The organism is Kitasatospora cheerisanensis KCTC 2395 (genome assembly GCF_000696185.1).
GTDB classification, from domain to species: domain Bacteria; phylum Actinomycetota; class Actinomycetes; order Streptomycetales; family Streptomycetaceae; genus Kitasatospora; species Kitasatospora cheerisanensis.
Window position 1 is genome coordinate 5,744,149 of record NZ_KK853997.1, and the last position, 57,671, is coordinate 5,801,819.

At 73.4% G+C, this 57,671-nt stretch carries 43 protein-coding genes and 5 pseudogenes (1 of these 48 running past the window's edge); 24 read left to right on the top strand and 24 right to left on the bottom strand.

Going from position 1 to position 57,671, the window contains the following annotated elements; translation table 11 throughout:
• Positions 1–229: pseudogene (locus tag KCH_RS42680) on the top strand (LAETG motif-containing sortase-dependent surface protein); the annotation flags it as partial.
• Positions 230–304: 75 nt separating this feature from the next.
• Here the strand turns inward: KCH_RS42680 and KCH_RS25960 are convergent.
• A complete protein-coding gene (locus KCH_RS25960) occupies positions 305–1,387 on the bottom strand; it encodes a mechanosensitive ion channel family protein (RefSeq protein WP_035866935.1) in 1,083 nt (360 codons plus the stop codon).
• Between the two features lie 308 nt (positions 1,388–1,695).
• Here KCH_RS25960 and KCH_RS40055 point away from each other — a divergent pair.
• A pseudogene (locus tag KCH_RS40055) lies at positions 1,696–2,312 on the top strand (HNH endonuclease).
• 99 nt (positions 2,313–2,411) lie between these two features.
• Here the strand turns inward: KCH_RS40055 and KCH_RS25970 are convergent.
• A complete protein-coding gene (locus tag KCH_RS25970; protein WP_244305437.1) occupies positions 2,412–6,224 on the bottom strand; it encodes a glycoside hydrolase family 84 protein in 3,813 nt (1,270 codons plus the stop codon).
• A gap of 216 nt (positions 6,225–6,440) precedes the next feature.
• On the opposite strand from KCH_RS25970, the gene KCH_RS25975 reads away from it, so the two are divergent.
• From KCH_RS25975 to KCH_RS25990, 4 genes are all read left to right on the top strand, one after another.
• Positions 6,441–6,647 carry a hypothetical protein gene (locus tag KCH_RS25975; RefSeq protein ID WP_035866938.1) on the top strand — a complete coding sequence of 69 codons (207 nt, stop codon included), beginning with the start codon at positions 6,441–6,443 and terminating at the stop codon, positions 6,645–6,647.
• Positions 6,648–6,827: 180 nt separating this feature from the next.
• Positions 6,828–9,014 (top strand): 4-alpha-glucanotransferase, encoded by a 2,187-nt coding sequence (malQ, locus tag KCH_RS25980; RefSeq protein WP_425268914.1) that lies wholly within the window; start codon positions 6,828–6,830, stop codon positions 9,012–9,014.
• Positions 8,978–9,178, top strand: a complete 201-nt coding sequence (psbW, locus tag KCH_RS25985) for a photosystem II reaction center protein PsbW (protein WP_035866941.1) — start codon at positions 8,978–8,980, stop codon at positions 9,176–9,178. The genes malQ and psbW overlap by 37 nt, the downstream gene beginning before the upstream one ends.
• Positions 9,179–9,385: 207 nt before the next feature.
• Positions 9,386–10,120 (top strand): polysaccharide lyase family protein, encoded by a 735-nt coding sequence (locus KCH_RS25990; protein ID WP_051653459.1) that lies wholly within the window; start codon positions 9,386–9,388, stop codon positions 10,118–10,120.
• Positions 10,121–10,171: 51 nt separating this feature from the next.
• On the opposite strand, the gene KCH_RS25995 is transcribed toward KCH_RS25990, so the two are convergent.
• Genes KCH_RS25995 through KCH_RS26005 form a run of 3 tightly spaced genes read right to left on the bottom strand, consistent with a single transcriptional unit; the run spans position 10,172 to position 12,706 of the window.
• Positions 10,172–10,858 (bottom strand): FAD:protein FMN transferase, encoded by a 687-nt coding sequence (locus tag KCH_RS25995; RefSeq protein ID WP_051654042.1) that lies wholly within the window; start codon positions 10,856–10,858, stop codon positions 10,172–10,174.
• A gap of 29 nt (positions 10,859–10,887) precedes the next feature.
• The gene (locus tag KCH_RS26000) at positions 10,888–11,334 is read right to left on the bottom strand and encodes an FMN-binding protein (RefSeq protein ID WP_035866945.1); all 447 of its coding nucleotides are present in this window, start codon (positions 11,332–11,334) and stop codon (positions 10,888–10,890) included.
• Between the two features lie 16 nt (positions 11,335–11,350).
• Positions 11,351–12,706, bottom strand: a complete 1,356-nt coding sequence (locus KCH_RS26005) for a ferredoxin reductase family protein (RefSeq protein ID WP_035866948.1) — start codon at positions 12,704–12,706, stop codon at positions 11,351–11,353.
• Positions 12,707–12,862: 156 nt separating this feature from the next.
• Between KCH_RS26005 and KCH_RS26010 the strand changes: the two are divergent.
• Together KCH_RS26010 and KCH_RS26015 are read left to right on the top strand one after the other, a co-directional pair.
• Positions 12,863–13,590, top strand: a pseudogene (locus KCH_RS26010) (response regulator transcription factor).
• The gene (locus tag KCH_RS26015) at positions 13,587–15,098 is read left to right on the top strand and encodes a sensor histidine kinase (protein ID WP_035866950.1); all 1,512 of its coding nucleotides are present in this window, start codon (positions 13,587–13,589) and stop codon (positions 15,096–15,098) included. Before KCH_RS26010 ends, KCH_RS26015 begins: the two are co-directional and overlap by 4 nt.
• 296 nt (positions 15,099–15,394) lie before the next feature.
• On the opposite strand, the gene pepN is transcribed toward KCH_RS26015, so the two are convergent.
• The gene (pepN, locus tag KCH_RS26020; protein ID WP_035866952.1) at positions 15,395–17,959 is read right to left on the bottom strand and encodes an aminopeptidase N; all 2,565 of its coding nucleotides are present in this window, start codon (positions 17,957–17,959) and stop codon (positions 15,395–15,397) included.
• Between the two features lie 162 nt (positions 17,960–18,121).
• Here pepN and KCH_RS26025 point away from each other — a divergent pair, with 162 nt between their 5' ends.
• The 7 genes from KCH_RS26025 (at position 18,122) to KCH_RS43455 (ending at position 26,974) form a co-directional block, all read left to right on the top strand.
• Entirely contained in the window at positions 18,122–19,291 is a 1,170-nt protein-coding gene (locus tag KCH_RS26025; protein WP_035866954.1) for an ROK family transcriptional regulator, read from the top strand.
• A 189-nt stretch (positions 19,292–19,480) separates the two neighbouring features.
• Complete coding sequence (locus tag KCH_RS26030) at positions 19,481–20,575, top strand: sugar ABC transporter substrate-binding protein (protein WP_035866956.1); 1,095 nt, start codon at positions 19,481–19,483, stop codon at positions 20,573–20,575.
• Between the two features lie 139 nt (positions 20,576–20,714).
• Positions 20,715–21,503: an ATP-binding cassette domain-containing protein gene (locus KCH_RS26035; RefSeq protein WP_084223925.1), complete on the top strand. Its 789-nt coding sequence runs from the start codon at positions 20,715–20,717 to the stop codon at positions 21,501–21,503.
• Positions 21,500–22,756 (top strand): sugar ABC transporter permease, encoded by a 1,257-nt coding sequence (locus KCH_RS26040; RefSeq protein ID WP_035866961.1) that lies wholly within the window; start codon positions 21,500–21,502, stop codon positions 22,754–22,756. The genes KCH_RS26035 and KCH_RS26040 overlap by 4 nt, the downstream gene beginning before the upstream one ends.
• Before the next feature lie 204 nt (positions 22,757–22,960).
• Positions 22,961–24,862: a 1-deoxy-D-xylulose-5-phosphate synthase gene (gene dxs / locus KCH_RS26045; RefSeq protein ID WP_035866963.1), complete on the top strand. Its 1,902-nt coding sequence runs from the start codon at positions 22,961–22,963 to the stop codon at positions 24,860–24,862.
• A 134-nt stretch (positions 24,863–24,996) separates the two neighbouring features.
• Positions 24,997–26,511, top strand: a complete 1,515-nt coding sequence (locus tag KCH_RS26050; RefSeq protein WP_035866964.1) for an ArnT family glycosyltransferase — start codon at positions 24,997–24,999, stop codon at positions 26,509–26,511.
• A 184-nt stretch (positions 26,512–26,695) separates the two neighbouring features.
• Positions 26,696–26,974 carry a hypothetical protein gene (locus KCH_RS43455; RefSeq protein WP_051653461.1) on the top strand — a complete coding sequence of 93 codons (279 nt, stop codon included), beginning with the start codon at positions 26,696–26,698 and terminating at the stop codon, positions 26,972–26,974.
• Here the strand turns inward: KCH_RS43455 and KCH_RS26060 are convergent.
• The 6 genes and pseudogenes from KCH_RS26060 to KCH_RS26085 all read right to left on the bottom strand — a co-directional run bounded on the left by KCH_RS26060 (position 26,961) and on the right by KCH_RS26085 (position 34,369).
• On the bottom strand, positions 26,961–27,443 hold the full coding sequence (locus tag KCH_RS26060; protein ID WP_208865983.1) for an alpha/beta hydrolase family protein: 483 nt from the start codon (positions 27,441–27,443) through the stop codon (positions 26,961–26,963). The two genes, KCH_RS43455 and KCH_RS26060, sit on opposite strands and share 14 nt — an antisense overlap.
• A 203-nt stretch (positions 27,444–27,646) precedes the next feature.
• A complete protein-coding gene (locus KCH_RS26065) occupies positions 27,647–29,773 on the bottom strand; it encodes a 3-hydroxyacyl-CoA dehydrogenase NAD-binding domain-containing protein (protein WP_035866965.1) in 2,127 nt (708 codons plus the stop codon).
• Between the two features lie 2 nt (positions 29,774–29,775).
• Positions 29,776–30,993: a thiolase family protein gene (locus tag KCH_RS26070; RefSeq protein ID WP_035866967.1), complete on the bottom strand. Its 1,218-nt coding sequence runs from the start codon at positions 30,991–30,993 to the stop codon at positions 29,776–29,778.
• A 144-nt stretch (positions 30,994–31,137) separates the two neighbouring features.
• Positions 31,138–32,373, bottom strand: coding sequence for an HRDC domain-containing protein (locus tag KCH_RS26075; protein ID WP_051653462.1), 1,236 nt, complete (start codon positions 32,371–32,373; stop codon positions 31,138–31,140).
• Positions 32,374–32,562: 189 nt separating this feature from the next.
• Positions 32,563–33,293 (bottom strand): annotated as a pseudogene (locus tag KCH_RS37830) (LuxR C-terminal-related transcriptional regulator).
• 431 nt (positions 33,294–33,724) lie between these two features.
• Positions 33,725–34,369 carry a DUF3000 domain-containing protein gene (locus tag KCH_RS26085; protein ID WP_035866971.1) on the bottom strand — a complete coding sequence of 215 codons (645 nt, stop codon included), beginning with the start codon at positions 34,367–34,369 and terminating at the stop codon, positions 33,725–33,727.
• A gap of 175 nt (positions 34,370–34,544) precedes the next feature.
• Between KCH_RS26085 and hemE the strand changes: the two genes are divergently transcribed.
• On the top strand, positions 34,545–35,624 hold the full coding sequence (hemE, locus tag KCH_RS26090) for a uroporphyrinogen decarboxylase (protein WP_035866972.1): 1,080 nt from the start codon (positions 34,545–34,547) through the stop codon (positions 35,622–35,624).
• Here hemE and KCH_RS26095 read toward each other — a convergent pair.
• Positions 35,554–36,579, bottom strand: a complete 1,026-nt coding sequence (locus KCH_RS26095; RefSeq protein ID WP_084223927.1) for a DUF4349 domain-containing protein — start codon at positions 36,577–36,579, stop codon at positions 35,554–35,556. The genes hemE and KCH_RS26095 overlap by 71 nt on opposite strands.
• Before the next feature lie 302 nt (positions 36,580–36,881).
• Between KCH_RS26095 and hemG the strand changes: the two genes are divergently transcribed.
• Entirely contained in the window at positions 36,882–38,252 is a 1,371-nt protein-coding gene (gene hemG / locus KCH_RS26100; RefSeq protein ID WP_035866974.1) for a protoporphyrinogen oxidase, read from the top strand.
• A 30-nt stretch (positions 38,253–38,282) separates the two neighbouring features.
• Positions 38,283–38,993, top strand: a complete 711-nt coding sequence (gene hemQ / locus KCH_RS26105) for a hydrogen peroxide-dependent heme synthase (protein ID WP_035866977.1) — start codon at positions 38,283–38,285, stop codon at positions 38,991–38,993.
• A 58-nt stretch (positions 38,994–39,051) separates the two neighbouring features.
• Here hemQ and KCH_RS26110 read toward each other — a convergent pair whose 3' ends face one another.
• The 4 genes and pseudogenes from KCH_RS26110 to KCH_RS26130 all read right to left on the bottom strand — a co-directional run bounded on the left by KCH_RS26110 (position 39,052) and on the right by KCH_RS26130 (position 42,860).
• Positions 39,052–39,516: a hypothetical protein gene (locus tag KCH_RS26110; protein WP_051653465.1), complete on the bottom strand. Its 465-nt coding sequence runs from the start codon at positions 39,514–39,516 to the stop codon at positions 39,052–39,054.
• Positions 39,517–39,609: 93 nt separating this feature from the next.
• Positions 39,610–40,374: a TIGR04222 domain-containing membrane protein gene (locus KCH_RS26115; protein ID WP_035866979.1), complete on the bottom strand. Its 765-nt coding sequence runs from the start codon at positions 40,372–40,374 to the stop codon at positions 39,610–39,612.
• A gap of 80 nt (positions 40,375–40,454) precedes the next feature.
• A complete protein-coding gene (locus tag KCH_RS26120) occupies positions 40,455–41,546 on the bottom strand; it encodes a TIGR04222 domain-containing membrane protein (protein ID WP_035866981.1) in 1,092 nt (363 codons plus the stop codon).
• 35 nt (positions 41,547–41,581) lie between these two features.
• Positions 41,582–42,860, bottom strand: a pseudogene (locus tag KCH_RS26130) (MbnB/TglH/ChrH family RiPP precursor modification enzyme).
• A 199-nt stretch (positions 42,861–43,059) separates the two neighbouring features.
• On the opposite strand from KCH_RS26130, the gene KCH_RS26135 reads away from it, so the two are divergent.
• Positions 43,060–43,968, top strand: coding sequence for a GNAT family N-acetyltransferase (locus tag KCH_RS26135; RefSeq protein WP_035866984.1), 909 nt, complete (start codon positions 43,060–43,062; stop codon positions 43,966–43,968).
• Positions 43,969–43,975: 7 nt separating this feature from the next.
• Here KCH_RS26135 and KCH_RS26140 read toward each other — a convergent pair whose 3' ends face one another.
• The 5 genes from KCH_RS26140 to KCH_RS26160 form a co-directional block, all read right to left on the bottom strand.
• The gene (locus KCH_RS26140; RefSeq protein ID WP_051653466.1) at positions 43,976–46,051 is read right to left on the bottom strand and encodes a restriction endonuclease; all 2,076 of its coding nucleotides are present in this window, start codon (positions 46,049–46,051) and stop codon (positions 43,976–43,978) included.
• Positions 46,052–46,144: 93 nt separating this feature from the next.
• Positions 46,145–46,549 (bottom strand): peptide-methionine (R)-S-oxide reductase MsrB, encoded by a 405-nt coding sequence (msrB, locus tag KCH_RS26145; protein WP_035866990.1) that lies wholly within the window; start codon positions 46,547–46,549, stop codon positions 46,145–46,147.
• A 27-nt stretch (positions 46,550–46,576) separates the two neighbouring features.
• On the bottom strand, positions 46,577–47,962 hold the full coding sequence (gene murC, locus KCH_RS26150) for a UDP-N-acetylmuramate--L-alanine ligase (RefSeq protein WP_157032439.1): 1,386 nt from the start codon (positions 47,960–47,962) through the stop codon (positions 46,577–46,579).
• Positions 47,963–48,084: 122 nt separating this feature from the next.
• Positions 48,085–48,549 carry an indole-3-glycerol phosphate synthase gene (locus KCH_RS26155; protein ID WP_157032197.1) on the bottom strand — a complete coding sequence of 155 codons (465 nt, stop codon included), beginning with the start codon at positions 48,547–48,549 and terminating at the stop codon, positions 48,085–48,087.
• A gap of 133 nt (positions 48,550–48,682) precedes the next feature.
• Complete coding sequence (locus KCH_RS26160; protein WP_035866995.1) at positions 48,683–49,459, bottom strand: pyrimidine reductase family protein; 777 nt, start codon at positions 49,457–49,459, stop codon at positions 48,683–48,685.
• Positions 49,460–49,717: 258 nt separating this feature from the next.
• Between KCH_RS26160 and zapE the strand changes: the two genes are divergently transcribed.
• From zapE to KCH_RS26180, 4 genes are all read left to right on the top strand, one after another.
• Entirely contained in the window at positions 49,718–50,740 is a 1,023-nt protein-coding gene (gene zapE, locus KCH_RS26165) for a cell division protein ZapE (protein ID WP_425268915.1), read from the top strand.
• Between the two features lie 104 nt (positions 50,741–50,844).
• On the top strand, positions 50,845–52,935 hold the full coding sequence (uvrB, locus tag KCH_RS26170; protein ID WP_084223928.1) for an excinuclease ABC subunit UvrB: 2,091 nt from the start codon (positions 50,845–50,847) through the stop codon (positions 52,933–52,935).
• 175 nt (positions 52,936–53,110) lie between these two features.
• Positions 53,111–53,689: a TerD family protein gene (locus tag KCH_RS26175; RefSeq protein WP_035867004.1), complete on the top strand. Its 579-nt coding sequence runs from the start codon at positions 53,111–53,113 to the stop codon at positions 53,687–53,689.
• A 234-nt stretch (positions 53,690–53,923) separates the two neighbouring features.
• A complete protein-coding gene (locus tag KCH_RS26180) occupies positions 53,924–54,907 on the top strand; it encodes a TerC family protein (protein WP_035867007.1) in 984 nt (327 codons plus the stop codon).
• A gap of 51 nt (positions 54,908–54,958) precedes the next feature.
• On the opposite strand, the gene KCH_RS26185 is transcribed toward KCH_RS26180, so the two are convergent.
• Entirely contained in the window at positions 54,959–55,612 is a 654-nt protein-coding gene (locus KCH_RS26185) for an MBL fold metallo-hydrolase (protein WP_035867012.1), read from the bottom strand.
• Between the two features lie 47 nt (positions 55,613–55,659).
• Positions 55,660–56,412, bottom strand: coding sequence for a maleylpyruvate isomerase family mycothiol-dependent enzyme (locus KCH_RS26190; protein ID WP_051653467.1), 753 nt, complete (start codon positions 56,410–56,412; stop codon positions 55,660–55,662).
• Between the two features lie 249 nt (positions 56,413–56,661).
• Here KCH_RS26190 and uvrA point away from each other — a divergent pair, with 249 nt between their 5' ends.
• On the top strand, positions 56,662–57,671 hold the start of the coding sequence (gene uvrA, locus KCH_RS26195) for an excinuclease ABC subunit UvrA (protein ID WP_035867015.1). 1,867 nt of this gene lie beyond the right edge of the window; only the first 1,010 of its 2,877 coding nucleotides appear in the window; it begins with the start codon at positions 56,662–56,664; its stop codon lies off the right edge, out of view.

The following is a 57,671-nucleotide window of genomic DNA, read 5'->3' on the forward strand; positions in this document are numbered from 1 at the left end:
CACCCCGCCGCCCACCACCCCGCCGCCCACGACGCCGGCACCCGCGCACCCGCCGACCCCGGCGCCGACGCAGCCCGCGCAGCCCGCGCAGCCGGCGCAGCCGTCGAGCGGCGGCCTGGCGTTCACCGGCACGGACAGCACCACGCTCAGGTACGCGCTGCTCGGCGGCAGCACCCTGCTGGTGCTCGGCGCCGGCCTGCTGATCGCCGTCCGCAGGCGCCGCGCCTGACGGAGCGGCAGCAACGGCAGGGGCCCCGGGAGTTCGCGCTCCCGGGGCCCCTGCCGTTCGGTCACTGCCGTTCGGTCACTGCTGGGTCGGTATCGGCTTGGTGGCCAGCGAGCGTGCCGAGCTCGGGTCTGACAGCGCGGACGGCGGCAGGATCTCGGGGGCGGCGGCCTGCGCGGGGACAGCGGCGGGCGCCTCCTCCTTGAGCTTCACGCCGGCCAGGTCGAAGGCCGCCTTCAGGCGCAGCCGCAGCGCGCGGGAGACCTGCGCGGACTTGCCGGGCGTGCAGCGGGCCTCGACCCGCAGCTGCACCGAGTCGACGGCCACCGACTCGACGCCGAGGACCTTCACCCGGCCCCAGATCAGCTCGTCGTACGGGGCTTCCTTGGAGAGCTGCTCGGCGGCCTCGGTGACCAGCAGCTCGATCCGCTCCAGGTCCTCCTTGTAGCCGACCTGGACGTCGACGGTGGCGGTGCCCCAGCCCTGGCTCATGTTGGCGATCCGCTTGACCTCGCCGTTGCGGATGTACCAGATCTCGCCGCCGGAGCCGCGCAGCTTGGTGACCCGCAGGCCGACCTCCAGCACGGTGCCGGAGGCGACGCCGGTGTCGATCTCGTCGCCGACGCCGTACTGGTCCTCCATGATCATGAAGACGCCGGAGAGGAAGTCGGTGACCAGGTTGCGGGCGCCGAAACCGATCGCCACACCGGCCACACCGGCCGAGGCCAGCAGCGGCGCGAGGTTCACGCCGAGCACCGACAGCGCCATCAGCGAGGCGGTGCCGAGGATGCTGAACGACGCCACCGAGCGCAGCACCGAGCCGATCGCCTCGGAACGCTGCTGGCGGCGCTCGGTGTTGACGACGCCGCTGTTCGCCAGCAGCCCGCCGAGCACGCCGTGGTCGCTCTCCGCCTCCGAGGGCCGGCCCATCCGGGCGACCAGCTTGTCGATGACCTTCCGGACCACCGCCCGCAGCACCAGGGCGAGCAGCAGGATGAACACGATCCGCAGGCCGTCGATCAGCCAGCCCTGCCAGTTCTCGTCGATCCAGCTGGCCGCCTGCCGGGTGGAGTCGGTCACATCGGCGGCGCTGGTGGGCAGGACGAAGGTCGGCGTCGTCGCGTCGGGGGCGGAATCGGCGAGCGTGAATTCGGCGAGCATCGCCCCACTCTAGGGCCTGCCCCGCGGGCCCCGACGAGCCCGTTCACCCGCCCGGACGGCCCGTCAGGCGGGTTCCGGCCACCGTCCGCACCGCCCCGGGCACGGTGGGTGCAGGACGGCCCCGAGCTGGGCATACCGCCTATGGCGGGCCGCGCAAGATCCACCCGGCGCGTGCGGGCCGTTCACAGAGAAATGGTGGCGTCGTACGAGGGCGTAAGGCGACACTGAGGGAGATCGCGTCCCGCAGGGGCACGATCGCCCGCTCGACTCGGCGCGAGCCACGCGCCGCAGGCGTCCAAGGAGGCCCCGTGCCGCATGTCCTTGTCCTCAACGCGTCGTACGAGCCACTCGGTGTCGTCTCGATGCGACGCGCACTCATCCTCGTCCTCAACCACAAGGCGATCGCCCTGGAGGACGCGGGAACCACTCTGCACAGCGCCACCAGCGCCGTTCCGGCGCCGTCCGTCGTCAAACTGACCCGTTTCGTGCGGGTTCCCTACCGAGGCCCCGTGCCGCTGACCCGGCGGGCGCTGTTCGCCCGCGACCACGGGCGGTGCGTGTACTGCGGGGCCGCCGCCACCAGTGTCGACCACGTGATCCCGCGCAGCCGGGGCGGCCAGCACCGGTGGGACAACGTGGTGGCGGCCTGCCGCCGCTGCAACCACACCAAGGCCGACCGGCACCTCGCCGATCTCGGCTGGCGGATGAAGCGCCCCCGGCCGCGCCCAGCGGCCTGGCCTGGCGGGTCATCGGCACCGGGATCAAGGATCCGCGCTGGCGGCCCTACCTGGAGCCGTTCGGCGGCCTCGACCAGTTCCGGGACTTCGAACACCACGACCGCACGGAGCTGCCGCCCGCCGTTCCGTCCCCGGTCCGCACCCGACCCGTCCGCCGCGGCGAGCAGCACGCACCGCTCTCCGCCTGACCAGACAAGGGCCTGCCCGACACGACTCTCGGTACGCCTCATGGGCCGCCGGCGCACCCCCGCAGCGGGAGCGTCGGCGGCCCGCCGCGTTCCGGCCGCTCAGCCGGCGGTGACGCCGTAGAGCTCGACGGCGGCCAGCGCGTACCCGTAGCGGCCGGCCCGGCTGACGCCCTGCACCCGCAGGTACTGCGCGTCCGGGGCGTCGAAGCGGACCGTCTCGGTGCCGCCCTGGCCGTTGTCCACCACCGCCACGGTGGTCCACACCACCCCGTCGGGGGAGGTCTGCACCCGGTACCGGGAGGCGTACGCGTCGCCCCAGCGCAGCACCGCCGAACCCAGCCGGGCCGGGGCGGGCAGCCGCAGCTGCACCCAGGCGTCGTCCTTCGCCGGGGCCGTCCAGAGGGTCTTCGGGTCGCCGTCGGCGATCGCCGAGGCCGGGGTCTTCCCGCTGTCGTCGCCCGAGGAGGACGCGGTGGCGGTCCGCGCCAGGTCGGGGCCGCCGGACTGCGGGACGACGTGCACCTGGAGCTCCTGGCGGACCGTCAGGCCGCCCGCGGTGAACACCACCGGCACCCGGTAGGTGCCCGTCGGGGTGTCCGCGGCCGCCGACACCTGCACCGGGGCGGCGACCTTGCCGCCGCGCGGCACCGTCACGGTCGGCGCCGGAGTCACCGTCAGGCCCTTGGCCACCGCCGGGACCTCGGCCCTCAGCTCGCCGGTCAGCGCGTCCGGGCGGCCCGACTCCACGGTGGCCCGGGTCTGCGCCGGGGCGGCGGCGCCCGCCACCACGTCCAGCGTCGGATCGGCCAGCGTCACCCGGGCCGCCGGGACGTCCGCGTACCAGGGGATCACCTGGTTGACCACCGGGGCCTCGCCGCCGGGCCGCCACACCAGGCGGAACGCGTCCACCTGGCCGCCGTCCGCGCGCAGCTCGTTGTAGCCCGGGTGGATCTGGCCGAGGTCCGCCCAGCTGCCGTCCGGGCGGCGCACCTGCGCGGTCGCCTCGGCGTGCACCGTCGGGTCGGTCAGCACGGTCAGCCGGTCCAGCGGGCGGGCCGCGCCCAGCTCCACGGTCAGCGGGGCGTCGCCCGCGGCGGGCGGCGCGGCCGCCCGGAACGCCGAGTCCGGGTCGCCCGACAGCACCGCGTCCGGCGAGGAGCCCGGCACCGCGGGCGGGCCGCTCACCTCGGCGTCCACCGCGCCGGGCGCGCCCGCGCTGAACTCGCGCACCGCGACCGCCGTCTTCTGCCCGCCGGTGGCGCGCAGCCGCACCGCCTTGGCGACCGCGCCCGCCGGGGCGTTCGCGATCACCAGCCGCTGCTCGTGCACCGTCGCCAGCGGCTGCCAGCCGCCGGAGCCGCTGAAGTACTCCAGCACCCCGTCGTGCAGGTAGTCGTCGGCCGCCGAGGCGGAGTCCGGGTCGTCGCCCCGGCCGCCCATCATCACCGTCACCGTGCCCAGCGGCTTCGCGGTGCCCAGGTCCAGGCCGAAGCTGTCGCCGACCTGCGGCGGCGCCGAGGACCAGTAGAAGGTCTGCGCGGAGCCGTCCGCCATCAGCGCCGGGCCGTGGTCGTGCGCGGTGCCCAGGGTGGTGGTCGGGCTGGCGCCGGCGGTGATGCCCGCCCAGGTGTCGGCGGCCTTCACCGCCCGGTCCAGGAACGGATCCAGCACGCCCTTGCCGACCGTCACCGGGTTCTGCTCCAGCGCCGAGCGCTGCCGGCCCAGCTCCAGCCGGGCCTGCCAGGCCGCGGTGCCGTCGCCGTCGTGCTGCGCCGCCAGCATGTCCAGCGCGGCCCGGCCCGCCGCGCCGTACGCCGCCAGCCGGGCCAGCCACGGCGCGGCGTCCGCGCCCAGCGGGTCGCCCGCCAGCGTCCTCGGGGCGTCCGCCATCACGGCGAACGCCTCCCGCAGCGGCTGCGCGGCCTCCCGGACCTTCGCCGGGTCGGCGGGCGCGCCCGAGGCCGGCTCCACCGCCGCCCAGAACCGCTCCACCAGCGGGGCCAGGTACGCCGACTCCTTGCCGCCCAGCGGCGAGGACGCGCTGTTCCCGGCCAGCGCGGCCACCGCGGCCTGCTGCGCCGGGCCGGCCGTCAGCAGCCGCAGCGCCGAGGACAGCGACTGCTCCGGCTGGTAGCCGGCCGGCTGCCAGCCGAAGTCCGCAGCCGTGGCCAGCGGGATCCGGGACGCCACCGGCTGGCTCATCGCCGAGGTCAGCAGCACCGCCGAGCGCTGCGCCACCTCCGCCTCCCGGCCGCCGTAGCCGGCCAGGAACAGCCGGTCCGGGGCCGAGTCGTTCACCGGGTAGTTGTCCAGCGTCACCAGCGGGCGGCGGAACAGCCCGGCGGTGTCGGCGAGCTGAGTGCCCGTCACCTGCTTGGCGATCACCGCGCCGCCGCTCCACACCACCTGCACCTCGGCGGGCAGCGCCGCCGCCAGCGCCGACCGGTACGGCGTCGACCCCTGCTTCTGGTACTCCGTCGGCACCACCGACAGCGGCGCCAGCTCCGGGTGCGGCGCCATCAGCCGCTTCTGCACCGCCGCGACCACCGCGGCCTGCGCCTTCGCCGCCGCCACCGGCCCGGTGCCGAACTTGCGGCGGTCCGCGCCGCAGTGCCACTCGTCGTAGGAGACGTTCACGAAGTCCAGCTGGAAGGCCCGGAAGCCCGTCCGGCGCAGCGCGTCGAGCTTGCCGACCAGCGCGTCCAGGTCCTTGCCGGAGGAGAAGCAGAACGACTGCCCCGGGGCCACCGAGTACGCCGCCGTCACGTGGTTGTCCCGCGCACGGGCCGCCAGCTCGGTCAACTCCCGTGCCTGGTCGGCCGGGTAGGGCTCGCGCCAGCGCTGCGAACGGTACGGGTCGCCGCCCGGCGCGTACAGGAAGAAGTTCTGCTTGGTGCGGCCCAGGAAGTCGACCGTCGCCAGCCGCTGCGCGGCGCTCCACGGCTCCCCGTAGAACGACTCGGCGGTGCCGCGCACCGGCGCGCCGGTCGGCCAGTCCCGCACCAGCACGCCGGGGAAGCCCCGGTCGCCCTCCGCGCCCTGCCCCTGCCCCGGGCCGATCGGCGACAGCAGCTGCGCCAGGCTCTGCGCCGCGTAGAACGTGCCCTCGCCGTCCACGCCGGCCAGCACCACCGCGCCGTACGCGCCGCCGGCCGTCGGCAGCTGACCCGCCGCCAGCAGGTGGCCGCCGGACGGCAGGCCTGCCAGCTCCGGCACCTCGGTGTCCTTCAGGCCCGCGGCCACCGCGAGCCCGCGCAGCGCCCGGTCGGTCGCGCCGCCCGCGCCCTCGTGCGGGCCGCCCACGTACACCACCAGCGAGCCCGCCGCCGGCGCCTCGGGCGCCTCCGGGGCGGTCCGCACCTCGACGGCGCCGGCCCGGGCCAGCAGCGCGCGCACCGCGTCCACGGCGGGGCCGTCCGCGCCGTCCGCCAGCACCACCGTCACCTGCCGGGGCACCGACACCGGCTTGCCGCCCGGCCGCAACTGCTGCGGGCGCGGAAACACCTGAGGGGCCGTCAGCGAACCCAGCGGCAGCGGCGCCTCCACCGCGGCCGGGAGGTCCGCGCCCGCGGACACCGCCCGCCGGTCGCCCGGCTGCGCCGCGAAGCTCTGCGCCGGGATCAGCAGCCCGCCGACCACGGCCGCCGCCGACAGCGTCGCCGCCAGCCGCAGCGTGCTGCCGCGCCGGACGGCCCGCCGTTCGGCGCGCACCGAGGCGAGCAGCGGGTCCGTGCCCTTGAAGTCCGCGATGAACCGGTCGGCGGCGCGCGGCGCCAGCTGACGGGCCGTCCTGGCCGCGGTCCGGCGGGCCGCCAGCGCCGCCGGGTGGCACAGCACCTCGCGCAGCGCCGTGCTCTGCTCCAACTGCTGCCTCAGCCGCCGCCCGGCCACCACCGACACCCGCGCCTGCACCGGAGCCTCCTCGCCCGAAACGCCCAGCTCACCGGCCCCCGCCGCCCGGCCCGGGCCCCCCTCGGCCATCCGGCCCGCCCAGCCCATCAGCTCTCCGCGTCCCTGTCAACGCTGCTGGCGGCTATGTCCGTTATCGACCGGTATCGGATCGCCGCCGGAACTGCCTTGACCGCACTGGGACGATGACGGAACGACACCCGGGGGAGAGGGGACGCCGTGGCCGAGGAGTCCGTGGTCGAACTGGTCCTGACGGCCGCCCTGCTGACGCTCGGCCTGCTGGTCGCCCGCGACTTCCGCGGCTGGATCCGCCGGATCCACGAGTTCGGCGGCGCGAGCCCCGAACGGATCCGCCTCGGCGGCGTCCTGCTCGTCCTCCTCGCCCTGCTCTGGTCCGTCGAGCCGATCACGCGCCTGCTGCACTGACCGCCACGGCAACCCGCCGACGGAACGTTCACCCGTCCGGTGCCGGCGGGCGGCCGTGTCGGTCGGGGTCGGGGCCCGGGCGCGCGGGTAGGACTGTGGCTGATGGCATTGGGGCGTGGCGAGGACGGAGTGCGCTGGGTGGCCGCATACCTTGACCGTGAGCAGGTGGGAGCCGAGCAACTGCCGGCCGAGGACAACCCGTCCGCGCCGCCGGAACTGCTGGCGCTGGCCCACGCGTACGGGGTGGACACCGGCTACGACGCCGGCGCCGGGCCGATCCAGGTCGGGCCGCGCACCCTGATCGCCGTGCTCGCCGCCCTCGGCGTCGACGCCTCCACGCCCGACCTGGCCGCCGCCGCGCTCGACGCCCACCGCGCCGCCCAGGCCCGCCGGCTGCTCCCGCCCACCGTCGTCGCCTGGCAGGGCCGGCGCACCGCGCTCGACCTGCCCGCCGAGGCCGAGGTCCGACTCGAACTCGAACAGGACGGCGGGGACTGGGAACTGACGGGCGACCACTCCCACTGGCTCCCCGAGGACCTCCCGCTCGGCCGGCACACCCTGCACGTCACCGCCGGGGACCGCACCGGCCGGGCCGCCCTGATCGTCGCCCCGGCGCGCATCCCCGAACCCGCGCACCGCAGTTGGGGCTTCCTCGCGCAGCTGTACTCCGTGCTGAGCGAGCAGTCCTGGGGCATGGGCGATCTCGCCGACCTGGCCGAACTCGCCCAGTGGGCGGGCGCCGAGCTCGGCGCCGGCTTCCTGCAGATCAACCCGCTGCACGCCGGCCTGCCCGGCGCCCCCTCCGACCCGTCCCCCTACCGCCCGTCCTCCCGCCGCTTCGCCGACCCGGTGCACCTGCGGATCGAGGCGATCCCCGAGTACACCCGCCACGACGAGGCCCGCGACCTGGCCCGCCGCGCCCGGCTGCTGCGCGAGGAAGTCCTCGAACACGACGCGCTGATCGACCGCGACTCGGTCTGGGCCCTCAAGCGCCGGGCGCTGGAACTGCTGCACACCGTCCCGCGCGGCGCCGGCCGGGAGGCCGCGTACCGCGCCTTCGTCCGGCGCGAGGGCGAATGGCTCGAACGCTACGCGGTGTGGAACGCGCTGGCCGAGGTGCACGGCGCGGCCTGGCACCACTGGCCCAAGGGCCTGCGCCACCCCGCCAACCCCCAGGTCGCCGCCGCCAAGGCCGAACTGACGGACCGGATCGAGTTCCACCGCTGGCTGGCCTGGCTGGTCGATGGCCAACTGCACGCCGCCCAGCGCGCCGCCACCGACGCCGGCATGCCGATCGGCCTCATCCACGACCTCGCCGTCGGCGTCCACCCCGACGGCGCCGACGCCTGGGCCCTCCAGGACGTCCTCGCCACCGGCATCTCCACCGGCGCCCCGCCCGACGCCTTCAACGCCCACGGCCAGGACTGGGGCCTGCCGCCCTGGCGCCCCGACGCCCTCGCCGAGACCGGCTACGCCCCCTGGGCCGAACTGCTGCGCGCCGCGGCCCGGCACGCCGGCGCGATCCGGATCGACCACGTGATGGGCCTGTTCCGGCTCTGGTGGGTCCCGGCCGGCGCCCGCCCCACCGAGGGCACCTACGTCCGCTACGACGCCGAGGCGATGCTCGCCGTCCTCGCCCTCGAAGCCCACCGGGCCGGCACCGCCGTCATCGGTGAGGACCTCGGCACCGTCGAACCCGGCGTCCGGGAACGGCTCGCCGAACACGGCGTCCTCGGCACCTCCGTCCTCTGGTTCGAACGCGACTGGCACGTCGGCGGTGCCGTCCTGCCCCCCGAACGCTGGCGGGCCGGCTGCCTCGCCACCCTCACCACCCACGACCTGCCCAGCACCGCCGCCCGGCTCACCGGCGACCACGTCGCCCTCCGCCACCAACTCGGCCTGCTCGCCCGCCCGCTGGCCGAGGAACAGCACGCCGCCGCCACCGAGGTCGCCGACTGGCAGCACGAACTCGTCCGCACCGGCCTGCTCGCCGACGGAGCCCCCGTCACCACCGAAGCGCTGTACGCCTACCTCCGCACCACCCCCGCCCGGCTGATCGGCGTCTGGCTGCCCGACACCATCGGAGACCCCCGCCCGCAGAACCTCCCCGGCACCTGGGACCAGTACCCCAACTGGCGCCTCCCCGTCGCCGACGCCACCGGAACCCCCCGTACCCTCGACGCGATCGCCGCCGCCCCGGGCACCGCCGCGATCGCCGCCGCGCTCGCCCCGATCGGCCCCCGCCCCCGGGACACGCCGACAGGCGCACCCCGCCGGGCGAGGCGGTGTAGGGGGCCGGTACCTTGGGAAACGTGGACAAGAGGAACGCAATGCGCGCCGGTGCGGTCACCGCGGCGGCCACGCTGATGATGCTGATGTCGTCGCCCGCCATGGCGCTCGTACGCGACGACGGCGACGACCCGGGCACCGGCCTGAGCGTCGGCGAGACCCTGGGCCTGTACGTCGCCCTCCCGATCGTCTCCTTCCTGGTGATCGCGGGCCTCTGCATGATTCCGGGCAAGAAGAAGTAACCCCACGGGTCCTGGACCCGAACGGCGACTGCCGGGGCGGCCAAGCCTTTTTGGCCGCCCCGGCAGTCGCCGTTGCCCGTTCCCGCGCGCATTTCGGCCGAGTCGCGCCGAGACGGTGGCGGCAGCACCACAGGTGACGCAGCATCAGGTGTGCCCACGGACGGGAGCCGCCCGCACCCGCCGACGAACCGTCACCCGGGAGTGCGCATGCCCCGTCCCGTCCACCGCCGGACGCTCGCCCTGGCCGCCACCGCCCTCGCCGCGCTCATCGTCCCCGCCGCACCCGGCAGCGCCGCCACCGGCCGGATCCTCTGGACGCCCTCCACCGCGACCGGCCCCTCCTCCTTCGCCGCCGTCCAGTGCAAGGACGGCAACTTCGGCGTCGTCACCGACCCCGCCAAGGGCAAGGTGTGGCGCGCCCTGCAAGCCGCCGGCGAAGAACGCTGCGAGACGCTCGGGCCCGACCTCACCAACGGCGACACCTTCTACGTCGGCTGGTCCTCCAAGGTGAGCATCCAGGACACCGAGAGCCGCTACGTCTTCCAGCTCAAGTGCTCACCCAGCACCGGCACCGCCAACCACCCCGTCGAGATCGACATCGCCGACGGCCGCATCCGCCTCCAGAACTGGGACCTCGACCACAACGCCCACCCCCTCTGGAGCACCCCCACCGCCGACAACCAGTGGCACAGCTACGCCCTCAAGATCCACCTCGGCCGCACCGACGGCACCATCGACTTCTGGTTCGACGGCACCAAGCAGACCTTCACCACCGGCACCTCCACCTACACCGGCACCACCTGGGACGGCACCCGCAACTACTTCAAGTGGGGCTCCTACCACCCGTCCCCCGCCCCCGCCACCAACACCTTCACCAGCCCCGTCATCGCCACCACCCTCCCCCTCGCCACCACCCTCCCCCTCGCCACCACCACCTCCTGACCGGCGGTCCGCACCGGCCCCGAGCACCGCCCACTGCCTCCTGAGGGCTCGTCAGGGGAAGGTCGGGGTGTGTTCGTGGTGGCCGTCGGGGTGGATGGCGAGGGCGGGGATGTTGTGGGTGGTGAGCCAGGGGAGGGGGGTGGGCATGGCGAAGGCGGCGGTGGTGAGGGCGTCGAGGCGGGTGAGGTGGGGGCCGAGGAGGGTGAGGGAGGCGAGGGTGGTGGCGGGGCGGCCGGTGTGGGGGTCGAGGATGTGGGGGCCGCGTTCGGCGGTGCCGGAGGTGGCGACGGCGAGGTCGTGGCCGGTGACGACGCGGGCGACGGCGCCGGGGCGGTGGGGGTCGGCGATGCCGATGCGCCAGGGTCCGCCGGCGGTCTGGACGTCGCCGCCGCCGCTGACGCAGTGGTGGCCGGAGCCGGAGTCGCGCAGGGCGCGGGAGGCTTCCTCGACGGCCCAGCCCTTGACGTAGCCGCTGGGGTCGAGGCGTCCGCCGGGCGTCGCGGTGAAGTAGCCGTCGGTCTCGGCGGTGAGTTCGGCGCAGCGGTCCAGGACCCACCCGACGTCGGGGTCGCACGCGGTGAGGGGGAGTTCGCCGCGTCCGAGCCGGCTGATCTCGCTCTCGGGGCGGTACGTCGAGAACAGTTCGTCGATGCGGTGCAGGCGGGTGACGATCCGTTCGAGGGTCGCGGCGGTGCGCGGGCCCGGGTCGCGGACGGTGAACGAGAAGACGGTGCCCATGACGTGTTCGACGTGGGTGACGGGCGCGGTCACCGCCCGGCCGCCTGGTCGAGCGCGCTCTGCAGGGAGCGGGTGTAGCCGTCGCTGGTGTAGGTGGCGCCGGAGACGACGTCGATGTCCGCGTTCTGCGCGGTCATCGCCTCCTGGTTGAGCTGGGGTATGGCGTAGCTGTTGATCTCCCGGTCGCGGCGGTCCCGGGTGGGGTACTGGACGACGTCGATCTTGCTGATCGTGCTGCCGTTCAGGGTGACCTTGACCTGCACGGGACCGTACCGGGTGTTCACGGCGCTCCCGGTGACGGTCCGCGTGCCGCCGGCGGTGCCGCTGCCGGCGGACGGCGGGGCGCTGCTCCCGGTGGCGGCCTCGGCGGGGGCGGAGGAGATCGCCGCGGTCCTGGACGGCTCGTGCGGCTTGAGGGAGAGCAGCAGGACGACCCCGGCGGCGGTCGCGGAGGCGGTGATGACGGCTCGGCGCATGGCGGTGGGGTTTCTCCTAGAAGGCGAAGGACTCGTGGTGGATGCGGGAGGGCCGGACCCCGGCCGCCCGCAGCGCGCGGACGGCCTCGGCGGTGAACGCCTCCGGCCCGCACAGGTACACCTCGTGGCGGCCGAGGTCGGGCACCAGCCGTCCCAGCGCCGCGCCGAGGTCGCCGACCTGCTCGCGGCTGCCGAGCAGTTCGTGGACGCGGGCGCCCCGCCCGGCGGCGACGGCGGCGAGTTCGCGGCGGAACAGCACGTCCTCCGGGCGCCGGGCGCGCTGAACGAGCGTCAGCCGTCCGGGCAGGGTCTCGAACAGCGCGCGCAGCGGGGTGATGCCGACGCCCGCGCCGAGCAGCAGCACCGGCCCGCCGTGCCGGCGGCGCGCGGTGAACGCGCCGTACGGTCCCTCCGCCCGGACGGGCGTGCCGGGGGCGAGGCCGGCGACGGCGGCGCTGTGCGCGCCGAGGCCCTTGACGGTGAAGCGGAGAAAGTGCGGGTGCGGCGGGGCGGACAGCGAGTACGGGTTGGCGGCCCAGCGCAGCCCGGGGGCGAGGAACTGGAGGCGGAAGAACTGGCCGGGCTCGGCGCGGAGTTCGTCCAGGTGACGGCCGGTCAGGAAGAGCGAGACGACGCCGGGGCCCTCGGCCCGGACCTCGGCGATCCGCAGCCGGTGCCGGCGGTCGCGCAGGTGGGGCCGCAGCAACCGGTACCAGCCGAGGACGGCGGCGGTGCCGAAGTACAGCAGGTACCAGGCCGCCTTCGCGGGGCCGTCGGCGAGGTCGGCGCCGGTGCTGAGCTGGTGGGCGAAGCCCAGGGCGACGGCCAGGTAGGTGGCCAGGTGCAGGTAGTACCAGGTCTCGTAGCTCAGCCGGCGCCGGGCGGCCCGCGCGGAGACGGCGCCGGTGCCGAGGATCAGCAGGGTGGCGGCGCTGGCCTTCAGCATGTCGGGGAACCGCAGGACGATCTCCACGCCCTGGTTCCACAGGCCCTGGCCGCTGGTGAGCGCGTAGCCCCAGACGACCGTCAGCACGTGCACGGTGATCAGCCCGACCAGGTAGCGGCCGCCGAACGCGTGCCAGCGGGCCGTCCGGTCGGCGCCGACCTCGCGTTCGAGCAGCGGGATGCGGGCCATCAGCAGCAGCAGGACGGGTGCGGTGTAGCCGGCCAGCAGGCCGGTGATCCGGCCGGCGCCGGTGAGCCAGTCCGCGGCGCCGGCGACCCGCGGGGTGTCGGCCCACCACACGGCGAGGACGCCGAGCGCGCCGAGGGCGATCAGTACGAGCGCGCCGCGGCGGACGGCGTCCGGCGGGAGGCCGCGACGCGGGGCGGCACGGCGGGCGGCCCGGGTCGGGGTGGTCAGTGCGGTCAACGGGCCCTCCTTCGGTGGTGCGGGGCCCACGGTGGCACCGAATGCTCTCAGTTCGCTATGAAAGGGACGCCGCCCGGAGGTGCCCGCGGCGGCGTTCGCGCAGGTCACGACGGTGGAAGCGGCCGCAGCGCGGTCGGACGATCTCACCGCTTTCTCATGCCGGAGCGCCAGAATGGGCCCATGCAGCACGCGGACACCCCCTGGCGGGTCCTGGTGGTCGACGACGAACCCGACCTGGTCGAGGTGATCTGCGGCGCCCTGCGCTACGAGGGCTGGCAGGCCCGCGGCGTCACCGGCGGCCTCGACGCCGTCACCGTCGCCGCCGACTGGCACCCGCACGCCATCGTGCTGGACGTGATGCTCCCCGACTTCGACGGCCTGGAGGTGCTGCGCCGGGTGCACACCGCCGACCCCGAGGTGCGGGTGCTGTTCCTGACCGCCCGGGACGCCGTCGAGGACCGGATCGCCGGGATCTCCGCCGGCGGCGACGACTACGTCACCAAGCCGTTCAGCCTGGAGGAGGTCGTGGTCCGGCTGCGCGGCCTGCTCCGCCGCACCGCCCCGCCGGCCCGGCCGCCCCCGGCACCCTGACCGTCGGCGACCTGCGCCTCGACCCCGCCGCCCGGGAGACCAGCCGCGGCGGCGAGGCGATCGACCTCAGCCCCACCGAGTTCGCCCTGCTCCGCTACCTGATGGAGCACCCCCGGCAGGTGCTCAGCAAGGCGCAGATCCTGGACGCCGTCTGGTCCTACGACTTCGGCGGCCAGGCCCACGTGGTCGAGCTGTACATCAGCTACCTGCGCCGCAAGATCGACGCCGGCCGGCCGCCGATGATCCACACCGTCCGCGGCGCCGGCTACGTCCTCAAGGCCCCCACCGGATGACCGCCCCGACGAGGACGGGCCGCGCCACGCTGCGCCCGCGCACCCTGCGGGCCCGGCTGGTGGCGGGCGTGCTGGTGCTGATCACCCTGATCTGCGTGGGCGTCGGCGTCGCCACCTGCGAGGCGCTGCGGCACTTCCTGGTCGACCGGCTCGACCAGCAGCTGTCCTCGGCCGGCGGCCGGTACGCGGCCAGCCTCGAACACCCCGACCAGGACGGCCACGACACCCGCGCCCAGTCGCCCGGCACCTTCGGCGCCCGGCTGGTGGGCGGCACCGTCACGCACGCCTCCGTGGTCTGCGGCGTCCCGCCCGGCGACGACGACCCCGTCCCGATCGCCAAGGGCACCAACGGCGACGCCCCCGTCCCGCTCGACGCGGCGGACATCAGCACCCTGCGCGCCCTGCCGCCGGACGGCCGGCCGCGCGACCTCACGCTGTCCGTGCTCGGCCACTACCGGGCCGCCGCCCTCACCGGCCACGACGGGGACGTGCTGATCACCGGCCTCCCGCTGCACCCCGTCGACGAGACCGTGCAGCGCCTGCTGCTGATCGAACTCATCGTGTTCGCCGTCGCGCTGGCCCTCGCCGCGATCGTCGGCACGCTCGGCACCCGCCTCGCGCTGCGCCCGCTGGAACGGGTGGTGGCCACCGCCGAACGAGTCTCCGCGCTGCCCCTGGCCAGCGGCGCGGTCGACCTCGGCGAGCGCGTCCCGGACGACGACCCGGGCACCGAGGTCGGCCGGGTCGGCGCCGCGCTGAACCGGATGCTCGGCCACATCGGGGACGCGCTGACCCGCCGTCAGGACGTCGAGGAACGGCTGCGCGGATTCGCCGCCGACGCCAGCCACGAACTGCGCAACCCGGTCGCCGCGGTCCGCGGCCACGCCGAACTCGCCCTGCGGCACCCCGGGCCGGTGCCCGAGCCGGTCCGGCACTCGCTGGAGCGGATCACCGCCGAGTCGCAGCGGATGGGCACCGTGGTCGAGGACCTGCTGCTGCTCGCCCGCCTCGACGCCGGCCGCCCGCTCGCGGTCGAGGACGTCGACCTCACCCGGATCGCCCTGGACTGCACCGCCGACGCCCGGGCCGCGGCCCCCTCGCACCGCTGGCTGCTGGAACTCCCCGCCGAACCGGTCACCGTGCCCGGCGACCCGCACCGCCTCGCCCAGGTGGTGGCGAACCTGCTGGCCAACGCCCGCACCCACACCCCGGACGGCACCGAGGTCACCCTCCGCCTCTCCGCGGACGCCGCCCAGGCCCGCCTGACCGTCACCGACGACGGGCCGGGCATCCCGGCCGACCTCGCCCCCCAGGTCTTCGACCGCTTCGTCCGCGGCGACCGCGCCCGCACCCGCCGCACCGGCTCCACCGGCCTGGGCCTCGCCATCGTCCAGGCCGTCGTCCACGCCCACGCCGGCACCGTCACCCTCCACAGCGCCCCCGGCGAGACGGCGTTCCGCATCACCCTCCCCACCCGACCCCCCGCCCACCCCAACCCGCTCCGCTGACGTTTCGCCGAACCAAGAACACCCGCCGCCGCCCGGCGGCACCACCCAGCCCGCTCCGAAGACCCGACACCACGAGCCCTCCCGAAAGCCTTCCCGGCGGCCCGGGCGCAGCCGCGAGCGCGTACCGCCGCAGGCTCTCCCGACCGCGCTTCTGACAGGCCGTGAGGCCGGACGCGTGGTGTCGACATCTGCTGGTGGGTGCTCGGGTGGGTGGGTGGGCGCAGCGAACAAAGACCACCCCCGAACATGCCGGAGGCCCGGGAGGACAAGCCCCCGGGCCCCGTGGGCACCTCGCGTCAGCGGTCCGCAGCCTGCGCCTTCAGCGCACGCTCGATCCCCGCCCGGGCCTCGACGACCTGGCGGCGGAGGGCCGGCGCCGGCTCGGCCTGGGCCAGCCACGCGTCGGTCGCGTCGAGGGTGGCCTGCGACACCGCGTACGCGGGGTACAGGCCGCCGATGATCTGCTGCGAGATCTCGTGGCTGCGGGTCTCCCACACCTGCTTGACCGAGGCGAAGTACTTCTCGGCGTAGGGCGCGAGCAGCTCCCGCTGGTCGGGCTGCTGGAAGCCGGCGATGACGGCTTCCTGGACGTAGTTGGTGAGGGTGTCGGACTCCACCACGGAGGCCCACGCCTCGGCCTTGGCCTCGGCGGTCGGGCGGGCCGCCCGGCAGGTGGCGGCGTGCTCCTGGCCGGAGGAGGTGTTGTCGCGGGCGAGTTCCGCCTCGATCGCGGCCTCGTCGGCGCGGCCGGTGGCGACCAGGCGGCCGAGCAGGGCCCAGCGCAGCTCGGTGTCGACGGCCAGGCCCTCGACGGTGCGGGTGCCGTCGAGCAGGGCGGCGAGCAGGTCGAGCTGGCCGTCCGTCCGGGCGGAGCCGGCCAGGGTGCGGGCCCAGGCGAGCTGGTGGTCGCTGCCGGCGGGGGCGTCGAGCAGCGCGGCCTCGGCGGCCTCGGCCCAGCGCTGGAGGCCGGTCTCGCGCCACGCCGGGTCGGCGTACATTTCGAGGGCGAGCTTGACCTGGCGCTGCACGGACTGGACGACGCCGATGTCGCTCTCGCGGCGCAGGCCGGACAGTGCCAGCGACAGGTAGTCGCGGGTGGCGAGTTCGCCGTCGCGGGTCATGTCCCAGGCGGAGGCCCAGCACAGCGCGCGGGGGAGCGAGTCGGTGAAGTCGCCGAGGTGCTCGGTGACGACGGCCAGCGAGTCGGCGTCGAGGCGGACCTTCGCGTAGGACAGGTCGTCGTCGTTGAGCAGCAGCACGGCGGGCCGCTGACGGCCGGTCAGCTGCGGGACCTCGGTGCGCTCGCCGTCCACGTCGAGCTCGATCCGGTCGGTGCGGACCAGGTCGCCGTCGACCAGCTCGTACAGGCCGATGGCGATGCGGTGCGGGCGCAGCACGGCCTCGCCGCGGGCGCCGGCGGGCAGCGCGGGGGCTTCCTGCAGGACGGCGAAGGACTCGATGACGCCGTCCGCGGAGACCTCGATCGCGGGGCGCAGCACGTTGATGCCGGCGGTCTCCAGCCAGGCCTTGGACCAGGTGCGCAGGTCGCGGCCGCTGGCCTCCTCGAGGGCGCCGAGCAGGTCGGTGAGGCGCGTGTTGCCCCAGGCGTGGCGCTTGAAGTAGGCGCGCACGCCCTGGAAGAAGGCGTCCTGGCCGACGTAGGCGACCAGCTGCTTGAGCACCGAGGCGCCCTTGGCGTAGGTGATGCCGTCGAAGTTGACCTGGACGTCCTCCAGGTCGTTGATCTCCGCCATGATCGGGTGGGTGGACGGCAGCTGGTCCTGCCGGTACGCCCAGGTCTTCATCTGGTTGGCGAAGGTGGTCCAGGAGTGCGGCCACTTGGAGCCGGGGGCCTCGGCCTGGCAGACGGCCTCGGCGAAGGTGGCGAACGACTCGTTCAGCCAGAGGTCGTTCCACCACTCCATGGTGACGAGGTCGCCGAACCACATGTGGGCGAGCTCGTGCAGGATGGTCGCGGCGCGCAGCTCGTAGGAGGCGTCGGTGACCTTGGAACGGAACACGTACTGGTCGCGGAGGGTGACGGCGCCCGCGTTCTCCATCGCACCGGCGTTGAACTCCGGGACGAACAGCTGGTCGTACTTCGCGAAGGGGTAGGCGAAGTCGAACTTGTCCTGGAAGTAGTCGAAGCCCTGCTTGGTGACGTCGAAGACGGCGTCGGCGTCCAGGAACTCGCGCAGCGAGGGGCGGCAGTAGACGCCGAGCGGCACGCTCTGCGCGCCGTTCTGGTAGGTGTCGAAGACGCCGACGTACGGGCCGGCCACCAGGGCGGTGATGTAGGTGGACATCCGCGGGGTGGGCTCGAAGGTCCACACCCGGGTGTCGCCCTCGCCGGTGGGCTCGGGGGTCGGCGAGTTGGAGACCACGACCCAGCCGGCCGGGGCGGTGACCGTGAAGGAGAACGCGGCCTTCAGGTCGGGCTGCTCGAAGTTGGCGAACACCCGCCGGGCGTCGGCGACTTCGAACTGGGTGTAGAGGTAGGTCTCGCCGTCGGCCGGGTCGACGAACCGGTGCAGACCCTCGCCGGTGTTGGTGTACGCGCAGTCGGCGACCACCCGCAGCTCGTTCTCGGCGGCCAGCTCGGGCAGCGCGATCCGGCTGTCGGCGAAGCTCTCCGGCGGCAGCGCGCGGCCGTTGAGGACGATCTCCGAGACGGCGGGGGCGACCAGGTCGATGAAGGTGGAGGCGCCGGGCTCGGTGGCGGTGAACCGGACCACGGTGGTGGACCGGAAGGTGCCGCCCTCGCGCGCCGTGCTCAGGTCGAGCTCGACGTCGTACGCCTCCACATGCAGGAGCGCGGCCCGGGTGCGGGCCTCCTCACGGGTCAAGTTGGTGCCAGGCACTCGCAGGACTCCTTCGTCAGGGCTTGGTTACCGGGCATCCTCCCACGTGAGTAACGATCCGTGTTCGTACTTGACTCCCCCTCCGATCCGTACCGGAGCATAGAGTTCAGAAGTTGAAGCTGAACTTTGGACGAACCGCAAGGGCGCCCTGGAGGGTGGAACATGTCGACGGACACACCGGGATCGCAGTCCTCGCTGCACCGGGCGAATCTCGAACGGGTGCTGCGGGCGGTCCGGATGGCCGGATCGCTGACCCAGGCCGAGATCGCCCGGGGCACGGGGCTGTCGGCCGCGACGGTGTCCAACATCGTCCGGGAGCTCAAGGAGTCCGGCACCGTGGTGGTCGCCGACACCTCCTCGGGCGGGCGCCGGGCGCGCAGCGTCTCGCTGAGCGGGGACGCCGGGATCGTGGTGGGCGTGGACTTCGGCCACACCCACCTGCGGGTCGCGGTCGGCAACCTGGCGCACCGGGTGCTGGCCGAGGAGAGCGAGCCGCTGGACGTGGACGTCTCCGCGCAGCAGGGCTTCGACCTGGCCGAGCGGATGGTGGCGCGGCTGCTGGAGCAGGCCGGCTTCCAGGCCGACAAGGTGATCGGCGTGGGCCTGGGCGTGCCGGGGCCGATCGACGTGGAGACCGGGGCGCTCGGCTCGACCGCGATCCTGCCCGGCTGGACCGGGGTGACGCCCGGTCAGGAGCTGGCCCGCCGGCTCGGCATGCCGGTGCACGTGGACAACGACGCCAACCTGGGCGCGCTGGGCGAACTGGTCTGGGGCGCCGGGCGGGGCCTGGGCGACCTGGCGTACATCAAGGTGGCCAGCGGCGTCGGCGCCGGCCTGGTGATCAACGGCCAGATCTACCGGGGCCCGGGCGGCACCGCGGGCGAGATCGGCCACATCGTGCTGGACGAGGCGGGGCCGGTGTGCCGCTGCGGCAACCGCGGCTGCCTGGAGACCTTCGTGGGCTCCCGTTACCTGCTCAACCTCTTGAACGCCAACCACCCCGGCGAACTGACACTCGGAAAGGTGGTGCAGCTGGCCCAGCAGGGCGATCTGGGCTGCCGCCGGGTGATCGCCGACGCCGGCCGCCAGATCGGCATGGGCGTCGCCACCCTGTGCAACCTGCTCAACCCGCGCCGGGTGATCCTCGGCGGCGACCTGGCCGAGGCCGGTGAACTGGTGCTTTCCCCGATCCGGGACTCGGTGGCCCGGTACGCGATCCCCAGCGCGGCCCGCCAGTTGTCGGTCGTTCCGGGGACGCTCGGCGGCCGTGCCGAGGTGCTCGGGGCGCTCGCCCTGGTGATGAGCGAGATGGGTGAGACGGGCGGGCTCTGAGCCGCCGGAAGGGGCGTCGGACGGCCTCCGAGGGGCCGTCCGATCTCGGGTAAGCCTTCAGGAAGATAACGAAAGGGTTTGAATCCGGGGGCCTCAAGGTTTACTTATTGACGACAAGCTCGGTGACGGGGTTGACTCCTGCCCACCTCGCCGCAACGTTGCGGCTCTGTCAGGGAGGCACCCCCCACCATGAACGCAATGATGCGTCGCGTTGTCGTCGGCACCGCCGCTGTCTCGATGGCTCTGACCATGGCCGCCTGTGGCAAGGCCGGCAGTGACAAGAAGGACGACGCGGCCTCGGGCAACAACAAGTCGATCGGCCTGCTGCTGCCGGAGAACGCGTCCTCGACCCGCTACGAGTCCTTCGACAAGCCGTTCATCGAGGCGAAGGTCCACGAGCTCTGCGCCGACTGCAAGGTCGAGTACAGCAACGCCGAGGGTTCCGCCTCGAAGCAGAAGCAGCAGTTCGACACCCTGATCGCCCAGGGCGTCAAGGTGATCATCCTCGACGCGTTCGACGCCAAGGCCACCCAGTCCTGGGTGAAGGAGGCCGCCGACAAGGGCGTCAAGGTCATCGCGTACGACCGCCTGGCCACCGGCCCGGTCTCCGCGTACGTCTCCTTCGACAACGAGAAGGTCGGCGAGCTCCAGGGCCAGGCCCTGGTCGAGGCCCTCGGCGCCAAGGCCGCCGACGCCAACGTCGTCATGATCAACGGCGACGACGCCGACCCGAACGCCGGCAAGTTCAAGGCCGGTGCGCACAAGGTGCTCGACGGCAAGGTCAAGAAGATCGTCTACGAGCAGAGCGGCGAGTGGAAGCCCACCGTCGCCGGCCAGAAGATCGGTGCCGCGATCTCCTCGCTCGGCAAGGACGGCTTCCAGGCCGTCTACTCCGCCAACGACGGCATGGCCGGCGCGATCATCACCCAGCTGAAGTCGCAGGGCATCAACGTCCCGGTCGGCGGCCAGGACGCGGGCCTGGACGCGATCCAGCGCCTGGTCTCCGGCGACCAGGCCTACACGATCTACAAGGCCTACAAGCCGCTGGCCGACGGCGCCGCCGAGCTCGCCGTCGACCTGCTGCAGGGCAAGGACATCAAGTCCGTCGCCACCTCGACGATCGACAGCGACACCGACAAGGGCATCCCGGCCACCCTGCTGGAGCCGAAGGTCGTCACCAAGGCGAACATCAAGGACACCGTGATCGCCGACAAGCTGTACAAGGCCTCGGACATCTGCACCGCCGACTTCGCCGCCGCCTGCACCGCGGCCGGCCTGCAGTAACACCCGCCCGGCGGGGGCTTCCTGACCACCCGGAGGCCCCCGCCGGCCCCTTTCGCTTCGCAGTCCCACCCCGCGTGCCCGGCCCGGCACGCGGGTAGCCCGTGCCGGAAACGTCAGGTCCGACACGGAACTCAAGGAGATGGTTCACGTGACAGGCGCACCCGTACTGGCGTTGCGCGGGGTCTCCAAGCGCTTCGGCGCCGTCCAGGCACTCACCGACGTGCAGCTGGAGGTCCATGCGGGCGAGGTCGTCGCCCTGGTCGGCGACAACGGCGCCGGAAAGTCCACCCTGGTCAAGACCATCGCGGGCGTCCACCCGATCGACGAGGGCGTCATCGAGTGGGAGGGCAGGCCGGTCACCATCGGTCGCCCGCACGACGCCCAGGCGCTCGGCATCGCCACCGTCTACCAGGACCTCGCGCTCTGCGACAACCTCGACGTGGTCGGCAACCTGTTCCTCGGCCGCGAGCTCAAGCGCTTCGGCACCCTGGACGAGGTCGCCATGGAGAAGCGCGCCCGCGAACTCCTCGACACCCTGTCGATCCGCATCCCCAGCGTCCGGATCCCGATCGCCGGCCTCTCCGGCGGCCAGCGCCAGGTCGTCGCGATCGCCCGCGCCCTGGTCGGCGACCCGAAGATCGTCATCCTGGACGAGCCCACCGCCGCCCTCGGCGTCGAGCAGACCGCCCAGGTCCTCGACCTGGTCGAGCGGCTGCGCGAGCGCGGCCTCGGCGTGATCCTGATCAGCCACAACATGGCCGACGTCAAGGCCGTCGCGGACACCGTCGCGGTGCTCCGCCTGGGCCGCAACAACGGCAGCTTCGAGGTGGCCACCACCTCGCACGAGGAGATCATCTCCGCCATCACCGGCGCCACCGACAACGCGGTGACCCGTCGTCAGGCCCGTATCGCGGAGGACGCCAAGTGAGCACCGAGACCCCCACCACGCCCACCCCGCCCGCCGTCGACCCGCGCCTGCTGGTCCGCAAGGAGGGCGTGGCCGGCTACCTCGACGAGTTCGGCCGCAAGCTGCGCAGCGGCGAGCTCGGCTCGCTGCCGGTCGTGGTCGGCCTGATCATCATCGCGGCCATCTTCCAGTGGAAGACCGGCTCCTTCCTCAACGCCGACAACCTCACCAACATCACCAAGTGGATCGCCGGCCCCGGCCTGATCGCCACCGGCGTGGTCTTCGTGCTACTGCTCGGCGAGATCGACCTGTCGCTCGGCTCGGTGGCCGGCGTCACCGCCGCGCTCTCCTCGGTGCTGGCCGTCCGCCAGGGCGTCAACGAGTGGCTGGCGGTGCTGATCGGCATCCTCGCCGCGATCGCCATGGGCGCCGTGCACGGCTTCTTCTTCTCCAAGATCGGCGTGCCCGCGCTGCTGGTCACCCTGGCCGGCATGCTCGCCTGGAGCGGCCTGCAGGACTTCACCATCGGCAAGCTCGGCACCGTCAACAACCTCAACGACGGCGTCATCGCCAACCTGGACACCTACTTCATGGGTGACGGCGACATCGTCTGGGCCTGGCTCGCCGCGATCCTCGCCATCGCGCTGTTCGCCGCCGGCCAGCTGATCGACGCCCGCCGCCGCGCCGCCGCCGGCCTGCCGGCCCGCCCGATCGCCGAGATAGCGCTGCGCACCGGCGTGCTCGCCGTGGTCGTGCTGGTGGTCGCCTACATGCTCAACCAGGACCGCGGCCTGCCGCTGCCGCTGGTGCTGTTCGTCGGCATCGTCGCGATCGGCGACTTCGTGCTCCGCCGCACCGGCTACGGCCGGCAGATCTTCGCGGTCGGCGGCGGCATCGAGGCGGCCCGCCGGGCCGGCATCAACGTCGCCTGGGTCCGCACCTCGGTGTACATGATCTCGGCCGGCCTGGCCGGCTTCGGCGGCCTGTTCATCGCCTCCCAGCAGGGCTCGGCGGACAAGTCGCTCGGCGGCGGCAACGTGCTGATGAGCGCCATCGCGGCGGCCGTCATCGGCGGCACCAGCCTGTTCGGCGGCCGCGGCAAGCTGTGGTCGGCGCTGCTCGGCATCCTGGTGCTGCAGTCCATCACCACCGGCCTGGACATGGTGCACGCCCAGCAGGCGATCCAGTACATGATCACCGGCGCGGTGCTGCTCGCCGCGGTGGTCCTGGACTCGATCTCCCGCCGCACCCAGAAGTCCTCCGGACGCGGCTGACCCCGCACCACTCCGACCGCGCGACCGGCAGACACCCCGCCATACCGGGGCCGGTCGCGCGGTTCGGCGCTTTTCCGCCCCCGCCACCCGAACAGGGGACGGGGTTGCCCGCCGCACTACGCCCGGGTAATGGACATTAGACTCAACCGGGGCGTACGCCCTCCGGGCCCATGCGGGCGCGAGAACTTGGACGAGGAGGAACGGGTGGCCCTGCTGACCCGCATTCGGGGACCGCGCGATCTCGATCGACTCACGCCCGCGCAGCTCGCGGAGCTCGCCGAGGAGATCCGCGGCTTCCTGGTGGAGGAGGTCTCCAAGACCGGCGGCCACCTCGGACCCAACCTCGGCGTGGTCGAACTGACCCTCGCCATGCACCGGGTGTTCGACTCCCCGCGCGACCGGATCCTGTTCGACACCGGCCACCAGAGCTACGTCCACAAGCTGCTGACCGGCCGTCAGGACTTCTCCCGGCTGAAGATGAAGGGCGGCCTGTCCGGCTACCCCTCGCGCGCCGAGTCCGAGCACGACGTGATCGAGAACTCGCACGCCTCCACCGTCCTCGGCTACGCCGACGGCCTGGCCAAGGCCAACAAGATCCAGGGCCACAAGGACCGCCCCGTGGTCGCCGTGATCGGCGACGGCGCGCTCACCGGCGGCATGGCCTGGGAGGCGCTGAACAACATCGCCGACAGCCAGGACCTGCCGATCGTCATCGTCGTCAACGACAACGAGCGGTCCTACTCGCCGACCATCGGCGGCCTCGCCAACCACCTCGCCACGCTGCGCACCACCCAGGGCTACGAGCGCTTCCTGTCCTGGGGCAAGGACGCGCTGCAGCGCACCCCCGTGGTCGGCCAGGCGATGTTCGACACCCTGCACGGCGCCAAGAAGGGCCTGAAGGACTTCATCGCCCCGCAGGGCATGTTCGAGGACCTCGGCCTGAAGTACCTCGGCCCGATCGACGGCCACGACCTGCAGGCGCTGGAGTCCGCGTTCACCAAGGCCCGCAACTTCGGCGGCCCGGTCATCGTGCACTGCATCACCGAGAAGGGCCGCGGCTACCACGCCGCCGAGAACAACGACGAGGACCGCTTCCACGCGGTCGGCGTCATCCACCCCGACACCGGCCTGCCGGTCAAGACCTCCGGCAAGGACTGGACGTCGGTGTTCGGCGAGGAGATGGTCGCGCTCGGCCGCGAGCGCCGCGACCTGGTCGCGATCACCGCCGCCATGCTGCACCCGGTCGGCCTGGCCCCCTTCGCCAAGGCCTACCCGGACCGGATCTTCGACGTCGGCATCGCCGAGCAGCACGCCGCGGTGTGCGCCGCCGGCCTCGCCACCAACGGCCTGCACCCGGTGGTCGCGGTCTACGCGACCTTCCTGAACCGGGCGTTCGACCAGGTGCTGATGGACGTCGCGCTGCACAAGCTGGGCGTCACCTTCGTGCTCGACCGGGCCGGTGTCACCGGCACCGACGGCGCCTCCCACAACGGCATGTGGGACATGTCGATCCTCCAGGTGGTCCCCGGCCTGCGGCTCGCCGCCCCGCGCGACGCCGAGCAGGTCCGGCTCCAGCTGCGCGAGGCCGTCGAGGTCGCGGACGCGCCCACCGTGGTCCGCTACTCCAAGGGCAACGTCGGCCCGGCCGTCCCCGCCGTCGGCACCGTCGGCGGCATGGACGTGCTGCGCCGCCCCGAGGACGGCTCCGCCGACGAGGCCGCGGACGTGCTGATCGTCTCGATCGGCGCGATGGCCCCGCTCTGCCTGGAGGCCGCCGAGCTGCTCGCCGCGCAGGGCATCACCAGCACCGTGGTCGACCCGCGCTGGGTCAAGCCGGTCGACGCCGCGCTGCCGGGCCTGGCCGCCCAGCACCGGCTGGTCGTCACCGTCGAGGACAACGGCCGGGCCGGCGGCGTCGGCTCCGCGATCGCGCAGGCGCTGCGCGACGCCGACGTGGACGTGCCGCTGCGCGACTTCGGCATCCCGCAGGAGTTCCTCGACCACGCCTCGCGCGGCGAGATCCTGGAGGAGATCGGGCTGACCGCCCCGGCGGTCGCCGCGAAGATCGAAGCCCTGGTCAAGACCCGCTCCTTCGCGCGGAGCTGACCACCCGAAATCCCCCGAGCGCACCGTCACGGGACCGCCCTTCGGCCCAGTGACGGTGCGCTTATTGTCGGACTGTCGCACTCATTCGTGGACTGTCACTGACTACGCCGTCCACGCCCGGTAGGTTGTCACCCGTGTCCCTCACCCTCACGAGCAGCCCGCGTACCCTCGCCGAGCGCCTCCCAGAGCGCCTCCGCACCGGGTACTGGACCAGACTGGTCCCGCTGCTCGCGGTCGTGGCCACGCTGACCCACCTGCCGTCCTTCCTGCGCCCCGTGTGGAGCCCCGACGAGGGCTACCTCGCCACCCAGGCCCGGATGCTCGCCGACGGCGGCGTCCTCTACGACACCGTCGTCGACCGCAAACCCCCGCTGCTGCCCTGGCTCTACGAGGCCTGCTTCGCGCTCTTCGGCTCCGCCTCGCTCTGGCCGCTGCGCACCCTCGCGATCTGCGCCCACCTCGCCACCGCGATCCTGCTCGCCTCGCTCGCCCGCGGGCGCTGGGGCGACAAGGCCGGGCGCTGCGCCGGCGTCCTCTACCTGCTGGTCTCCATCGGGCTCTCGCCCGAGGACACCCAGGCCGCCACCTTCGAAGTCTTCATGCTGCCCGCCATGGTCGCCGCCTTCCGCTACGCGGAGCGCCGGCGCTGGCTGGCCGCCGGCATCGCGGTCGCGCTCTGCTCGCTCACCAAGCAGACCGGCGGCGCCGTCCTGCTCCCCGTGCTGTGGATGCTCCTCCAGGACAGCCGCCGCCGCGGCGTCCGCTGGCCCCCCGCGCTCGCCAAGATCGGCTTCGGGTTCACCCTGCCGATAGCGCTGGTCGCCGTCATCCTCACCAAACCCAAGGGCTTCCTGTTCTGGGTCGTCACCGGCTCCGGCGACTACGCCGGGCTCGGCTCCAACTGGCCCCAGATGCTCGGCCGCGCCCTCGGCAACTCCGCCATCCTGATGAGCGCCGGCCTGGCCTTCCTGCTGCCCGCCGCGCACCGCCTGTGGCTGCGCCACCGCCGACGACCCGTCCCCGCCCGGGGCCGCGAGCACGGCTCCACCGTCGACCTCTGGATGTGGCTCGCCTCCTCCGTGATCGCCGTCTCCGTCGGCTTCCACTTCTTCGGCCACTACTACCTCCAGCTGATGCCCCCGCTGGTCCTGCTCGGCGTCGGCGCCGTCGCCACCTCCGCCGTCCGCTGGAAGCCCGTCCTCGTCTACACGACCCTCGCCAGCACCTTCTTTCTCGGCCTGGCCGTGTTCTGGCCCGGCCAGCGGCTCACCCAGACCACCGAGGTCGCCACCGCCGTCGCCGCCCAGACCACCCCCAAGGACAAACTGCTGGTCTGGGGCATGCACCCCGAGGTCTACTGGCTCGCCGACCGGCGCCCCGCCACCCGCTACCTCACCGCCGGCTTCCTCACCAACTTCAGCGGCGGCAAGGGCGCCGAGAAGGTCGGCGAGCAGTACTCCGTCGACGAGGCCTGGCAGACCTTCGACAACGAGATCTCCACCAACGGCTTCCCCGAGGTGGTGGTCGACGACTCCGGCACCGCCCCCTACCAGCCCGACCTGGTGCCCCGCATCGCCACCCTGCTCTCCACCCACTACGAGGTCGTCGGCGTCACCGGAGACACCGTCATCTACCGGCTCAAGAAGTAGGACCGCCGACGATGGGCTACTACCTGGAGGCCGCCGTCGCGGCCGAGACGCTGCTCCGCGAGGCCGCCGCCGACCTCCCCGGCACCCGCGTCGTCCCGCTCGTCCAGGGCCTCGCGCTGCTCCCAATGAGCGACGGACTGGACGAGGCGGTCCGCACCGGCGCCCCCGGCTCGCCCCGTTCCGGATGCTCCCGCAGGGCTTCGACCGCACCCTCGCCGACTGGTCCGCGGCCGGCCCGGTCGCGTACGTGGAGACCGACATCTGGGGCGGCACCGGCGACCAGGCCGTCGCCGTCTGGGAGCACGGCGCCCTCACCCTCGGCCCGCTGATCGCCTCGACCGGCAGCCCGATCTCGCTCGCCCTGCGCCGGCTCGGCGCCCACGCCGACGGCCACCGCGACGAGTTCGACGCCGTCGGCCTCGGCCGGCACCGCCGCACCGAGGGCTGGCTCAAGGACGACTGAGCCCCGCCGCGAACCCCGCCACCGCCGCCACCAGCGGCCCCGGCCGGAACAGCGGGTGCGGCGGTTCCGGGCACCCCGGCAGCTCCGCCGCACCCGGCACCAGGGCCAGCAGCGCGTCCGCCGTCCGCCGCCGGTGCACCGGGTTCTCCGGCACCGCGGGCAGCACCCCCACCGGCATCCGAAGGCCCGTCAGTTCCCCGTCCGCGACGCCCCGCAGCACCCCGCCCGCGAGCAGCGGCGCCAGCTCGGCGGGCAGCCGCCCGTCCGCCTGCGGGTCGCCCGCCGTCGCGGGCCACGCCAGCAGCAGCCCCCGCACCCGCTCCGGCGCGGCGAGGGCCAGCCGGACGGCCGCCGAGCAGCCGTTCGAGCCCGCCACCAGGACCACCGGCCGGTCCGGCAGCCCCGCCGCCAGGTGGGCGGCCTCCGCCGCCCAGCTCCCGGCCCGCATCGCCCGGTCCGGCGCCGCCACCGCCAGCCCTCGCCCCGCAGGCCCGCGACCACCCCGGTCCGCCCCCAGAACCGCTCCGCGTCCATTCCGTCGTCCCACAGCCCGCCGTGCACCAGCACCAGCACCGCGCCGTCCCCCTTCGCGAAAAAAGAACCGGCAGCATACAACGCCGAAGGGCGGCACCCCCGTCCCGAAGGAAGGGGGTGCCGCCCGTCAGGGGTTCGTCAGGCGGGGACCGAAGCCAGGCCCGGGGCCAGGAACTTCTTGCCGTTGACGCGCTCGGAGACGCCCTCGCGGTCGAGGTACGGGGTGATGCCGCCGAGGTGGAACGGCCAGCCGGCGCCGGTGATCATGCACAGGTCGATGTCCTGCGCCTCGCCGACGACGCCCTCGTCGAGCATCAGGCCGATCTCCTGGGCGACGGCCTCCAGCGCGCGGGCGCGTACCTGGTCCTCCGTCAGGACGGAGTCGCCGAAGGTGAGGAGGGCGAGGACCTCGGGGTCGAGGACCTGGGCGCCGTCCTGCCAGATGTAGAAGCCGCGCTTGCCGGCCTGCACGACTTTGCCGAGGTTCTCGGAGACGGTGAACCGCTCCGGGAACGCGCCGTGCAGCGTCTCGGAGACGTGCAGGGCGATGGCCGGGCCGACCAGTTCGAGCAGGGCGATCGGGGACATCGGCAGGCCGAGCGGCTTCACCGCGGCCTCGACGGTCTCGAACGGGGTGCCCTCGTCGATGATGTTCTGGATCTCGCCCATGAAGCGGGTCAGGATGCGGTTCACCACGAACGCCGGGGCGTCCTTGGTGAGGACCGCGGTCTTCTTCAGCTTCTTGGCGACACCGAACGCGGTGGCCAGCGAGGCGTCGTCGGTCTTCTCGGCCCGGACGATCTCCAGCAGCGGGAGGATCGCGACCGGGTTGAAGAAGTGGAAGCCGACCACGCGCTCCGGGTGCTGGAGCTTGGAGGCCATCTCGGTGACCGACAGCGAGGAGGTGTTGGTGGCCAGGATGGTGGTCGGCGAGACCACCGCCTCCAGCTCCGCGAACACCTTCTGCTTGACGCCCATCTCCTCGAACACGGCCTCGATGACGAAGTCCGCGTCGCCGAACGCCACGGCCTTGTCGAGGTGGCCGGAGACCAGGCCCTTCAGCTTGTTGGCCTTGTCGCCGCCGATGCGGCCCTTCGCCAGCAGCTTGTCGATCTCGCCGTGGACGTAGCCCACGCCCTTGTCGATGCGCTCCTGGTCGATGTCGGTGAGCACCACCGGCACCTCCAGGCGGCGCGCGAACAGCAGCGCCAGCTGGGAGGCCATCAGACCGGCGCCGACGACGCCGACCTTGCTGACCGGGCGGGCCAGCGACTTGTCCGGCGCACCGAACGGCCGCTTGGCGCGGCGCTGCACCAGGTTGAAGGCGTAGATGCCGGAGCGCAGCTCGCCGCTCATGATGAGGTCGGCCAGCGCCGCGTCCTCGGCGTCGAAGCCGGCCTGCAGGTCGCCGTCCTTGGCCTGCTGGATGATGTCGAGCGCCTTGTACGCGGCCGGAGCGGCCCCGTGCACCTTGGCGTCGGCCACCCAGCGGCCCCACAGCACGGCGTCGTCCCACGCCTTGCCGCGGTCGAACTCCTCGCGCTCGACGACGACGTCGCCCTTGAGCACCTTGGCCGCCCACAGCAGCGACTGCTCCAGGAAGTCGGCCGGCTCGAAGATCGCGTCCGCGATGCCGAGCTCGAACACCTCCTTGCCCTTGAGCTGCTTGTTCTGGGCCATCGAGTTCTCGACGATGACCTTGACCGCCTTGGCCGGACCGATCAGGTTCGGCAGCAGCGTGCAGCCGCCCCAGCCGGGAACCAGGCCGAGGAAGACCTCGGGCAGCGAGAACGCCGGGACGCCCGCGCTGACGGTGCGGTAGGAGCAGTGCAGGCCGACCTCGACGCCGCCGCCCATCGCCGCGCCGTTGTAGAACGCGAAGGACGGGACGGGCAGCGCGGCGATCCGCTTGAAGACGTCGTGGCCGCCCTTGCCGATGGCCAGCGCGTCCGCGTGCTCCTTGAGCACCTCGACGCCCTTGAGGTCGGCGCCGACCGCGAAGATGAACGGCTTGCCGGTGATCGCGACGGCGACCACCTTGCCCTCGGCGGCCTCGGCCTCGACCCGGTCCAGCGCCTCGGACAGCTTCGCCAGCGAACCCGGGCCGAAGGTGGTCGGCTTGGTGTGGTCGAAGCCGTTGTCCAGGGTGATCAGCGCCAGCTTGCCGGCCTGCAGCGGCAGGTCCAGGTGGCGCACGTGCGCGGTGGTGACGACCTCGCCGGGGAACAGCTCGGCAGCGCGCTGCAGCATCTCAGTGGTGCTCATGGTCACTTACCACCCTCGAAGTGCGGGTTCTCCCAGATGACGGTCCCGCCCATGCCGAAGCCGATGCACATGGTGGTCAGGCCGTAGCGGACGTCCGGGCGCTGCTCGAAGCGGCGGGCCAGCTGGGTCATCAGGCGGACGCCGGAGGAGGCCAGCGGGTGACCGAACGCGATCGCGCCGCCGTACGGGTTGACCCGCTCGTCGTCGTCCGCGATGCCGTAGTGGTCCAGGAACGCCAGCACCTGGACGGCGAACGCCTCGTTGACCTCGAACGCGCCGATGTCGTCGATGGTCAGACCGGCCTTGGCCAGCGCCTTCTCGGTCGCCGGGACGGGGCCGATGCCCATCACCTCGGGCTCGACGCCCGCGAACGCGTAGCTCACCAGGCGCATCTTGACCGGCAGGCCCAGCTCGCGGGCCACGTCCTCGGCGGCCAGCAGCGAGGCGGTCGCACCGTCGTTCAGGCCCGCCGCGTTGCCCGCGGTGATGTTGCCGTGCGGACGGAACGGGGTCTTCAGGCCGGCCAGCGACTCCATGGTGGTGCCCGGGCGCATCGGCTCGTCCGTGGTCGCCAGGCCCCAGCCGGTCTCGCCGACCTCGGGGTTGGTGTTGCGGATCGCGATCGGCACCAGGTCCGGCTGGATGTCGCCGTTGGCGTACGCCTTCGCCGCCTTCTCCTGCGAGCGCACCGCGTACGCGTCGCAGCGCTCCTTGGTGAGGTGCGGGAAGCGGTCGTGCAGGTTCTCCGCCGTCATGCCCATGAACAGGGCGGACTCGTCGACGAGCTTCTCGGAGACGAACCGCGGGTTCGGGTCCACGCCCTCGCCCATCGGGTGCCGGCCCATGTGCTCCACGCCGCCGGCCACGACCACGTCGTACGCGCCGAAGGCGATGCCGCCCGCGGTGGCGGTGACGGCGGTCATCGCACCCGCGCACATCCGGTCGATCGAGAAGCCCGGAACGGACTTCGGCAGACCCGAGAGCAGCGCGGCGGTGCGGCCGATGGTCAGGCCCTGGTCGCCGATCTGGGTGGTCGCCGCGACGGCGACCTCGTCGATCCGCTCGACGGGCAGGCTCGGGTTGCGGCGCACGAGCTCGCGGATGCACTTGACGACCAGGTCGTCCGCCCGCGTCTCGTGGTACATGCCCTTCGGGCCGGCCTTGCCGAACGGGGTGCGGACGCCGTCGACAAAGACGACGTCCCTCGCGGTACGAGGCACGGGGGTCTCCTCCCAGGGGGACATGGCGGGGTGAGCGCGCACACGAGTGGCGCTGCTACGCGACCAATCTACCCACGAGTAACAACGGCGGGCAAGGAGCCTGCGGAGTGGGCGGAAACACAGCAGGCACGCACCCCCGGCGGCTCACGCCCCTGCTGCCCTGAACGCCTCCGCGAGCACCGGCGCCGCCAGTTCGGTCTGCCACTGGCGGGCGCCGAGAGCTTGCAGGGCGTCGGCGATGGAGGTCGCGTCGGCCTGCGCCGGGGGCTCCCAGGAGACGCGGCGGACCAGGTCGGGGGTGATCAGGTTCTCCGCGGGGAGGTGGTGCTGCTCGGCGAGGGCGGCGACGGCGGCGCGGGCGTTGGTGAGGCGGGCCGCGGCGACCGGGTCCTTCTCGGCCCAGGCGCGCGGCGGCGGCGGCCCGTCGTGCGGGGCGGTCGCGGTGGGCAGCGCGCTCTCCGGGATCTCGCGGGCGCGCTCGATCGCGGCCAGCCACTGGTCGAGCTGGCGCCGGTTGATCCGGGGCCCGAAGCCCTGGACGGCGATCAGCGCGGGGGCGTTCAGCGGCATCGCGAGGGCCGCGTTGACGATCGCGGTGTCGGCCAGCACCCGGCCGGGGGAGACGTCCCGCTCGCGGGCGATCCGGTCGCGGGTCTGCCAGAGCTCGCGGACCACGGCGAGCTGCCGGCGGCGGCGGACCTTGTGCAGCTGGGAGGTGCGGCGCCACGGGTCGACCCGGGGGGCGGGGCGGGGGGCGGCGGCGAGGGCGGCGAACTCCTGGTGGGCCCAGTCGAGCTTGCCCTGCCGGTCGAGTTCGGTCTCCAGCGCGTCCCGCAGGTCGACCAGCACCTCGACGTCGAGCGCGGCGTAGCGCAGCCAGGGCTCGGGCAGCGGGCGGGTGGACCAGTCGACGGCGGAGTGCTCCTTGGCGAGCGACAGCCCGAGGACGTTCTCGGTCATCGGGCCGAGGCCGACCCGGGGGAACCCGGCGAGCCGGCCGGCGAGCTCGGTGTCGAACAGCACGCCGGGGTGCATGCCGACGTCGAACAGGCAGGGCAGGTCCTGGGTGGCGGCGTGCACGACCCACTCGGTGTCGTGGATGGCCTCGTCCAGCGCGGACAGGTCGGGGCAGGCGATCGGGTCGATCAGCGCGGTGCCCGCGCCCTTGCGGCGCAGCTGGATCAGGTAGGCGCGCTGGCCGTAGCGGTAGCCGGACGCGCGTTCGGCGTCGACGGCGACGGGGCCGCTGCCCGTGCGGAACGCCGCGATGGTGGCGGCGAGCGCCTCGGGGTCCGACACCACCGGTGGGAGTCCGTCCCGGGGTTCGAGGAGCGGAACCGGGGCGATCTCTTCTGGGATGGAGGCTACGGCGTCGGTCACCCCCCAAGGGTACGTCGTGTGCCGCCGCCGGGAGTGTTGTCCGACTGGTCGGACCATGTTCGGACCGGTGACGGGCGGCGCGGGCGGGCCGGCCGGGGGCCGCCGGGCGGGGGTGACGGGCCGTCAGGGGGCGAACGGGAGCGGCCCGGAGGAAACGTTCCTCCGGGCCGCCACCAGGGACGATGCCGATCAGTGGATGATGCCGGTGCGCAGCGCGACCGCCACCATGCCGGCCCGGTCGCCGGTGCCCAGCTTGCGGGCGATGCGGGCCAGGTGGCTCTTCACCGTCAGCGCCGACAGGCCCATGGCCACGCCGATCGCCTTGTTCGACTGGCCCTCGGCGACCAGTCGCAGCACCTCCACCTCGCGGCCGGAGAGCTCGCGGTAGGCGGACGGCTGGGCGCCGGGCGCTCCCGGGGCACCGGGCGCGGCGCCGGGCTGGCCGGGGCGCCGTGCATGCCGGGGTGGTGGTGGCCGGGGATCCCGGGGCGGCGCATCCGGCCGGCCAGGCCGGCGCCGATCGGCAGTCCGGGGCGGCCCGGCATCGGCATGTTGGTGCGCGTGCCGGTGACCACGTAGCCCTTGACGCCGCCGGCCAGTGCCGAGCGGACCGCGCCGATGTCGTCGGCGGCGGACAGCGCCAGGCCGTTGGGCCAGCCCGCGGCGCGGGTCTCGGCCAGGACGGTCAGGCCGGAGCCGTCGGGGAGGTGGACATCGGCGATGCAGATGTCGCGCGGGTTGGAGATCCGGGGTCGGGCCTCGGCGATCGAGGAGACCTCGATGACGTCGCGGACGCCGAGGGCCCATAGGTGCCGGGTCACCGTGTTCCGAACCCGGGGATCGGCGATGACCACCATGGCGGTGGGCTTGGTCGGGCGGTAGGCGACCACGTTTGCGGGGTGCTCAAGAAGGACCGACACCTGGGGCCTCCTGCGGGGGAGTGGCGGACGGAACCCCGAGGGGGCGGTCGGAGTGTTCCGCGTCTGGAAAGGGTCACTGACACCTTCGGCATCAACCGTGACCGGCTTTAGCGGGTGATCACGATCTGGTGAGTAACAATACGGACAAATCGCGCAGATGACCGGTACGACGTGCCCGGAAATCGCACGGATTCGATCGTTTTCGACACGCCGGCGATCACGAACGGGCGGGTAATTGACCGGGAGCGCCTACGAAGTCACACTCCGTCAGCCCTGCGGGTGGTCGCCGGACCGGAACGCGCGACTGTCCCCCCGGGGTGTCTGCGGGCCGCGTGGTGCGGACAGCAGTACGAGCGGCGGCGCGGAGCGCGGTGGTGCGGAGAGGGGCGGCACGGAGCGCGGCGCGGACGACGGACGGGCGTGACGGCGCGTCAGTGCGAGTTGCGCGGCCGGCGGCGGGCCGGCATCGGCACCACGCCGCCGAGGCCGCCGGACTCGGCGACCGGCAGCGCCGCCGGCGGCAGGCCCGCGCACACGCACAGCAGGTCGGCCCAGGCCGCCAGGTGCCGCTCGAAGCGCCGGTCGGCGGGCGTCCAGGAGGCGCGCAGCTCGATCTCGGTGGAGGCGCCGCGTTCGGCCAGCGCCCCGAAGTACTGCGAGTGGCACCTGGTCACCGTGCCGCTCGGCTCGGCGTAGCGGGCGCCGTGCGCCTGCAGCGCGTCCGTCAGCCAGCTCCAGCCGACCTCGGACAGCAGCGGGTCGCCGGCCATCTCCGGCTCCAGCTCGGCGCGGGTCATGGTGACCACCCGGAAGTCCCCGTTCCAGGGCTCCGGCGCGTCCGGGTCGTGCAGCAGCACCAGGGTGCCGTCGGCCAGTTCCTCGCCGTCCACCTCGACCGAGGCGGACAGTGCGAAGGTGTACGGGGCCAGCCGGCGGGGGGCGGGCTGCGGGGACAGCCGTACCTCGGGACGCAGCCGCGCCCCGGTCAGCGCCTCGACCGCCTCGCGGAACTCGATCGGCGCCGACTCCCTGCCCGTTCCTCCACCCTGTGCGGATTGCCCGCCGACCGCTGCCATGTCCGGAAGCCTAGGCGGCGCGGGCCCGCAATCCGAGCACTTTCGTTCCCCCGGCGTGCCGAAATTCCGGAAATCGGCCAGGCCGGGACCGGTGTGCGCCCCCCGCCTGTCCGAGGTGTCCGTTTTGCCTGGTGGGCGGCCGGGACGGGAGCGGCCGCGTGCGAGGATGTGACGCGTGAGTGAGACCCCCGCAGCCCAGTCCGGTCAGCGGCCCCGCGGCGCCGCGTACGACTCCGTCTTCCTGCGCGCCGCCCGCAACGAGCCGGTGCCGCACACCCCCGTGTGGTTCATGCGGCAGGCCGGCCGCTCGCTGCCCGAGTACCTGAAGGTGCGCGAGGGCATCCCGATGCTCGACGCCTGCATGCGGCCCGAGCTGGTCAAGGAGATCACCCTGCAGCCGGTCCGCCGGCACAAGGTGGACGCGGCGATCTTCTTCTCCGACATCGTCGTCCCGCTCAAGGCGGTCGGCATCGACGTCGAGATCAAGGGCGGCGTCGGCCCGGTCATCGCCGACCCGATCCGCACCGAGGACGACCTCCAGCGGCTGCGCCCGCTGGAGCCGGACGACATGCCGTACATCACCGAGGCGGTCGGCCTGCTGGTCGCCGAGCTCGGCGCCACTCCGCTGATCGGCTTCGCCGGCGCGCCGTTCACGCTGGCCAGCTACCTGGTCGAGGGCGGCCCGTCGAAGTCGTACGAGAACACCAAGGCGATGATGTACGGCGCGCCCGAGCTGTGGGCGGAGCTCGTCGACCGGCTCGCGCAGATCACCTCGACGTTCCTGAAGATCCAGATCGAGGCGGGCGCCTCGGCGATCCAGCTGTTCGACTCCTGGGCCGGCGCGCTCGCGCCCGACGAGTACCGCCGCTCGGTGATGCCCGCCAGCGCCAAGGTGTTCGACGCGGTCGAGCCGTACGGGGTGCCGCGGATCCACTTCGGCGTCAACACCGGCGAACTGCTCGGCCTGATGGGCCAGGCCGGCGCGGACATCGTCGGCGTCGACTGGCGGGTCCCGCTGGACGAGGCCGCCAACCGGGTCGGCCCCGGCAAGGGCCTGCAGGGCAACCTCGACCCGGCGGTGCTGTACGCCCCCACCCACGTGGTGGAGACCAAGGCCCGCGAGGTGCTGCACGCCGCCCAGGCGCTCGGCGGCAGCCACCACATCTTCAACCTCGGCCACGGCGTCATGCCGACCATGGACCCGGACGCGCTGACCCGCCTGGTCGCCTTCGTCCACGAGGCCAGCGCCCGCTGACCCGGCGCCGCCAGGGGCCCGGCCGGTCGCGGCCGGGCCCCTGACGGCCGGTCAGCCGTCGGTCCCGTCCGGCCCGTCGGCCGGGGCGGACGCCGGGGGCTGCCGGGGCGGCATCGGGACGGTGCTCCAGGCCGGGGCGGGGCCGGCGGGCGGGCCGGCGCGGGCGGGTGCGGCGGTAGCGGAGCAGGAGCCAGGCCAGCGGGGCCAGGACCAGCAGGAACGGGGCTCCGGCCGCGAGCACCATCAGCAGGCCGCGGAGGACCGCGAGCAGGGCGTGCCAGCCGCCGGCCAGCGCCTTCCCGACCGAGGCCCAGAAGCCGTCCTTGTGCTTCGGCACGGCGCCGGTGGGCCGCTGATCGTCCGTCAGCAGGTCCAGCGTCACGGTGGACAGCGAGGTGCGGGCGGTCAGTTCCTGCTGCTGGCGTTCCAGCGCCTCCAGGTCGGACTCGCGGCGGGTCAGCTCGCTCTCCAGCGACACCACCTCGGACAGCGTCTTGGCCTCGGCCATCAGCGCCCGGACCCGGTCCACGCTGGCGCGCATGGACTTGACCCGGCTGTCCACGTCGGCGATCTGCCCGGTCAGGTCGTCGGCCTGGCTGGTCAGGCCGAGGCGCTGGCCGAGGCCGCCGAGCGCGTCCAGGGTCCGCTGGTACGACTCGGACGGCACCTTCAGCGTCAGGGTGGCCTGCGCGCCGTCGCCCGCGCCGCGCCGGCTCTCGGCCGACACGTAGCCGCCGGCCTGCCCGACCAGGTCGACGGCCTTGTCGCGGGCGGGCTCCAGGGCGTTCACCTTGACGGTCATCCGGGCCTGGTAGGCGATCTGACGGCTCGTCGGCTGCCCGGTCGCCCCGGCCCCGGCGTCGCCGCCGCGCCGCCGGCCCCGCGCCGCCCGCCCCCGGGGTGCCCGCCGCCTTCGCGCCGCCGGCGGGCGGCGCCACCGCCGGTGCGGCCGCATTGTCCGCCTTGGACGCGGAGGCGCTGCGGCCGCCCTCGCTGCACCCGGCCAGCAGCAGCACCGCCGCCACCGCGCCCGCCACCCCCGCTCTGCGCACGCGTACTCCCATGCCCGTCCCCTCCCCGTGTTCGACGGCGGGCCGCTCGCCCGCCCCTCGGCACTGTGACGCGCGGACCCGCGAACCGGACCCGCCCGGGCGGTACCGGAACGATCACGCCTCGGCCTCGCACCGGTCTCGGCGGCCGGGACGGGCGGAGCGGGCCGTTTCGGGATCCGGGATAAGGGCTGCGAGACTTCGGGACATGGCGAAACCTCACGTCGTGGTGATCGGTGGCGGCATCGCGGGCCTGGCCGCGGCCGCCTTCCTCAGTGACCGGCCGGTGCGGGTCACCGTGCTGGAGGCGTCCGACCGCTTCGGCGGCAAACTGCTCGGCGGCGAAGTCGGCGGCGTCCGGGTCGACCTGGGCGCGGAGTCGATGCTCGCGCGGCGTCCCGAGGCCGTCGAACTGGCCCGGAAGGTCGGCCTCGGCGAGCAGTTGGAGCCGCCGACCACCGCCAAGGCGTCGATCTGGACCCGCGAGGGCCTGCGCCCGATGCCGGGCGGCCAGCTGATGGGCGTCCCCGGCGACCTGGACGCCCTCAAGGCGTCCGGGGTGCTCACCCCGGAGGGCCTGGAGCGGGCCGCGAACGAGCAGCCCGCCGAGATCGGCGACGACGCCGCGATCGGCTCCTACGTCGCGGCCCGGCTCGGCCGCGAGGTCGTCGACCGGCTGGTCGAGCCGCTGCTCGGCGGCGTGTACGCCGGCCACGCCGACGAGATCTCGATCCGTGCCGCCGTCCCGCAGCTGCTGGCACTGGCTCGGGGCGGCGGCTCGCTGGTCGAGGCCGTCCACGAGCGGACCGCCGCGGCGACCGCCACCGGCCCGGCCTTCCAGGGCCTGCGCGGCGGGCTCGGCACCTTCCCCGGGGCGATCGCCGCGTACGACCGCGCGCACGGCGCCGAACTGCTCACCGGCCACCCCGCGGAGGCGCTGCGCCGCACCGCCGACGGCTGGCAGGTCGGCACCGCCGGGCGGCAGCTGCACGCCGACGCCGTGGTGCTGGCCGTCCCCGCGCCGCAGGCCGCCGCGCTGCTGGCGGCCGACGCGCCCGCCGCCGCGGCCGAGCTGCGGGAGGTCGAGTACGCGTCGATGGCGCTGGTCACCCTGGCGTTCCGGCGCGCCGACCTGGCGGACAGCCCGCTCACCGGCAGCGGCTTCCTGGTGCCGCCGGTGGACCGGCGGCACATCAAGGCGTCCACCTTCTCCAGCAACAAGTGGGGCTGGCTGGAGCGCTCCGCCCCCGACGCCTTCCTGCTGCGCACCTCGCTCGGCCGGCACCGCGAGGCCGCCGCGCTCCAGCTGGACGACGCCGAACTCGTCGCCCGCTCGCTCGCCGACCTGGGCGCCGCGGTCGGCCTGAGCGCCACCCCGTACGACCACGCCGTCACCCGCTGGACCGACGGCCTCCCGCAGTACCCGGTCGGCCACCTCGACCGGGTCGCCCGGATCCGCGCCCGGCTGGACGGACTCGGCGCGATCGCCGCCTGCGGCGCCGCCTACGACGGCGTCGGCATCCCCGCGGTCGTCGCGAGCGCCCGCCGGGCCGCCGACGCCGTCCACCCCGTCGCCTGAACCACCCCGTACAGAAGGGACAATGGGCTCATGACCGAAAGCACTGAGCAGCCCGTGAAGAAGAAGGCCCGTGACCTCAACCAGGTCATCCGCTACACCATGTGGTCGGTGTTCAAGCTCAAGGACGGTCTCCCCGAGGACCGCACCGCCCTCGTCGCCGAGGTGGACGCCCTCTTCGAGCAGCTCAACGCCAAGGACGTGGTGATCCGCGGCACCTACGACGTGTCCGGTCTGCGCGCCGACGCCGACCTGCTGATCTGGTGGCACGCCGAGTCCTCGGACGACCTGCAGGAGGCGTACAACCGCTTCCGCCGCACCGAGCTCGGCCGCCGCATGGAGCCGGTCTGGTCGAACATGGCGCTGCACCGCCCCGCCGAGTTCAACAAGTCGCACATCCCGGCGTTCCTCGCCGACGAGCGGGCCCGCGAGTACGTCTGCGTCTACCCGTTCGTCCGCTCCTACGAGTGGTACCTGCTCCCCGACGAGGAGCGCCGGGCGATGCTGTCCGAGCACGGGCAGATGGCCCGCGGCTACCCGGACGTGCGCGCCAACACGGTGGCCTCGTTCGCGCTCGGCGACTACGAGTGGCTGCTGGCCTTCGAGGCCGACGAGCTGCACCGCATCGTCGACCTGATGCGCGACCTGCGCCCGTCCCGCGCCCGGCTGCACGTGCGCGAGGAGGTGCCGTTCTTCACCGGCCGCCGCAAGTCGGTCGGCGACCTGGTCGCCGGACTGTTCTGAGCCGCCCCGACAGCCGCCGCCGTGCCCACGGCGGCGGCTGTCGGCCGTCCGGGCCCCGTCACGCCGGGGCGTTCTCCAGGTCGTCGATGGTCAGGTCGGGCAGCCGCAGCCGGTAGTCGACCGGGACGGTGGAGCCGTCGTCCCACTGCTCGGTGAGCAGCACCGTGGTGTGCCCGGCGCCGCTGTCGCCCTGCGTGACGCTCCAGCCGGTCGGCACGTTCTGCGCCCGGAACACCGGGTCGGCGTCGTTCTCGGCGGCCCACTGGTCGAGCCGGGCGTTCAGGTCCGCGGTCAGGTACTGCTCGCGGACCTGGCGGGCCCCGTCGAGGTCCCCGTTCAGGACGTCCTCGCGGTACTGCGCGAAGAAGGCGTTGACCTGGCGCTCGGCCGGGGTGAGCCGCTGGTCCGGCGCGGACCGCGGGTGCTGCCGGGGCCGTTCGACGGCGACCGCCGGGGCGGGCGCCAGCAGACCGGCCAGGGACAGGGCGAGGACCGCCGCGGCGGCGGTGCGGAGACGAGTCATGCCGAGGAGTCTGCGGGCCGCCGGGCATCCTTCGTGTACGACGCGCTGGGGCGGCGCCGGAAGTCCGCCCGGTCGGCCCCCGGGGGGAGGGCCTCAGCGCCGGCCGAGCGCCGCCCGCAGCCGCGGGTCCTGGACCGCCTCGGCGCCGCGGATCGCGACGGCGGTCAGCAGGTCGTCGGCGGTGCCGGCCAGGCAGACGTGCGGCCAGCGCATGGCGCCCAGCAGCCGCTGGCCGGCCGGGGCCGCCCAGGCGGTGTAGGCGTGCACGTCGACCCGGGCCATCAGCAGCGTGCCGCCGGTCAGCACCAGCGGCAGCGCGTACCAGGCGAGGGCCGTCCGGGCGGACTCCCCGTCGGCGTTCAGCACCACCGTCAGCAGCAGCATCGCCGCCGCCCACAGCAGCGCGTACCGCACGTGCCGGATCGCCCGCAGCGCCCGGTCCCGGACCACCGCCGGCGTGGCCAGCCCGGCCAGCGCCAGCCGGTCGCCGATGTCCCGGACGGTGGGGTGGGCGGCCAGCGCCGCCTTCAACTGGGCGGTGCGGCACTGGCCCTCGGGGCCGATCGCGGAGATCAGCGCCCGCTCCAGCCGGCTCCGCCCCTGCGGGTCGACCACCGTGGTCCACCCCGTGTGCGCCAGGTGCAGCCGGCCCAGCCCGGCCATCCGGACCAGCGCCAGATCGACCACCCGGGCCGGGCCTCCCGCCAGGTACGCCGTCTCGTACAGGCCGATCCCGGACGGCCGGGCGTCGGCCGGCAGGTGGTCGGCGAGAGCGTCGGCGATCGCGGCGACCCGCACCAGGCGCAGACAGGACAGCACCGCGGCGGCACAGGTCGGGATCAGCAGCAACACCCACATGCTGCTTGTTCTAGTCCCGTCCCCGCGGCAAACGGAACGGATCCCCCGGCCGCGATACCGAACTGTGACAAAGCTGTTTCTCAGGAACCGCACCCACCGCCGCCGCAGCTCGAACCGCACGAACTGGACGAACCGCACGAGTGCGACGACCCGCAGGAGTGCGAGGAGCCCCCACCGGAGTGCGAGGAGCCCCCGCAGGAGTGCCCGCCCGAGTGGCCACCGGAGTGCCCGCCCGAGTGCCCGCCGGAGCCGCCCGGGGAGCTGGACGAGCCGCACGAGGAGCCGGCGCTCCCGCACCACGCCCCGCTCGCGGCCACCGCCCCGGCGTCCGACTCGCTGCCCGACCGCGAGGACCGCGACGACCGGCCCGCCTTCACCAGCGACGGCCGCACCGCCGCGCCGCCGCCGAACGCCTCGCGCAGCGGCCGGTCCTCGGACGCCGTCAGCGCCGCGGGCCCGTCCAGGGCGAACGCCCCGACCAGGGCGGCGTGCCGGCGGTCGAGGCCGCGCGGCTGCCACGGGCTGCTGCCGCGCACCAGCTGCAACTGGCGCTCGCCGGCCGGCGTGATCCGGGCCTTCGGCGGCCGGGCCACCAGGAGGTGCACCGCGGCGACCACGGCCAGCGCCCCGAAAGCCAGGAACGGCGGAACCCCGGCGCCCACGCCCGGCCCGGGCCGCCACCGGACGGTGGCGACCGTCCCGAGCACCAGCGTCACCAGCAGCGCGACCACCACCAGCCGGCGGGCCCGCCACGCCGCCCGGAGCGCGTCCGGCCGGCGCAGCAGGCCGCGGGCGGCCAGCGCGTCACCGATCCGCTGCACCTCCGGGCTGCCCGGCACGGCGGCCCGCAGCACCGACAGGTCCCGCCCCGCACGGCCGCCGACGGCGGTGACCAGCACCGTCTCGACCGGGTCGCGCGGCGCCGGGTCGGTGACCGTCACCCGGTGCGCCCGGGAGACCACCACCCGGCCCTCGCGCTCCATCCGCAGCAGCGCGGTGTCCACCGCGCGGGCCGGACCGCCGGCCAGGAACGCGGCGTCCAGCAGCGGCATGCCGCGGCCCGGCAGGCCCTGCGGATCGGTGACCCGGCGGCAGCGCCGGTCGAAGACGGTGGCGACGGTCATGGCCAGCGCGACCAGGACCAGTGCGACAACGAACTGCGTGTTCCACATTCCCCCGTGCGTCCTTTCGTTCGGCGGTGCGGTGGTTACGGGTGGGCCCGGGCGGTGCGGCGCGGCAGCAGCCGGCCCCACCGGCTCGCGGCCGGGCGCAGCAGGCGGCGCAGCGCCGGGTGCCAGGGCGCGGCCGGCGCGGCGTCCAGCGCCCAGTCGGCGAAGGCGCGGGCGTCGGCCCGGAGGCCGCCGGTGAGCGGCCGGCCGGCGGCGTAGCGGCGGAACAGCGGCGCGAAGTCCGCGCCGAGCAGCTCCGGCAGCTCCGGCATCAGGTGGCCGACGGTCTCCCGCCGCTTGGCGAGCAGCCCCTCGGACTGGGTGCGCAGCTGCGCCGGGTCGAAGCCGGCCGGGGCGGGGCCGCCGGCCACCAGGGCGGTCAGCAGCTCCTCCTGACGGGCGGCCAGGTGCCGGCGGGCCAGCGCGAGTTCGGCGTCGGCACGGTCGCGGATCAGGTATTCGTCAAGCTCGGACACGGGCGTTCTCCTCCCGGTGGACGCGGGCCGTGCGGTGCACCCGGCGGATCGCGTCGAGTTCGGCGGACAGTTCGGCGGGCGGCGGGTAGGCGCCGTCGCGCTCCAGCAGCACCCCCGGCGGGTCGGTGCGTTCGCACAGCGCGGCGAGCACCTCCAGCACGGGGGCGGTGACGGGGTGGGTGTGGGTGTCGTGCCAGACGCCGTCGCGCTCCACGCCGCCCGCGACGTGCACGTAGGCGAGCGCGTCCAGCGGCAGCCGGTCGAGTTCGGCGGCCGGGTCGACGCCCAGGTTGACCCGGCCGGTGTGCAGGTTGGCGACGTCCACCAGCAGGCGCACGCCGGTCCGCTCGACCAGCTCGGCGAGGAACTGGGCCTCCGTCAACTCGTCGCCCGGCCAGGCCAGCTGGGCGGCGATGTTCTCCAGCGCCAGCGGCGCCGGCAGCTCCCGCTGGGCGATCCGCACGTTCGCGGCCACCACCCGCAGCGCCTCCCGGGTCCGCGGCACCGGCAGCAGGTGGCCCGCCTCCAGGCCGCCCGCCCGGACGAACGCCAGGTGCTCGCTGACCAGCGGCGCCCCGAGCGCCTCCGTCACCGCGGCCAGCCGGGCCAGCCGGGCCGGGTCGGGCTCGGCGGCGCCGCCCAGGCCGAGCGAGACGCCGTGCGGGACGACCGTGACGCCCCGGGACCTCAACTCGGCCAGCGAGGGCGGCAGATGGTCCGCGCAGACGTTCTCGGCGACCACCTCCACCCAGTCCAGACCGGGCAGCCGCTCCACGACGGTGTCGATCTCGGGGCGCCAGCCCAGCCCCGTGCCCAGCCGCGGAATTGCGTGCGAAGACATATTCCACCCCTTTCCGCCGGGCCATTCGACGGCCCCGGCTCCCCCTTGCCGAGGGTGTATCCGGGCGGAGCCGATGCCAAGCGGGACACCGGAAACTCAGAGCTGAACTTGAGGTTTCCCACCCACTGAACGAACCGGCCCGCAGGTGGGGGGAAATTCAGCGGCGCGCAGGCGAACGACTGGCTAACGTGACATGCCTATGACTGCGACGCCGTACCACATCCGCCCGTTCACCCCCGAGGACGCCGCCGGGGCCGCCGAGGCCTACCGGGCCGGCCGGCCGCACCTGGTCGTCACGCCCGAAGTGACCAACTGGCTCGCCGGCCTGCCGCACTACCACCTGCTGGTCGCCGAACGCGCCGGACAGGTCGTCGGCTCCGCGAGGTTCGGCCCGGTCACCGAGAGCACCACCCCGCACCAGGGCTTCCTGAACGTCAGCGTGCTGCCCGCGCACCGCGGCGCCGGCATCGGCACCGCCCTGGTCGCCGCCGCCGAACGCGAACTCGCCGCCCTCGGCACCCGCGAGGTCCACGGCTGGGCGGACGGCACCCCCGAGGCACTCGCCTTCGCCGCCGCCCGCGGCTACCGCAAGGGCCGCCGCGCCCAGTTCGCCGGCCGCGACCTCACCACCCCGCTGCCGCCGCTGCCGCCCACCCCGCCCGGCATCGAACTGCGCCCCGCCGCCGACTTCCTGGACGACCCGTACCCCGTCTACCTGGTCGACATCGACGGCACCCGCTCCGAACCCGGCGACCTCGCGCTGGAGGACCAGTCCTACGAGAGCTGGCTCGCCGAGATCTGGAACCGCCCCGACCAGGACCACACCCTCACCATGGTGGCCCTCGACGGCGGCCGGGCCGTCGCGTTCTCCGCCGCGCAGACCGACGGCCGCCACTACTGGTCGGCCTTCACGGCCACCTCCTCCACGCACCGCGGCCGCGGCCTCGCCAAACTCGCCAAGGCCCACTCGCTGCACCGCGCGCAGGCCCGCGGGCTGCTCGCCGCATACACCAACAACGACGCGGACAACGCGCCGATGCTCGCCATCAACGACTGGTTCGGCTACCGCGTCTGCGCCGAGGAGTGGAAGCACAGCCGGACGCTGTAGCCCCGCCTCACTCCACGTCGACGCCGTGCGCGCGGGCCAGCCCCGCCAGGCCGTCCGACCAGCCCTGGCCGATGGCACGCAGCTTCCAGCCGTCGGCCGGGTGCCGGTAGATCTCCGCGACCACCATCGCCGAGACCGCCGGATCGGCGGGCGGCCGGAACACCCAGCGCCCGGGGCCGGCGGCGAGCTCCACGGCCGGATCGACCAGGTCCGCGCAGGTGGCGTCGGAGTCGGTGTCGAGGTTCACCGACACCGCGATCCGGTGAACGGCGGCGGGGAGGCGGCCGGGGTGGACGACGGCGCTGCCGTCGCCGGGCTCCAGGACGACGGCTCCGTTCGCCGCGGTCGGCTGGTGGTAGAAGACGAAGTCCTCGTCGGTGCGCACCTTCCCGTCGGAGCCGAGCAGCAGCAGCGTCAGATCGGCGTCCGCGCCGCCGGCCCGGAACCGCATCCGCACCTCGCCGTCGGGCAGCGCGGTGTTCTGACCGGGCGTCAACTCCGCGGCGGCCGGCCCGGAGGCCCGCTGGGCCGGGATCGTGCCCGGCCCCAGCCGGCCCGGCAGGCCGTGCTCGCGGAGCAGGGTGAGCAGCATCGGCCCGTCGACCAGGGTGAGCGGCTGCCCCTCCGCGTGCTTGCGCGAGCCGGGCCCGAAGCCCGAGGTGGTGACCAGGATGCCGCGGTTCGCGCCCTGGCGGCGCATGGTGGACTCCAGGTCGCGGACGGCGCTGGGGGAGACGGTGTGCCGGTAGCGCTTGGCCTGGATGACGATCTTCCCGCCGGTGATCGGGTCCGGGTCCTCGGCGAGCACGTCCACGCCCTCGTCGCCGCTGCGGGCCGTGGTGCTGGTCCGGAAGCCGCGGCGGCGGAACAGTTCGGCGATCAGCTTCTCGAACTCGATCGGGTCCATGGCGAACAGGTCCGGCTCCTCGCCGTCCCCGGCGGAGGTCGCGGCGGCCGGGATCTCGGCCACGGTGTCGGCCTTCTCCGGCCGGGCGGAGATCCGGCCGCCGAGCGCCTCCAGGAAGCATTCCAGCGGGGCGACCCGGTCCAGGGCCAGCCCTGCGAAGGTCTCCCGGTCCACCTCCACCGCCAGCAGGCAGCGGTCGCCCTCCTGGCCGGTCGCCGGATCCGGGGCCACCACCACGCCGTTCAGCCCGACCGTGGCGATCGTCCGGCCGGTGTCGGCGCGGAACACCTCCGCCAGCACTCGCAGCGCGCACTGCGCCAGCACCTCGCGGTAGATCTCCTTGCGCTGGGTGGCCGGCCGGGCCACCTCGTCCTCCCGGTCGTCGGAGCGGACGTAGCGGTACCTTCCGACCGTCGGCACCACCTCGTACGGCGGCAGCTCCCAGCGGACCACCAACCGGCGGGTGTCCGCGTCCCAGGAGGTCTCGCCGTCGGTGGGGAAGCCGTCCGGCCAGTCCTCCCGCCAGTCGATCACCGCCTCGAAGTACTCGGCGACCGCTGCCGCTTCGCCGGCCCGCAGCCGCTGCGCGAGCATCCCCGCCTGGGTCGATTGCCCGGCCAGCAGCCGGTGCCGCTCGGCCGCCCACGCGTCGTACTGGGCCCGGTAGTCGGCGAGTTGACGCTGCCGCTGCTGCTCGGCCGCCCACGCCGCCTGCCAGTCGTACTCGAACCTGGCCCGGGCGTGCGCGGCCTGCTCCTCCCACTGGCGGCGCGCGGCCGGCTGGTAGGCCTGGGGGCCCGTCAACGGCGGCACCAGGTACCAGTTCTGATCGGGCATCGGCACCGGCTCACCCAACGGGCCCGGGTCGAACGGCGGAACGGCGCCCTGCCCGCCCCGGCTCTGCTCCGTCAGCGAGAACCCCGGACCGGCCAGCCCCGCCGCCAGCACGCCGCGCAACTCGGCCACCCGGTCGTCCAGTTCGGCCGTCCGCCGGGCCGCGTCCGCGTCCCGCTGCTGCTGGTACGCCTTCAGCGCCTCGCGCTCACCCCGCGCCGCGGCCCGCTGCGCCTCGCGCTGCGCCCGTTCGTAGTCCCGCTGTTGTGCGGCCGCGGCCTTCCGCTGGGCCTCCGCGCGCTGGTGCTGTGCACGCTGCGCCTCCGCCAGTACCGACCACACTCCGGAAGACCGCCGCCGCGCCACGCCCGCCCCACCCACGTCCAGACCGAACCAGAGCGTTCAGTCTTCCACGGGGGCGGGCGTGGGCGCGCCCTACTCGGCGGGCTTCAGGCGCAGCGAGATCGAGTTGATGCAGTACCGCTGGTCCGTCGGCGTGTCGTAGCCCTCGCCCTCGAACACGTGCCCGAGGTGGCTGCCGCACTTCTTGCAGCGGACCTCGACCCGGCGCATGCCGAGCGTGCTGTCCTCCAGGTACTCCACCGAGTCGCCGGCCAGCGGCGCGTAGTACGACGGCCAGCCGCAGTGCGAGTCGAACTTCGTCTCGCTGCTGAACAGTTCGGCGCCGCACGCCCGACAGCTGTACACGCCGACGGTCTTGGTGTCGGTGTACTCGCCGACGAAGGGGCGCTCGGTGCCGGCTTCGCGGAGCACGTGGTACTCCTCGGGGGACAGCTCGGCCTTCCACTCGGCGTCGGACTTCTGGACCTCGTAGCTCACGGTGCTCTCCAGGGCTCGCCGTCGGACTCAGACAGCAGGTGCAACGTCCGCCAGGGCGGCCAGAATTTCCGGGCCCAGGTTGGTGACGTCGCCCGCGCCCATGGTCAGCACCAGGTCGCCGGGGCGGGCCAGGCCGGCCAGCACGGCGGGGGCGGCGGCGAACTCGTGCTCGGCCCGGACGTCCGCGCCGGCCCGGCGGGCCGCGTCGATGATCAGCTCGGCGGTGACGCCCGGGATCGGGTCCTCGCGGGCCGGGTAGATGTCCAGCACCACCGAGGCGTCGGCCAGCGCCAGCGCCTGCCCCATCTCCTCGGCCAGCTGCTGGGTGCGGGAGAACAGGTGTGGCTGGAACACCACCAGCACCCGGCCGGCGCCCGCGGCCTCGCGGATCGCCTCCAGGTCGGCGGCCATCTCGGTCGGGTGGTGCGCGTACGAGTCGATCACCTGCACGCCGCGGGCCTCGCCCTTCAGCTGCAGCCGCCGCCGGACGCCGGTGTACGCGCCGAGCGCCTTCGCCAGCCCGTCCGCCGGAACGCCCAGCGCGACGCCCGCGGCCAGCGCCGCCACCGCGTTGTGCGCGTAGTGCCGGCCCGGCACCGAGACGGTGAACGTCAGCCGCTCGCCGCCCAGTTCGACCGTCACCTCGCTGGTCATGCCGCGCGCGGCCACCGACAGCACCCGGACGTCGGCGTCCTCGGCGGCGCCGACCGTCACCACGTTCAGGCCGTCCCGGCCGGCGACCCGGCGGGTCAGCTCGCGGGCGCCCTCGTGGTCGGCCGAGACCACCAGGGTGCCGCCGGGGACGATCCGGCCGACGAAGGTCTCGAAGGACTCGTAGATCTCCTCCATCGACGCGTAGTTGGCGTGGTGGTCCAGCTCCACGTTCAGCACGATCGCCACCTCGGGCGCGTACTTGTGGAAGCTGCGGTCGCTCTCGTCGGCCTCCGCGACGAAGATCTCGCCCGCCCCGTGGTGCGCGTTCGACCCGGGCGCGTCCAGGTCGCCGCCGATCGCGTACGAGGGCTCCAGGCCCAGCTCGCCCAGGCTGACCGCCAGCATCGAGGTGGTGGTGGTCTTGCCGTGGGTGCCCGCCACCGCGAGCGCCCGGCGGCCGCCCATCAGCGCCGCCAGCGCGTCCGAGCGGTGCACCACCGGGACGCCGCGCTGCCGGGCGGCGACCAGCTCCGGGTTGTCGGCGCGGATCGCGCTGGAGACCACCACGCTGCTGGTGCCGGCCGGCAGGTGCTCGGCGGCGTGCCCGACGAACACCGTCGCGCCCAGCTCGCGCAGCGCCCGCACGGTCTCCGACTCCTTGGCGTCGCTGCCCGACACCGCGGCGCCGCGCACCGCGAGGATCTTCGCCAGGCCGGACATGCCGGCGCCGCCGATGCCGATGAAGTGCGGGGCGTGCAGGTCGTGCGCGGCGTCGTTCAAGGCTGGCTCCGTACTGGCAGTAGAGGAGGCGGAAGAGGTCGTCCCGTGAACCCTGTAGCTCCACGGTTCACGGGACGATTCTGCCCTAATCGGCAGGGCGGTCAGGATTCGCTGGCGAACAGCTTGAGCACCGGGACGCCGACCTCGTGCCGGGCACGGGAGGCCCAGTCGCGGTGGAAGAACTCCTCGACGAAGTGCGGCGAGGTCAGCACCAGCACCTCGTCGGCCCGGTTCTCCTCCACCACCTCGCGCAGCCGCACCAGCGGCTGCTGCTCGACCACCTCGCCGACCGCCTCCGCCCCCGCCCGCCGCAGGTGCCGCAGGCTGTGTTCGAGGGACTCCCCGGCCAGGGTCGGGGCCGTGTCGGCCGGTTCCTCGCGCTCGTGCACCGCCTGGTCAAGATGGCCGAGGGCCACATCGTCCAGGGCGCGCAGCAGTTCGTCCTGCTTGCCGCGCGGTTGCATCAGGACGACGAAAGACACCTGCTCCTCGCCGTGGAGGGTGGTGACCAGTTCCACGTCGGCGTCGGACAGTGCCTTTTCGATCATCAGTACGGTCTTGAACACGTGAGTCCCTTCGCTGGTACGGGCCCCCGGGTCCGGTTTCCTCAGCCCCTCCTTCATAGTGCCCGGAGGAAGGATTCCTCACGCTGCACACGCGCCACACGGAACACATGATCCACATCGGTCAGGAAGTGGCTCAGGTGAGGGCGGGGTCGCTCGGGGAGCGGTCCGGATCGGTCGACCGCAGATAGCGGGTGAAGAGGAAACCTTTCTCCTCGATCAATGACACCAGCCGCATCCGCCGGACGTCCGCGATTTGCGGCCCGTTCACGATCCTCGGTGAATCACCCGCTGTCACCAACGGGGCCAGCGAGAGGCACAACTCGTCCAGCAGACCGTCCGCCGCGAGCTGGCCGAGCAAGCGGGGACCGCCCTCCGAGAGCTGGCGGTGCCAACCACGCTCCGTGAGCGCCGCCACCGCCCGGGGGAGGTCCACCGACCCCGTTCCTGCGGTGATCACATCGGCTGCCGCGGCGGTCCGGGCGAGCTTCTCCGACGGCGCGTCCTCCGTGGTGATCACCACCGTCGGCACCAGCGGGGACGCGAACAGCGGTGCCGAGAGGTCCAGGTCCAGGCTCCGCGTCACCACCGCGATCACCGGTGCCGGGAGCTGGCCCGCGGCCCGCCGCCGCTCGGCGAACTCCGCCCGCGCCCGACCCGGCCGGTACCCCTCCGCCCGCACCGTCTCCGCACCCACCAGCACCACGTCGCACAGCGCGCGCAGCACCCCGAAGATCCGCTTGTCCGCCTCGCTGGACAGGCCGTCCGAGAGACCGTCCAGCCGGGCCGCGCCGTCCAGCGACGCCACCATGTTCGCCCGCAGCCACGGGCCGTCCGACGGGTACGCGTACGCCTCCGCCAGCCACTCCAGACTGCCGGGGGTGCCGGGGGTGTTGCCGAGAAGTTGTTCCATGGCACCGAGTCTCGCAGCAGGCGGGCGGGCCGACGGGCGGACGCCGCGAGGGCGCGAAACCCGGGCGCGGGGAGCTGCGCGAAGCGGGAGGCGCCCGACCGCGGGACCGCGACGCAGGCCGGCGGCTCGCAGGCGGTCGCGACCTTGCGGACGGGTGTGCGCCTGCCGCGCAGTTCCCCGTGCCCCCGGTGCCTCCTGTCGGCCGCTCGCCCACCTGTACGCTGGTTCTTCGTGTCTGCACCTGCCTCGGAGTCCGAAATCCGTACCGTGACAGCCCTCGCCTCCCGGCGGCCGGTGGTCCCGGCCGAGCGGCTGGTGGCCGAGATGGTGCCGCCGCCACGGTTCGCCGGCGTCAGTTTCGGCAGCTACCTGCCGGATTCCTCGCAGCCGAGCCAGTACGAGGCCGTGCAGATCCTGGAGTCGTTCGCGGCGAGCCTGAACGCGGGCGCGGAGCCGGTCAGGCGCGGCTGGTTCCGGCGGTCCGCGCCGGCGCCGAGCGGGCCGGCGGGGATCTACCTGGACGGCGGCTACGGCGTAGGAAAAACGCATCTGCTGGCGTCGCTCTGGCACGCCGTGCCGGGCCCGAAGGCGTTCGGCACCTTCGTGGAGCTGACCAACCTGGTCGGTGCGCTGACCTTCCAGGGCGCGGTGAAGACGCTGAGCTCCCACCGGCTGCTGTGCATCGACGAGTTCGAGCTCGACGACCCGGGCGACACCGTGCTGGTGTCCACCCTGCTGAGCCGGCTGGTGGAGAACGGCGTCAAGCTCTGCGCGACCTCGAACACGCTGCCGGAGAAGCTCGGCGAGGGCCGGTTCGCCGCCGCGGACTTCATGCGGGAGATCCAGGGCCTGTCCGCGCACTTCCGCCCGGTGCGGATCGACGGCCAGGACTACCGCCACCGCGGACTGCCGGACGCGCCCCCGCCGTACTCGGACGCCGAGGTGACCGCCCGCGCCGAGCGGGCCCCGGGCGCCTCGCTGGACGACTTCGACACGCTGCTGGAGCACCTGAAGGAGGTGCACCCCAGCCGCTACGGCGCGCTGCTGGACGACATCGGCGCCGTCTTCCTGCGCGGCGTGCGGCAGGTCGACGACCAGTCGACCGCGCTGCGCCTGGTGGTGCTGGCGGACCGGATGTACGACCGGGAGCTGCCGATCACCGCGTCCGGCGTGCCGTTCGACCAGGTGTTCACCGAGGAGATGCTCCGCGGCGGCTACCGCAAGAAGTACCTGCGGGCGGTCTCCCGCCTGGTGGCGCTGGCCCGCGACTCCGCGAAGTAGGGCCCGGGCCGTACCGGCCGGCGGTCGTGCCGGACCCGCCGGTGACCACCGCCGGCGGCCGGCGCCGGGCCCGGAGTGTCGGTGGGCGGTCGTACCGTGGAGGCGTGCGTCCCATCACGAGTATCGAGCGGTCCGTGGCGCCCTTCGAGGTCGTCAGCCCCTACCAGCCCAATGGTGACCAGCCGGCGGCCATCGCCGAGCTGGAACGCCGGATCCGCGCGGGGGAGAAGGACGTCGTCCTGCTCGGTGCGACCGGTACCGGCAAGTCGGCCACCACCGCGTGGATGATCGAGAAGCTGCAGCGCCCCACCCTGGTGATGGCGCCGAACAAGACGCTGGCCGCGCAGCTGGCGAACGAGTTCCGCGAGCTGCTGCCCAACAACGCCGTCGAGTACTTCGTCTCGTACTACGACTACTACCAGCCTGAGGCGTACGTCCCGCAGACGGACACCTACATCGAGAAGGACTCCTCGATCAACGAGGAGGTCGAGCGGCTGCGCCACTCCGCCACCAACAGCCTGCTCACCCGGCGGGACGTCGTGGTGGTGGCCTCGGTGTCCTGCATCTACGGCCTCGGCACGCCGCAGGAGTACGTGGACCGGATGGTCCGGCTGAAGGTCGGCGAGGAGGTCGACCGGGACGCGCTGCTGCGCCGCTTCGTCGACATCCAGTACACCCGCAACGACCTGGCGTTCAGCCGCGGCACCTTCCGGGTGCGCGGCGACACCATCGAGATCTTCCCGGTGTACGAGGAGCTCGCCGTCCGGATCGAGATGTTCGGCGACGAGATCGAGGCGCTGTACACGCTGCACCCGCTGACCGGCGAGGTGATCAGCCAGGACGACTCGGTCTACGTCTTCCCCGCCTCGCACTACGTGGCCGGCCCGGAGCGGATGGAGCGGGCGGTCAACGACATCGAGCGGGAGCTGGAGCAGACCCTCGCCCGGATGGAGAAGCAGGGCAAGCTGCTGGAGGCCCAGCGGCTGCGGATGCGCACCACCTACGACATCGAGATGCTGCGCCAGATCGGCACCTGCTCGGGCGTGGAGAACTACTCGATGCACTTCGACGGCCGCGAGCCCGGCTCGCCGCCGAACACCCTGCTCGACTACTTCCCCGAGGACTTCCTGCTGGTCATCGACGAGTCGCACGTGACGGTCCCGCAGATCGGCGCGATGTACGAGGGCGACGCCTCGCGCAAGCGCACGCTGGTCGAGCACGGGTTCCGGCTGCCCTCGGCGATGGACAACCGGCCGCTGAAGTGGGAGGAGTTCCAGGAGCGGATCGGCCAGACCGTCTACCTGTCGGCGACCCCGGGCAAGTACGAACTGGCGCGCGGCGACGGGCAGGTGGAGCAGATCATCCGCCCGACCGGCCTGATCGACCCCGAGGTGATCGTCAAGCCGACCGAGGGCCAGATCGACGACCTGGTGCACGAGATCCGGCTGCGGGTGGAGAAGGACGAGCGCGTCCTGGTCACCACGCTGACCAAGAAGATGGCCGAGGACCTCACCGACTACTTCCTCGGCCTGGACATCCGGGTCCGCTACCTGCACAGCGACGTCGACACGCTGCGCCGGATCGAGCTGCTGCGCGAGCTGCGGGCCGGCGAGTACGACGTGCTGGTCGGCATCAACCTGCTGCGCGAGGGCCTGGACCTGCCCGAGGTGTCGCTGGTGGCGATCCTGGACGCCGACAAGGAGGGCTTCCTGCGCTCCGGCACCTCGCTGATCCAGACCATCGGCCGTGCCGCGCGAAACGTCTCCGGCCAGGTGCACATGTACGCCGACAAGATCACCCCGGCGATGGACCTGGCGATCTCCGAGACCAACCGCCGGCGCGCCGTCCAGCAGGCGTACAACGAGGAGCACGGGATCGACCCGCAGCCGCTGCGGAAGAAGATCGGCGACCTGCTGTCCACCATGGCCGGCGAGGACGTCGACACCGAGGAGCTGCTCGCCACCGGCTACCGCCAGCAGGGCAAGGGCAAGGCCCCGGTGCCGTCGCTGGGCATCGACCGCAAGCCGGCCAAGAGCCTGCCCGCGGCCGAACTCGCCCAGCTGATCCAGGACATGACGGACCGGATGCACACCGCCGCCGCCGAGCTGCAGTTCGAGGCGGCGGCCCGGCTGCGCGACGAGGTGAAGGAGCTCAAGCGCGAGCTGCGCCAGATGCGCGAGGCCGGGATGGCCTGATCCGGAGGTCCGAAACAGCCCGTCATGTCGTGGTTCTGCCACAGTCTCGCCGTCCCGGACCGGGGCGGCGGGGCGGCGGCGTAGGGTGGTGCGCGGCCGGCCCGGTGCCAGGACGCTCCTGGCGCGCCCGGTCGCGTGCGAGGGCCGGGGCGACCCGGCGGAAGGGGTGGTCGGTGTGTCGGTGAACCTGGCCAAGGGTCAGAGCGTCAGCCTGGCGAAGTCCAGCGGCGGGGAACTGAGCGTGGTCCGGATGGGCCTCGGCTGGAAGTCCGCTCCGGGCAAGCGCGGCTTCTTCAGCCGCCGCCCGAAGGAGATCGACCTGGACGCGTCCGCGCTGCTGTACGACGGCAGGGCGATGAGCGACGTGGTGTTCTTCTCGCACCTGGTCAGCAACGACGGATCGGTGCAGCACACCGGCGACAACCTGGTCGGCGGCGCCGGCGGCGAGGACGACGAGAGCATCCTGGTGGACCTGACCAAGGTGCCGCGCCGGGTGACCCAGATCGTGTTCACCGTCAGCTCGTACAGCGGCCAGAACTTCCTGGAGGTGCAGAACGCGCACTGCCGGCTGGTCGACGAGAGCACCGGCAAGGAACTGGCCCGCTACGAGCTCACCGGCGGCGGCAACCACACCGGGCAGATCATGGCCAAGGTGGAGCGGGACGGCACGGGCTGGAAGATGACCGCGATCGGCGCCCCCGCCAGCGGCCGCACCTTCCGGGACATGCTGCCGTTCATCGAGCCCTTCCTGTAGGCCGCGCCCTTTACCTGCGAGGGCATCCCTTTACCTTCTTTACCTTCCCTTGGTTCTCCTGTTACTCTCGACGGGAGCGGAGGGGAGTATTCCCCGTTCAGTGACCCCGTCATCACGGGTGCCCGTCGCGGCATCCCGGGGCGCTGGCCGTGCGGTGCCGACCGATGGGCGCGCCGCGCGGCGGAAGAGACCTCCGGCAGTGACGATGTTCGCCTAGCTGCCGGAGGAGCAGTCATGGACGTTTCCGCAGGCCTGTGGGCCGGCACCATCGCGGTGCTGGCCCTGTTGATCCTGGCCGATTTCTTCATCGGCGGCCGCAAGCCGCACGAGGTCTCCATCAAGGAGGCCGGGATCTGGACGGCGGTCTGGGTCGTGCTGGCCCTGCTGTTCGGCGGTTTCCTGGCCTGGTACGGCGGTGGGAAGCCGGCCGGGGAGTTCTTCGCCGGCTACATCACCGAGAAGTCGCTCAGCGTCGACAACCTGTTCGTGTTCATCCTGATCATGGGCAAGTTCGCGGTGCCGAGGATCTACCAGCAGCGCGTGCTGATGTTCGGCGTGATCATCGCGCTGGTGCTCCGCGCGGTGTTCATCGCCGGCGGTGCGGCGCTGGTCTCCAGCTTCTCCTGGGTGTTCTACCTGTTCGGCGCGTTCCTGGTGTGGACGGCCTGGAAGCTGATCAAGGAGGCCCGGGCCGAGGAGGAGGGCGAGGAGGACTTCGAGGAGAACCGCCTGCTCAAGTCCATCCAGAAGCGCGTCCCGTCCACCGAGCACTACCACGGCACCAAGCTGTTCGTCCGTGAGCACGGCCGCCGGCTGATGACCCCGATGCTGATCGTGATGATCGCGATCGGCACCACCGACGTGCTGTTCGCGCTGGACTCGATCCCGGCCATCTTCGGTCTCACCCAGGACCCGTACATCGTCTTCACCGCCAACGCCTTCGCGCTGATGGGCCTGCGGCAGCTGTACTTCCTGATCGGCGGCCTGCTGAAGAAGCTGGTCCACCTGTCCTACGGGCTGTCGGTGATCCTCGGCTTCATCGGCGTGAAGCTGGTGCTGCACGCGCTGCACGAGAGCGGCGTGCACGTGCCGGAGATCAGCATCCCGGTCTCGCTGGGCTTCATCCTGGTCACCCTGGCGGTCACCACCGTCACCAGCCTGATCGCCTCGCACCGGCAGAACGAGGACTCCGACAAGCCGGAGAAGATCGAAGCCTGACGCATGCGCGAGGGCCCCCGCCGAAGCCTCGGCGGGGGCCCTCGCGCATGCTCACCAGCCGCGCTCGCGCCACTCCGGCAGGTGCGGGCGCTCGGCGCCCAGGGTGGTGTCGCCGCCGTGGCCCGGGTAGACCCAGGTCTCGTCCGGGAGGACGTCGAAGATCTTCTCGTTGACGTCCCGGTACAGCGAGTCGAACGCGGCCGCGTCGCCCCAGGTGTTGCCCACCCCGCCCGGGAACAGGCAGTCGCCGGTGAACAGGTGCGGGTGGCCCTGCGGGTCGTCGTAGACCAGCACGATCGCGCCGGGGGTGTGGCCGACCAGGTGGCGGACCGTCAGCTCGATCTGCCCGAACCGGAGCACCGAGCCGTCCTCCAGCGCGACGTCGGTGGGCACGTCGATGCCCTCCGCGTCGATCCGGCCGGCCGCGGTGCGCGCCCCGGTCGCGGCGACCACCTCGGACAGCGCGGCCCAGTGGTCGCGGTGCCGGTGGGTGGTGACCACCACGGCCAGCCGGCTGCCCACGGTCTCCAGCAGCACCGGGGCGTCGGCAGCCGCGTCGATCAGCAGCTGCTCGTCGGTGGCCCGGCAGCGCAGCAGGTAGGCGTTGTTGTCGTACGGCCCGACCGCCACCTTGGTGATGATCAGGTGGGCCAGCTCCCGGACGTCCGGCGCGCCGCCGACCTTGACCGCTCCGTGGTACGTCATCACGCCGCTCCTCGCTGTCGCTGGGGGTGTCCCGTCAACCGGCACCATCATCCCATCGGGGGGAGCTCGGGCAGCGAGGTGCGCGCGTCGACCAGGCCCTCGTGGCCGCGGTGCACCTGCAGGCCGTCGCCGTTCGAACGGCCGGACAGCCAGCCGGTGAGCGCCCGCACCGGCCCCTCGGCGACCAGCTGCGGCTCGCCGTCGCCGCCGAGCCGGGCCTCCAGGCCGGCGTCCTCGGCGACCAGCCGGACCGCGGGGAGGCCGTCGAGCGCGCCGAAGTGCGCTCCCAGGCGGCGGAACTCGGCGATCGCGAACGGCTCCGGCCAGTGCGCCGGGGTGTAGCCGGCGTTCAGGTCGACGTGGTGGTACTCCAGCTCGGCCAGCCGCTTCCCGGGCAGCTGCCAGGCCGGGAAGGTGTAGCCGGAGCGGTGGGTGAGGACGGTCTGCCAGTGCTCGGGGGCGAGCTCCCGGGCGGCGTCCACGAACCGCTGCTGGCTGTCGCGGATGTCGGCCAGCTGCACGTCCAGCGGCCGGCCGGAGCCGGCCTCGATGTCGGCGTCCCGGGCGGCCGGGCTGGCGTACTGGGGAAGGTTCTCGCCGGTGCGGGCGTTGGACAGGAGGATCACCAGGGAGTCCGCGTTGCGGGCGAGGTGCGTCAGCACGTGGCCGCGGGTCCAGCCCGGCAGGCCGGACGGTTCGAACACCTCGTCGGGCTTCAGCTCGGCCAGGGTGTGCAGCAGGATCTCGGTGCTCTCGACAGTGGCCCGCAGCTGCTCGGCCGCGGTGGTCGCGTCGCTCATCGGATGGTGCCTTTCGACGGTCGGTGGAGCGGTTCAAGGCGGTTCGGGGTGCTTCTCGACAGGGCCCGGGCCGTTGCCAGGACCGGCTGTCAGTCGTTGACGCTACCGTCGGGCGCGGGTGCCGTTCACTCGTCCGGGTGGACCCCGCTGGACAGGTTCGATATTCGAACTGATGAGCTAGTACGCTGGCGGGCGCATCCTGGAAGAAGCAGACCTCACATTTCGACCCGGAGAAAGGCGCCAGTTACTGTGGCAGACCGCCTCGTCGTCCGCGGTGCACGCGAGCACAACCTCAAGAACGTCTCGCTCGACCTGCCCCGGGATTCCCTCATCGTCTTCACGGGCCTCTCCGGGTCCGGCAAGTCCTCGCTCGCGTTCGACACGATCTTCGCCGAGGGCCAGCGGCGCTACGTCGAGTCGCTGTCCTCGTACGCCCGCCAGTTCCTCGGGCAGATGGACAAGCCGGACGTCGACTTCATCGAGGGTCTCTCCCCGGCCGTCTCGATCGACCAGAAGTCCACCAGCCGCAACCCGCGGTCCACCGTCGGCACCATCACCGAGGTGTACGACTACCTGCGCCTGCTGTTCGCCCGGATCGGCAAGCCGCACTGCCCGCACTGCGGGCGCCCGATCGCCCGGCAGTCGCCGCAGGCCGTCGTCGACAAGGTGCTGGAGCTGCCCGAGGGCACCCGGTTCCAGGTGCTCAGCCCGGTCGTCCGGGAGCGCAAGGGCGAGTTCGTCGACCTCTTCGCCGACCTGCAGTCCAAGGGCTACGCCCGTGCCCGGGTGGACGGGCAGACCATCCAGCTGACCGAGCCGCCGACGCTCAAGAAGCAGGAGAAGCACACCATCGAGGTGGTCATCGACCGCCTCACCGTGAAGTCCAGCGCCAAGCGGCGGCTCACCGACTCGGTGGAGACCGCCCTCAAGCTGGCCGGCGGCATGGTGGTGCTCGACTTCGTCGACCTGCCGGAGGACGACCCCGAGCGCGAGAAGATGTTCTCGGAGCACCTCTACTGCCCGTACGACGACGTCTCCTTCGAGGAGCTGGAGCCGCGCTCCTTCTCCTTCAACTCCCCGTTCGGCGCCTGCCCCGACTGCTCGGGCCTGGGCAACCGGATGGAGGTCGACCCCGAACTGCTCGTCCCCGACGAGGAGAAGTCGCTCGACGAGGGCGCCATCCACCCGTGGTCGCAGGGCGCCACCAAGGAGTACTTCCAGCGGCTGGTCGACGCGCTGGCCGGCGAGCTCGGCTTCCG

Excerpts from the sequence above, each read along its gene's own strand:
- KCH_RS25960 (WP_035866935.1), bottom strand. The coding sequence starts at position 1,387 with ATGCTCGCCGAATTCACGCTCGCCGATTCCGCCCCCGACGCGACGACG.
- psbW (WP_035866941.1), top strand. The coding sequence starts at position 8,978 with ATGCGCGCCGGTGCGGTCACCGCGGCGGCCACGCTGATGATGCTGATG.
- KCH_RS25990 (WP_051653459.1), top strand. The coding sequence starts at position 9,386 with ATGCCCCGTCCCGTCCACCGCCGGACGCTCGCCCTGGCCGCCACCGCC.
- KCH_RS25995 (WP_051654042.1), bottom strand. The coding sequence starts at position 10,858 with ATGGGCACCGTCTTCTCGTTCACCGTCCGCGACCCGGGCCCGCGCACC.
- KCH_RS26000 (WP_035866945.1), bottom strand. The coding sequence starts at position 11,334 with ATGCGCCGAGCCGTCATCACCGCCTCCGCGACCGCCGCCGGGGTCGTC.
- KCH_RS26015 (WP_035866950.1), top strand. The coding sequence starts at position 13,587 with ATGACCGCCCCGACGAGGACGGGCCGCGCCACGCTGCGCCCGCGCACC.
- KCH_RS26025 (WP_035866954.1), top strand. The coding sequence starts at position 18,122 with ATGTCGACGGACACACCGGGATCGCAGTCCTCGCTGCACCGGGCGAAT.
- KCH_RS26030 (WP_035866956.1), top strand. The coding sequence starts at position 19,481 with ATGAACGCAATGATGCGTCGCGTTGTCGTCGGCACCGCCGCTGTCTCG.
- KCH_RS26035 (WP_084223925.1), top strand. The coding sequence starts at position 20,715 with ATGGTTCACGTGACAGGCGCACCCGTACTGGCGTTGCGCGGGGTCTCC.
- KCH_RS43455 (WP_051653461.1), top strand. The coding sequence starts at position 26,696 with ATGCTCCCGCAGGGCTTCGACCGCACCCTCGCCGACTGGTCCGCGGCC.
- KCH_RS26065 (WP_035866965.1), bottom strand. The coding sequence starts at position 29,773 with ATGAGCACCACTGAGATGCTGCAGCGCGCTGCCGAGCTGTTCCCCGGC.
- KCH_RS26085 (WP_035866971.1), bottom strand. The coding sequence starts at position 34,369 with ATGGCAGCGGTCGGCGGGCAATCCGCACAGGGTGGAGGAACGGGCAGG.
- KCH_RS26095 (WP_084223927.1), bottom strand. The coding sequence starts at position 36,579 with ATGCGGCCGCACCGGCGGTGGCGCCGCCCGCCGGCGGCGCGAAGGCGG.
- hemG (WP_035866974.1), top strand. The coding sequence starts at position 36,882 with ATGGCGAAACCTCACGTCGTGGTGATCGGTGGCGGCATCGCGGGCCTG.
- hemQ (WP_035866977.1), top strand. The coding sequence starts at position 38,283 with ATGACCGAAAGCACTGAGCAGCCCGTGAAGAAGAAGGCCCGTGACCTC.
- KCH_RS26110 (WP_051653465.1), bottom strand. The coding sequence starts at position 39,516 with ATGACTCGTCTCCGCACCGCCGCCGCGGCGGTCCTCGCCCTGTCCCTG.
- KCH_RS26115 (WP_035866979.1), bottom strand. The coding sequence starts at position 40,374 with ATGTGGGTGTTGCTGCTGATCCCGACCTGTGCCGCCGCGGTGCTGTCC.
- KCH_RS26120 (WP_035866981.1), bottom strand. The coding sequence starts at position 41,546 with ATGTGGAACACGCAGTTCGTTGTCGCACTGGTCCTGGTCGCGCTGGCC.
- KCH_RS26135 (WP_035866984.1), top strand. The coding sequence starts at position 43,060 with ATGACTGCGACGCCGTACCACATCCGCCCGTTCACCCCCGAGGACGCC.
- KCH_RS26160 (WP_035866995.1), bottom strand. The coding sequence starts at position 49,459 with ATGGAACAACTTCTCGGCAACACCCCCGGCACCCCCGGCAGTCTGGAG.
- KCH_RS26180 (WP_035867007.1), top strand. The coding sequence starts at position 53,924 with ATGGACGTTTCCGCAGGCCTGTGGGCCGGCACCATCGCGGTGCTGGCC.
- KCH_RS26185 (WP_035867012.1), bottom strand. The coding sequence starts at position 55,612 with ATGACGTACCACGGAGCGGTCAAGGTCGGCGGCGCGCCGGACGTCCGG.
- KCH_RS26190 (WP_051653467.1), bottom strand. The coding sequence starts at position 56,412 with ATGAGCGACGCGACCACCGCGGCCGAGCAGCTGCGGGCCACTGTCGAG.